Origin of the sequence: Phyllobacterium calauticae (genome assembly GCF_019991125.1) — a bacterium.
GTDB lineage: Bacteria > Pseudomonadota > Alphaproteobacteria > Rhizobiales > Rhizobiaceae > Phyllobacterium > Phyllobacterium calauticae.
Window position 1 is genome coordinate 228,201 of sequence record NZ_JAGENB010000005.1, and the last position, 57,671, is coordinate 285,871.

48 protein-coding genes (2 of these 48 cut by a window edge) are annotated in these 57,671 nt (G+C 58.7%); 21 read left to right on the forward strand and 27 right to left on the reverse strand.

What is annotated here, in order from left to right:
* Together J1W56_RS18570 and J1W56_RS18575 are read left to right on the forward strand one after the other, a co-directional pair.
* Positions 1 to 556: the 3' end of an amidohydrolase/deacetylase family metallohydrolase gene (locus tag J1W56_RS18570; RefSeq protein ID WP_223614776.1), read on the forward strand. Its footprint begins 656 nt before the window's first position; the window shows 556 of its 1,212 coding nt (coding positions 657–1,212); its start codon lies beyond the left edge, outside the window; its stop codon occupies positions 554 to 556.
* Positions 557 to 565: 9 nt separating this feature from the next.
* Entirely contained in the window at positions 566 to 1,063 is a 498-nt protein-coding gene (locus tag J1W56_RS18575; protein WP_223614777.1) for a RidA family protein, read from the forward strand.
* A 2-nt stretch (positions 1,064 to 1,065) separates the two neighbouring features.
* On the opposite strand, the gene J1W56_RS18580 is transcribed toward J1W56_RS18575, so the two are convergent.
* Entirely contained in the window at positions 1,066 to 1,899 is an 834-nt protein-coding gene (locus tag J1W56_RS18580) for an IclR family transcriptional regulator (RefSeq protein ID WP_374042759.1), read from the reverse strand.
* A 113-nt stretch (positions 1,900 to 2,012) separates the two neighbouring features.
* On the opposite strand from J1W56_RS18580, the gene J1W56_RS18585 reads away from it, so the two are divergent.
* Positions 2,013 to 3,224, forward strand: coding sequence for an aminotransferase class V-fold PLP-dependent enzyme (locus J1W56_RS18585; RefSeq protein ID WP_223614778.1), 1,212 nt, complete (start codon positions 2,013 to 2,015; stop codon positions 3,222 to 3,224).
* A 40-nt stretch (positions 3,225 to 3,264) separates the two neighbouring features.
* Positions 3,265 to 5,115, forward strand: coding sequence for an ABC transporter ATP-binding protein (locus J1W56_RS18590; protein ID WP_223614779.1), 1,851 nt, complete (start codon positions 3,265 to 3,267; stop codon positions 5,113 to 5,115).
* A 5-nt stretch (positions 5,116 to 5,120) separates the two neighbouring features.
* Here J1W56_RS18590 and J1W56_RS18595 read toward each other — a convergent pair whose 3' ends face one another.
* From J1W56_RS18595 to J1W56_RS18605, 3 genes are read right to left on the reverse strand one after another with little or no spacing between them, the layout of a single operon-like run.
* Complete coding sequence (locus tag J1W56_RS18595) at positions 5,121 to 6,317, reverse strand: ABC transporter substrate-binding protein (protein WP_223614780.1); 1,197 nt, start codon at positions 6,315 to 6,317, stop codon at positions 5,121 to 5,123.
* 30 nt (positions 6,318 to 6,347) lie between these two features.
* A complete protein-coding gene (locus J1W56_RS18600) occupies positions 6,348 to 7,367 on the reverse strand; it encodes an N-acetylglucosamine-6-phosphate deacetylase (RefSeq protein WP_223614781.1) in 1,020 nt (339 codons plus the stop codon).
* On the reverse strand, positions 7,364 to 8,101 hold the full coding sequence (locus J1W56_RS18605) for a glucosamine-6-phosphate deaminase (RefSeq protein WP_223614782.1): 738 nt from the start codon (positions 8,099 to 8,101) through the stop codon (positions 7,364 to 7,366). The genes J1W56_RS18600 and J1W56_RS18605 overlap by 4 nt, the downstream gene beginning before the upstream one ends.
* A gap of 124 nt (positions 8,102 to 8,225) precedes the next feature.
* Between J1W56_RS18605 and J1W56_RS18610 the strand changes: the two genes are divergently transcribed.
* The 4 genes from J1W56_RS18610 (at position 8,226) to J1W56_RS18625 (ending at position 12,932) form a co-directional block, all read left to right on the forward strand.
* Positions 8,226 to 9,404: an ROK family transcriptional regulator gene (locus J1W56_RS18610; protein ID WP_223614783.1), complete on the forward strand. Its 1,179-nt coding sequence runs from the start codon at positions 8,226 to 8,228 to the stop codon at positions 9,402 to 9,404.
* A gap of 79 nt (positions 9,405 to 9,483) precedes the next feature.
* On the forward strand, positions 9,484 to 10,674 hold the full coding sequence (locus J1W56_RS18615) for a glycine C-acetyltransferase (RefSeq protein ID WP_223614784.1): 1,191 nt from the start codon (positions 9,484 to 9,486) through the stop codon (positions 10,672 to 10,674).
* Positions 10,675 to 10,684: 10 nt separating this feature from the next.
* Positions 10,685 to 11,722, forward strand: a complete 1,038-nt coding sequence (gene tdh, locus J1W56_RS18620; protein WP_223614785.1) for an L-threonine 3-dehydrogenase — start codon at positions 10,685 to 10,687, stop codon at positions 11,720 to 11,722.
* A 103-nt stretch (positions 11,723 to 11,825) separates the two neighbouring features.
* A complete protein-coding gene (locus tag J1W56_RS18625) occupies positions 11,826 to 12,932 on the forward strand; it encodes a (5-formylfuran-3-yl)methyl phosphate synthase (RefSeq protein ID WP_223614786.1) in 1,107 nt (368 codons plus the stop codon).
* 14 nt (positions 12,933 to 12,946) lie between these two features.
* Here the strand turns inward: J1W56_RS18625 and fae are convergent, their stop codons facing one another.
* The 5 genes from fae to J1W56_RS18650 all read right to left on the reverse strand — a co-directional run bounded on the left by fae (position 12,947) and on the right by J1W56_RS18650 (position 19,193).
* Positions 12,947 to 13,429, reverse strand: coding sequence for a formaldehyde-activating enzyme (fae, locus tag J1W56_RS18630; protein ID WP_223614787.1), 483 nt, complete (start codon positions 13,427 to 13,429; stop codon positions 12,947 to 12,949).
* A gap of 72 nt (positions 13,430 to 13,501) precedes the next feature.
* The gene (locus J1W56_RS18635; protein WP_223614788.1) at positions 13,502 to 14,263 is read right to left on the reverse strand and encodes an FkbM family methyltransferase; all 762 of its coding nucleotides are present in this window, start codon (positions 14,261 to 14,263) and stop codon (positions 13,502 to 13,504) included.
* Between the two features lie 300 nt (positions 14,264 to 14,563).
* On the reverse strand, positions 14,564 to 15,829 hold the full coding sequence (locus J1W56_RS18640; RefSeq protein WP_223614789.1) for a glycosyltransferase family 4 protein: 1,266 nt from the start codon (positions 15,827 to 15,829) through the stop codon (positions 14,564 to 14,566).
* A complete protein-coding gene (locus J1W56_RS18645) occupies positions 15,826 to 17,949 on the reverse strand; it encodes a capsular polysaccharide biosynthesis protein (protein WP_223614790.1) in 2,124 nt (707 codons plus the stop codon). Before J1W56_RS18645 ends, J1W56_RS18640 begins: the two co-directional genes overlap by 4 nt.
* Complete coding sequence (locus J1W56_RS18650; protein ID WP_223614791.1) at positions 17,946 to 19,193, reverse strand: capsular polysaccharide export protein, LipB/KpsS family; 1,248 nt, start codon at positions 19,191 to 19,193, stop codon at positions 17,946 to 17,948. Before J1W56_RS18650 ends, J1W56_RS18645 begins: the two co-directional genes overlap by 4 nt.
* Before the next feature lie 477 nt (positions 19,194 to 19,670).
* Here J1W56_RS18650 and J1W56_RS18655 point away from each other — a divergent pair, with 477 nt between their 5' ends.
* Both J1W56_RS18655 and J1W56_RS18660 read left to right on the forward strand, forming a co-directional pair.
* Positions 19,671 to 20,873, forward strand: coding sequence for a Wzz/FepE/Etk N-terminal domain-containing protein (locus tag J1W56_RS18655; RefSeq protein ID WP_223614792.1), 1,203 nt, complete (start codon positions 19,671 to 19,673; stop codon positions 20,871 to 20,873).
* Positions 20,870 to 21,616 carry an ABC transporter ATP-binding protein gene (locus J1W56_RS18660; protein ID WP_223614793.1) on the forward strand — a complete coding sequence of 249 codons (747 nt, stop codon included), beginning with the start codon at positions 20,870 to 20,872 and terminating at the stop codon, positions 21,614 to 21,616. The genes J1W56_RS18655 and J1W56_RS18660 overlap by 4 nt, the downstream gene beginning before the upstream one ends.
* A gap of 17 nt (positions 21,617 to 21,633) precedes the next feature.
* On the opposite strand, the gene J1W56_RS18665 is transcribed toward J1W56_RS18660, so the two are convergent.
* Complete coding sequence (locus tag J1W56_RS18665) at positions 21,634 to 22,392, reverse strand: class I SAM-dependent methyltransferase (RefSeq protein WP_223614794.1); 759 nt, start codon at positions 22,390 to 22,392, stop codon at positions 21,634 to 21,636.
* Positions 22,393 to 22,445: 53 nt separating this feature from the next.
* Complete coding sequence (locus tag J1W56_RS18670) at positions 22,446 to 23,255, reverse strand: ABC transporter permease (protein ID WP_223614795.1); 810 nt, start codon at positions 23,253 to 23,255, stop codon at positions 22,446 to 22,448.
* A gap of 286 nt (positions 23,256 to 23,541) precedes the next feature.
* Between J1W56_RS18670 and J1W56_RS18675 the strand changes: the two genes are divergently transcribed.
* On the forward strand, positions 23,542 to 24,591 hold the full coding sequence (locus tag J1W56_RS18675; protein WP_223614796.1) for a capsule biosynthesis protein: 1,050 nt from the start codon (positions 23,542 to 23,544) through the stop codon (positions 24,589 to 24,591).
* Positions 24,592 to 24,621: 30 nt separating this feature from the next.
* Here J1W56_RS18675 and J1W56_RS18680 read toward each other — a convergent pair whose 3' ends face one another.
* From J1W56_RS18680 to J1W56_RS18730, 11 genes are all read right to left on the reverse strand, one after another.
* Positions 24,622 to 25,461, reverse strand: a complete 840-nt coding sequence (locus tag J1W56_RS18680; protein ID WP_223614797.1) for a tetratricopeptide repeat protein — start codon at positions 25,459 to 25,461, stop codon at positions 24,622 to 24,624.
* Positions 25,458 to 26,438 (reverse strand): hypothetical protein, encoded by a 981-nt coding sequence (locus tag J1W56_RS18685; protein ID WP_223614798.1) that lies wholly within the window; start codon positions 26,436 to 26,438, stop codon positions 25,458 to 25,460. Before J1W56_RS18685 ends, J1W56_RS18680 begins: the two co-directional genes overlap by 4 nt.
* Positions 26,416 to 28,683, reverse strand: a complete 2,268-nt coding sequence (locus J1W56_RS18690) for a glycosyltransferase family 4 protein (RefSeq protein ID WP_223614799.1) — start codon at positions 28,681 to 28,683, stop codon at positions 26,416 to 26,418. Before J1W56_RS18690 ends, J1W56_RS18685 begins: the two co-directional genes overlap by 23 nt.
* A 210-nt stretch (positions 28,684 to 28,893) precedes the next feature.
* Entirely contained in the window at positions 28,894 to 30,072 is a 1,179-nt protein-coding gene (locus tag J1W56_RS18695) for a Hint domain-containing protein (protein WP_223614800.1), read from the reverse strand.
* A gap of 54 nt (positions 30,073 to 30,126) precedes the next feature.
* Positions 30,127 to 30,831, reverse strand: a complete 705-nt coding sequence (locus J1W56_RS18700; protein ID WP_223614801.1) for an outer membrane protein — start codon at positions 30,829 to 30,831, stop codon at positions 30,127 to 30,129.
* Positions 30,832 to 30,978: 147 nt separating this feature from the next.
* Positions 30,979 to 32,121: a hypothetical protein gene (locus J1W56_RS18705; RefSeq protein WP_223614802.1), complete on the reverse strand. Its 1,143-nt coding sequence runs from the start codon at positions 32,119 to 32,121 to the stop codon at positions 30,979 to 30,981.
* 9 nt (positions 32,122 to 32,130) lie between these two features.
* Positions 32,131 to 33,462 carry a glycosyltransferase family 4 protein gene (locus J1W56_RS18710; protein ID WP_223614803.1) on the reverse strand — a complete coding sequence of 444 codons (1,332 nt, stop codon included), beginning with the start codon at positions 33,460 to 33,462 and terminating at the stop codon, positions 32,131 to 32,133.
* Between the two features lie 54 nt (positions 33,463 to 33,516).
* Positions 33,517 to 34,380 (reverse strand): FkbM family methyltransferase, encoded by an 864-nt coding sequence (locus J1W56_RS18715; RefSeq protein WP_223614804.1) that lies wholly within the window; start codon positions 34,378 to 34,380, stop codon positions 33,517 to 33,519.
* Between the two features lie 108 nt (positions 34,381 to 34,488).
* Entirely contained in the window at positions 34,489 to 35,640 is a 1,152-nt protein-coding gene (locus J1W56_RS18720; protein WP_223614805.1) for a polysaccharide biosynthesis/export family protein, read from the reverse strand.
* Between the two features lie 114 nt (positions 35,641 to 35,754).
* On the reverse strand, positions 35,755 to 36,747 hold the full coding sequence (locus J1W56_RS18725) for a helix-turn-helix transcriptional regulator (protein WP_223614806.1): 993 nt from the start codon (positions 36,745 to 36,747) through the stop codon (positions 35,755 to 35,757).
* A 490-nt stretch (positions 36,748 to 37,237) separates the two neighbouring features.
* A complete protein-coding gene (locus J1W56_RS18730) occupies positions 37,238 to 37,510 on the reverse strand; it encodes a hypothetical protein (protein WP_223614807.1) in 273 nt (90 codons plus the stop codon).
* A 390-nt stretch (positions 37,511 to 37,900) separates the two neighbouring features.
* Here J1W56_RS18730 and J1W56_RS18735 point away from each other — a divergent pair, with 390 nt between their 5' ends.
* Entirely contained in the window at positions 37,901 to 38,800 is a 900-nt protein-coding gene (locus J1W56_RS18735; protein WP_223614808.1) for an alpha/beta hydrolase, read from the forward strand.
* A 27-nt stretch (positions 38,801 to 38,827) separates the two neighbouring features.
* Positions 38,828 to 39,595, forward strand: a complete 768-nt coding sequence (locus J1W56_RS18740; RefSeq protein ID WP_223614809.1) for a 4'-phosphopantetheinyl transferase family protein — start codon at positions 38,828 to 38,830, stop codon at positions 39,593 to 39,595.
* On the opposite strand, the gene J1W56_RS18745 is transcribed toward J1W56_RS18740, so the two are convergent.
* Genes J1W56_RS18745 through J1W56_RS18755 form a run of 3 tightly spaced genes read right to left on the reverse strand, consistent with a single transcriptional unit; the run spans position 39,592 to position 45,204 of the window.
* On the reverse strand, positions 39,592 to 40,938 hold the full coding sequence (locus J1W56_RS18745; RefSeq protein WP_223614810.1) for a lysine N(6)-hydroxylase/L-ornithine N(5)-oxygenase family protein: 1,347 nt from the start codon (positions 40,936 to 40,938) through the stop codon (positions 39,592 to 39,594). The two genes, J1W56_RS18740 and J1W56_RS18745, sit on opposite strands and share 4 nt — an antisense overlap.
* Positions 40,939 to 40,974: 36 nt before the next feature.
* Positions 40,975 to 44,958 carry a non-ribosomal peptide synthetase gene (locus tag J1W56_RS18750; RefSeq protein WP_223614811.1) on the reverse strand — a complete coding sequence of 1,328 codons (3,984 nt, stop codon included), beginning with the start codon at positions 44,956 to 44,958 and terminating at the stop codon, positions 40,975 to 40,977.
* 39 nt (positions 44,959 to 44,997) lie between these two features.
* The gene (locus J1W56_RS18755; RefSeq protein WP_223614812.1) at positions 44,998 to 45,204 is read right to left on the reverse strand and encodes an MbtH family NRPS accessory protein; all 207 of its coding nucleotides are present in this window, start codon (positions 45,202 to 45,204) and stop codon (positions 44,998 to 45,000) included.
* Positions 45,205 to 45,464: 260 nt separating this feature from the next.
* Between J1W56_RS18755 and J1W56_RS18760 the strand changes: the two genes are divergently transcribed.
* From J1W56_RS18760 to fhuB, 7 genes are all read left to right on the forward strand, one after another.
* The gene (locus J1W56_RS18760; protein ID WP_404928452.1) at positions 45,465 to 46,406 is read left to right on the forward strand and encodes a GNAT family N-acetyltransferase; all 942 of its coding nucleotides are present in this window, start codon (positions 45,465 to 45,467) and stop codon (positions 46,404 to 46,406) included.
* Entirely contained in the window at positions 46,403 to 47,830 is a 1,428-nt protein-coding gene (locus J1W56_RS18765) for an MATE family efflux transporter (protein ID WP_223614814.1), read from the forward strand. Before J1W56_RS18760 ends, J1W56_RS18765 begins: the two co-directional genes overlap by 4 nt.
* Positions 47,827 to 49,014, forward strand: a complete 1,188-nt coding sequence (locus J1W56_RS18770) for a PLP-dependent transferase (RefSeq protein ID WP_223614815.1) — start codon at positions 47,827 to 47,829, stop codon at positions 49,012 to 49,014. The genes J1W56_RS18765 and J1W56_RS18770 overlap by 4 nt, the downstream gene beginning before the upstream one ends.
* A gap of 269 nt (positions 49,015 to 49,283) precedes the next feature.
* A complete protein-coding gene (locus J1W56_RS18775; protein WP_223614816.1) occupies positions 49,284 to 51,362 on the forward strand; it encodes a TonB-dependent siderophore receptor in 2,079 nt (692 codons plus the stop codon).
* A 13-nt stretch (positions 51,363 to 51,375) separates the two neighbouring features.
* A complete protein-coding gene (locus J1W56_RS18780) occupies positions 51,376 to 52,155 on the forward strand; it encodes an ATP-binding cassette domain-containing protein (protein ID WP_223614817.1) in 780 nt (259 codons plus the stop codon).
* Positions 52,156 to 52,172: 17 nt separating this feature from the next.
* Complete coding sequence (locus J1W56_RS18785) at positions 52,173 to 53,042, forward strand: ABC transporter substrate-binding protein (RefSeq protein ID WP_223614818.1); 870 nt, start codon at positions 52,173 to 52,175, stop codon at positions 53,040 to 53,042.
* Positions 53,043 to 55,040 carry a Fe(3+)-hydroxamate ABC transporter permease FhuB gene (gene fhuB / locus J1W56_RS18790; protein WP_223614819.1) on the forward strand — a complete coding sequence of 666 codons (1,998 nt, stop codon included), beginning with the start codon at positions 53,043 to 53,045 and terminating at the stop codon, positions 55,038 to 55,040.
* On the opposite strand, the gene J1W56_RS18795 is transcribed toward fhuB, so the two are convergent.
* Positions 55,027 to 55,545: a sigma-70 family RNA polymerase sigma factor gene (locus J1W56_RS18795; RefSeq protein WP_223614820.1), complete on the reverse strand. Its 519-nt coding sequence runs from the start codon at positions 55,543 to 55,545 to the stop codon at positions 55,027 to 55,029. The genes fhuB and J1W56_RS18795 overlap by 14 nt on opposite strands.
* Before the next feature lie 323 nt (positions 55,546 to 55,868).
* On the opposite strand from J1W56_RS18795, the gene J1W56_RS18800 reads away from it, so the two are divergent.
* Complete coding sequence (locus J1W56_RS18800; protein ID WP_223614821.1) at positions 55,869 to 56,348, forward strand: class I SAM-dependent methyltransferase; 480 nt, start codon at positions 55,869 to 55,871, stop codon at positions 56,346 to 56,348.
* A 34-nt stretch (positions 56,349 to 56,382) separates the two neighbouring features.
* Here the strand turns inward: J1W56_RS18800 and J1W56_RS18805 are convergent, their stop codons facing one another.
* Positions 56,383 to 57,671, reverse strand: partial view of an adenylate/guanylate cyclase domain-containing protein gene (locus J1W56_RS18805; protein WP_223614822.1) — the 3' portion only. 445 nt of this gene lie beyond the right edge of the window; 1,289 of the gene's 1,734 nt are visible here — the last part of the coding sequence; its start codon lies beyond the right edge, outside the window; its stop codon occupies positions 56,383 to 56,385.

Genomic DNA, 57,671 nt, shown 5'->3' on the forward strand with positions numbered 1-57,671 from the left:
GGGCGATATCATCACCCATTGCTTCAACGGCAAGGTCGGCGCGAGCATCATCGAAGACGAGGATCTGTTCGAACTGGCGGAACGTTGCGCCGGTGAAGGCATCCGGCTCGATATCGGCCATGGCGGCGCGTCGTTCTCGTTCCGCGTGGCGGAAGTTGCCATCAGCCGCGGCCTGCTGCCTTTCTCCATCTCGACCGACATCCACCTGCACAGCCTGAATTATTCCGTGTGGGATCTGGGAACGACGATGTCGAAGCTGCTGAGCGTCGGCATGCCGTTCGACAAAGTTGTCGAGGCCGTGACGCTCTCCCCGGCATCGGCCATCGGCCTGCCGACCGACAATCTCCTCTCCGTCGGCAAGCCGGCCGAGTTCACCATCTTTGAACTGGTCGATTCAGATCTCAGCGTCATCGATTCGCTGGGCTATGAAGCGACGCTGCACAAACTGTTCGAACCGCGCATGGTGGTTCTGGGTACCGAAACCATCGCGGCGAGCCGCTATCAACCGGTGAAGCCTGAGCTGGTCAATCACCGCCATACCCATTCATACCGCTAAGGAGCTCGCGTGAATCCCTCATCCAGCCCGGCTGTCGACGCCGGCACATCTCCTTACACCAGGCTGAAGGCGCTGGGCATCGTGCTGCCGCCGGCACCGCGTCCGATTGCCAATTTCGTTACCCACATTCAGGAAGGCAACATGCTGTACCTCTCGGGCCAGGGCCCGCGTGAGGATGACGGCTTCATGCATACGGGCAAGGTGGGCGATAACGTCAGCGTCGAGGACGCCTACGCCCACGCCCGGCTGACCGGCATCAACCTGCTGGCGGTCCTGCATTCCGCCCTGGGCGATCTTGGCCGCGTCAAGCAGGTGGTCAAGCTGCTCGGCATGGTCAATGCCGTGCCAGACTTTGCCGATCATCCGCTGGTGATCAACGGATGCTCCGATCTGCTGATCGACGTGTTCGGCGATGCGGGACAGCATGCCCGCTCGGCCGTGGGCTTCGGCTCGCTGCCGGGCAACATCACCGTGGAGATCGAGGCGATCATCGCCTTGAGGGGCTAGGATCAGGAATGACTGCGCCAGCCCATCACCGTTTCGATCCGTTCGGCAGATGCCTTGACCTCGGCCGTATAGCGCTCGGGGTCATCGGCAATCTTCTGCTCGGGCAGAACGATGGAGATGGTGGCAACGCAGGTGCCTTTGTCGTCGCATACGGGCGAGGCAACACAGGCAACGGCGTAGTCGGATTCGCCCGCCTGGATGGAAATGCGCGATTGCAGCGCCTCGGCAGCGGCTTTCGACAGCGCTGCCGGTTCGATGACGGCACGGCCGGTGGGCGAGGATTTGGCGCAGCGCTTGAACAGATCCAGCCGTTCGGCTTCGGGCAGATGGCCGACAAGCAGGCGGCCGGATGCGGTCCAGTTCAGCGGCACGCGCGTACCGACGCGCGACGTGACATGGAAATGGCCGGGACCATCGGCCATGGCCAGAACCATCATGTGATCGCCGTCGCGGCCGCAAACCTGGACCGTTTCACCCGATACGCGGCTGAGATTGTGCATTTCGTGGTTGGCGACGTCGAGAAAATCCAGCGAGCGGGCATAGGCGAGACCGTAGTGGTAAAGCCGTGCACCCAGCCAGACGGAGCCGTCATTGTTGCGGGAGAGAAGGTTCTTCTCAACCAGATCGTCAATGATGACATAGACGGTGGACAGCGGCGCGCCGATGGCCTTGGCAATGCCGTAGACACCGGCCGGACTGCCGGTTTCGTAGAGATAGTCCAGGACCTGCAAGGCACGGTCGATGCCGCTGACGCGGGAACGGCGGCCCGTCGCTTCCGGTTGTTCGGTTGTCTCAAGACCGGGGGCAGCGCCCATGTCTGATGTCTTTGCGTCCACGTTCAGGCTCCTGGCAGGCTCGATTGATGTTCAAACAGTTTATTACATTATAATGGCATATATGCCTAGAAAATGGAATGTGTTGCAAGCGGCAACATTTCGAGGAGATTAGCATGACAGACTCTCACAACCCCGACGATATTCGCGAAACGCTCGGGTTGCGACCCGTTATCAACGTGTCCGGCACGATGACCTCGCTGGGAGCGTCGATCGTGGTTCCGCAAGCGGTTGCCGCCATGACAGCAATCCTGCCGCAGTTCGTCGAGGTCAACGACCTGCAGAAGAAGGCGAGCCCGGTGATTGCCCGGCTGACCGGCGGCGAGGCCGGCTTTGTCACGGCGTCCTGCTCCGCCGGCATCAGTCTTGCGGTGGCTGCGGCCATGACGGGGAATGATCTTGCCGCCATCGAGCGCTTGCCTGACACCACGGGCCTGAAGGACGAAGTCATCATCCAGATGGGCCATGTGGTCAGCTACGGCGCTCCGGTCGATCAGGGTATCCGGCTCGCCGGTGCCAAGGCCGTCCTGGTCGGTCAGGCGACATCCTGCTACCCCTATCATCTCGATGGGGCGATCAACGAGCGCACTGCCGCTGCCGTCTTTGTTGTCTCGCATCACACGGTTCAGTACGGCCTCGTTGCCCTGCAGAAGTTTGCCGAAGTCTGCCACGCCCGCGGCGTGCCTGTTATCGTCGATGCGGCGTCCGAATATGATCTGAAGATTTTCCTGGAGCAGGGGGCCGACATCGCGCTTTACTCCGCGCACAAGTTTTTGGGCGGTCCGACGGGCGGTATCGTCGCCGGTGCCAAGGATTTCGTCCGCAACACCTTCCTGCAGAACATGGGCATTGGCCGCGGCATGAAAGTGGGCAAGGAGAGCATCCTTGGAACCATCGCCGCACTCGAAGCCTGGGAGAAGCGCGACCATGCGGGTATCCGCGAGCGGGAAACCGGTTATCTCAACCTCTGGCAGCAGACGCTTGCGGGCAAGCCGGGCGTCACGGCAGTCATCGAGCCCGATCCGACACACAATCCGCTCGACCGCCTGCGCGTCACCATCGAACCGCAGGCCGCCCACATTTCCGCCTGGGATCTCGCCGATGCATTGGCACAGGGCGCGCGCCCGGTGATCGTCCGGGACCACGAGGTCGAACACGGCTATTTCTATATGGACCCGTGCAATCTGCATCCGGGAGAAGAAACCATTGTGGCCAGCCGTCTGACGGAAGAGCTCGGCAAGGCGCGCGCGTCCAACGCGATCATCTCGACCCCGGTTGAAAACCGCTACGCACGGCGCATGGCCGGTCTCATGCGCTGGCCCGACTGACCGGCGCATCGCCATCTGCCAACGGAAAGGATTTGTACTCATGGACAATCGTCAGCCTTCCCATCCCGGCAAAAGGGGCAATGCCCCTGCGCCGGTCCTGTCGGTCGCCAATCTGACGACATCCTTCCAGTCCGACGGCAAGTGGCGGCCGGTTGTGCGCAATGTCTCGTTCGACGTGGCGCCGGGGGAGACGGTGGCCATCGTCGGCGAATCCGGTTCGGGCAAGAGCGTGACATCGCTGTCCATCATGCGGCTGTTGCAGAAGGACAAGAGCCGCATCGAAGGCCGCATCATGCTCGGCGGCAAGGACATTCTTGCGCTTCCCGAAAGCCAGATGCGGGCGGTGCGCGGCAATGATGTCGCCATGATCTTTCAGGAGCCGATGACCTCACTCAATCCGCTGTTCACCGTGGGCCAGCAGATCAGCGAAGCCCTGCTCTGCCATTCTTCCATGTCGCGGTCGGAAGCCAAGGCCGAAACGATCCGGCTTCTGGAGAAGGTGCGCATTCCCGCCGCGAAATCGCGCTTCGACGAATATCCGCACCGCTTCTCCGGCGGCATGCGCCAGCGCGTGATGATTGCCATGGCGCTGGCCAGCAAGCCGAAGCTGCTGATTGCGGATGAGCCGACGACGGCGCTTGACGTGACGATCCAGGGGCAGATTCTTGATCTGATCAAGCTGCTGCAGGAAGAGGAGGGCACGTCCGTCCTCTTCATCACCCACGATATGGGCGTGGTCGCCGAGATCGCTGACCGCACCGTTGTCATGTATAATGGCGAAGCGGTGGAAACCGGCAGGACCGAGGACATCTTTGCCCGCCCGCAGCATCCCTATACCCGCTCGCTTCTTTCCGCTGTTCCCATTCTCGGCTCGATGAAGGGACACAAGCGTCCGTTGCGGTTTCCGGTGGTGGACCGGGCAACCGGCACGTCGGATGTGCCTGTCGAGGCCGCCGACACCGTCAAATCGCAGGTAAAGCCACTGCTCGAGGTGAAGAACCTCACCACCCGCTTCAATATTCACTCGGGGATGTTTGGACAACTGGAAGGCCGCGTGCATGCGGTAGAGAATCTGTCCTTCACCCTGCAGCCGGGCGAGACGTTGTCGCTCGTCGGCGAGTCCGGTTGCGGCAAGTCGACGACCGGACGCTCGATCATGCGTCTGGTGCAGCCGCTAAGCGGCGAGGTGCTGCTCAACGGGGAAGATGTGCTGACCATGGAGCCGAAGCGGCTGCGCGATATGCGCCGCACCATGCAGATGATCTTTCAGGACCCGTTTGCCAGTCTCAACCCGCGCATCACCGTCGGCGCTGCGATTGCCGAACCCTATCTCGAACACAAGCTGGGAACGCGCGCGCAGGCAAAAGAGCGTGTTGCCGATCTCCTCGAGCGGGTTGGGCTGACCGCGGATATGGCAAGCCGTTATCCGCATGAATTTTCCGGCGGTCAAAGGCAGCGCGTGTGCATTGCCCGCGCACTGGCGCTCGATCCGAAACTGATCGTTGCCGATGAATCCGTCTCGGCGCTGGACGTGTCGATCAAGGCGCAGGTCATCAACCTGCTGCTCGATTTGCAGGCGAGCCTCAACCTCGCCTATCTCTTCATCTCGCACGATATCGCCGTGGTGGAACGGGTCAGCCATCGCATCGCGGTGATGTATCTCGGTGAAATCGTCGAGATCGGATCGCGCGAAGCCATTTTCGAGAACCCGCAGCATCCCTATACGCGCAAGCTCATTTCAGCCGTGCCCGTGCCCGATCCGTCGCGGCGTGGCATCAAGCGGCCGGTCTCCAATGACGAGATCAAGAGCCCGGTGCGCACGCCGGACTTCATCGTGCCTGTGCGGCAATACAATGAAGTCTCGGCGGGGCACCTGGTTCAGGTGCAGTAAAGCCCTTACTTCGCTTTCTTGGAACCGACCAGTTCGTCCCATTTGCGGAAGGCGATGACCATCTTGTCCGGCTTCAGCGGCAGTTCGATCGGGTTGTTGGCGATCAGCCCGGCATATTCCTCCCGCCCGAACTGCTTGATCACGTCCTGGCTGTGCTGCGGTGCCATGGACAGCGGCACGTTCTTCACCGCCGGACCCGGATAGAGATAGCCCTCGTCATAGGAATAGGCCTGCGCCTTGGGGGTGAGCAGGAAGGCCATCAGGTCGAGGACGACCGCCGCCTTGTCGTCGGCAATGCCCTTGGGCATGCACATGAAGAAGGCATCGGAAACCCAGTGGAACCCCTTGAGGGTGCCGATCTTTGCCGTTTCGGGCACGATGCCAAGGGCGCGCGGATTGATGTCCCAGCCGGTGGTGCTGATGATGATATCGCGCGATCCCTCGCCGAATTCCTTCATCGTCGCGCCGGTTCCAGCCGGATAATAATCGATGTATTGGCCGAGATCGGCGAGATAAGCCCAGGTCTTGTCCCAGCCATTGACCGGATCCTGCGGGTCCTTGTCGCCGAGAATATAGGGCAGTCCCATCATGAAGGTGCGGCCGGGACCGGAATTGGTCGGGCGGGCATACATGAAACGGCCCGGATTTTCCTTGGCATAGGCCAGAAGCTCTTCCGCGCTGGTCGGAACTTTCTTGACCCGCTCCGGATCGTATTCGATCAGCGGGCCCGAGGGGTAATAGTTGACGACGACACCGTAGCCGTCGCCCTGCGCCTTGTGCAGGGCGAGCGCGGCGGGTTCGTAGTTTTCCTCGATCCCCGGAAACTTGTCGGCGAAATCCGGCAGGATTTTCAGCCATGTCTCATTGGCAAGCCCGGCCGCCAATCCGTCGCTGCCGGTCAGAACGATATCGATATCGACGCGGCCCGCGCTCTGCTGCGCCTTGAGCTTGCCGGCGAGCTCCGTCACCGGCGCCTTGGTGAAGATGATCCGCGATGCCCGTTCCGGATAGGTCTTGGCATATTCCTCGAATGCGGGCTGGATCAGCGCCAGCGCACCGCCCACGTCCATCACGGTGATGACAACCGGTGCCGCGGGCAGGGCGGGTGTCTTGGCCCAGGCGGGCATCGCGCCCGCCATTGCCGATGCGGTCATGCCACCGAGCAGCACCCGGCGGTTGATTCGAAACTGGTCATTTCCCATTTGCATTCCCCTTTATTGTTCTTGGATGTTTCAGTTGCAGTGTCTGATCTCGTCGCCGATGCGGATGCTGCGGATGGCCATGCTGTCCGACCAGTCGATTTCCGCATGCGGCAGGGTGATGTTGCGGGCGCGCAGGGCCGGTGCGAGTGCAACAAGCAATCGCGTCGATGCCATTTCAACGGCCTGTTCGAAGGACGCGATGCCCCAACGGACAAGGTTGCGCACCCCGTCATCGAGACAAAGGGACGATCCGGCCAGCCCCGTCGTTCCGGGCAGGCGCACGGTACCGTCTGTGGTGCGCTCGATGCGCATGCCGGCGAAATCATAGGTGCCTGCGGGAACGGCTGCGGCGGCGACGGCGTCGGTCACCAGGGCGCAGCGTTCGAAACCCTTGGCCCGCATCAGCGATTTCAGCGCCTTGGGGGGAAGATGAATACCATCGGCAATGAAGGTCGCCAGCAGCCGGTCTTCGCCAAGCTGGGCAAAGAGCGGATTGTCGAGCTTGGGCATGATCTGCGGCAGACCGTTGCCGAGATGCGTCGACAGCGTAGCCCCGGCCAGCGCCGCGGCCTCGACCATGACGAAATCCGCAGCGGAATGGCCGATTGAAACCAGAATATCCCGTGCCGCCATGGCCCGGATGAAATCGAGGCCGCCGGATATCTCAGGCGCGACGGTCACGAGAAGAATCGGCCGCTTGATCGCGTCTTGCAGACGCGTGACCAGGGCGGGATCCGCCGATGTCATGGCCTGTGCGGGATGGCACCCGGAAAAGCCCTGCGCCGGATTGAGAAACGGCCCCTCCAGATGGTATCCCGGGCACATCAACGGGCCGAGACGACTGGCGTTGACGCAGCGGTCGAGCGCGGCGAAGCGTGCTTCCAGTTCGTCGGGATAGGCGGTGATGATCGTCGGCAGGCATGTGGTGACGCCCGTTGCCAGCATGGCCTCCAAGGCGCGGTCCAGCGCCTCCGGCGTCAGGCTGGCGGCGTTGAAATCCACCCCGGCAAACCCGTTGACCTGGATATCGACGAGGCCCGATGTGATCATGACAGTTTCGACGCCGAGTCCGGATCGAGCAGCAGGATTGTCTGGGGATGGGTCTGGACGATCGAGGCGGGATGACGTGGGTCGACCGGACCTTCCAGCGCATCCTTGACAGCCTGTGCCTTGCGTTCGTCCGGCACGGAAAGGATGATCAGGCGGCTTTTGAGGATTTGCCGGATGCTCATCGAGATGGCCTGCTCAGGCACGGCGTCCAGTGACGGGAACCAGCCTTCACCCATCTGCTGCTTGCGGCAGGCCTCGTCCAGCGTCACGACGATATAGGGCTCTTCCGTATCGAAATCGGCGGGCGGATCGTTGAAGGCCAGATGGCAGTTTTCGCCGATACCGGCAAAGCAGACATCGATATCGTGTTCGGCGATCACGGCGCTGAGTCGCTTTGCTTCGGCCTGCGGATTGCCCTCGGCATTGACCGGATGAAACGTTACATTGCCACCGAGCGGCGCAACAAACCGCTCCTGCAGATATTTGCGGAAGCTGGCGGGGTGGGTGATGTCCATGCCGACATATTCATCGAGATGGAACGCCGTAACCCGCGACCAGTCGATATCCTCCGCCGCAACGAGATTTTGCAGGAGTTCGAACTGGCTGGCGCCCGTGGCGACAATGATCGACGCCTTGCCCTTTTGCGCAATCGCCTGGCGGATCGCCGCCGCGCCAAGCGCAGCGCCGGTCGCACCAAGGACCTGCTTGTCAGATAAAATACGCGTATTGACCATGGGCTTTACCAACCTTCTTGCATATGCTTTTCACCGTGGCTGCCATTGTAAGCATAGCTGTCCATGGCACTGCAAGGTATTTTAGAATAATATTGTTCAAAAATAAGAACGAGGGCGTTCCCGCATGATTCTGACAGTTGACGAGACGCATTATGACGATGCCCACCAGCGTGACTGCGCCCGGGTCGTAGCGCTTGTCTCCGACGGCGGTCAGCATTCCCGCCCCGGCATTGCCGAAGCGCTCGACATGACCTCGACCACCACGTCAAAAGTGGTGGGGGACCTGATCGCCCGCGGCCTGCTGGTGGAAACGGCGGGCGAAAAAAGCGGGCGGGGCCGCCCCGCCATCCGGATCTGCCTCAACACGCAGCGTTTCGCCGCAACGGTCATTCACGTGTCGAGCCGTTCCCTGCGCGGCACACTGGTGGATTTCGGCGGCCGGACGCTGGAACGCCTCAGTCTCGATATGCGGGCCGACGCCGACTGCGGCCAGATGACGGCCGCCATGCAGGATCTGGTCACGCTTCTGGCGGACAAGTGTCCGGCGGGAATGCAGCACATCGGGACATCCGTGTCCGTGTCCGGCGTTGTCGATGTCGAAAGCCGCACCTGGCTGCTCACCTCGCGCTGGCCGAAGATCCGTGATTTTGACCTGGCGGCGGCGCTGGCGCCGGTCACCCCGGAGGTTCTGGTCTGCCGACACCTCGATGCCGAACTCAATGCCCGCATGCTGCAGGACCCGATTTACGGCACCGACAACACATTGCTCCTGCACTGGGGCTGGGGTATCGGCCTGGCCTATAGCGTGAATGGCGATCCGTTCATCCGTGCCGGCGGACCGTTCGGCGAAATCGGCCATTGGCGCTTCAACCTGCTGGAAGACCGCCCCTGCGGTTGCGGCAATCATGGCTGTCTTGAAACGGCGGCGTCGCTCTGGGCGCTGCTGCCCCGGATGCTCGAACAATGGCCGTCCCTGTCCGAGAACGAGGAAGTGCTGGCCGGGCAAATGGCCCGGCGGCCCCTGCTCGACATGGAAGATATGCGCACCGGGGTCGAGCTCATGGCGCGATCCCTCGCCAATGTCTGCCGCCTGCTTTTTCCCAAGCGGGTTATCGTGACAGGACCGTTCATCGCCAATGCGGATGTCTGGCAGGCGTTCGAACAGGCCTTTCAGGCGGAAGGCCTGATCGGAACGCTGGAACTGCCGGTCCTGATCGCGGACAAGTCAAGCGAGGAGTTCGCCATTCTCGGTGCCGTCCGGCCGCTGTTCAATCTGGGGCTTGAGACATTCATCCGATCGTGAGATGACACTGCCTGCGAATATCCGATTGCACCAACGCCACGGCCCCGCCGGAAGAACACAGCAGGACACCATACGGATCATGACCCAGCAATTCATCGATCACCTCACGAGCGAGCTGAAAGGCTTGAAGGAGTCCGGGCTTTACAAGTCCGAACGTGTCATCACCTCCAAGCAGGCCGGGCAAATCGAGGTCTCCGGCGGTGCCAGGGTCCTGAATTTCTGCGCCAACAATTATCTCGGTCTTGCCGACAATGCAGAGCTGGCGGAAGCCGGAAAAGCCGCACTCGACCGTTACGGCTATGGCATGGCTTCGGTCCGTTTCATCTGCGGCACGCAGGAAGAGCACAAGCAGCTTGAGTCGCGCATCTCCAGCTTCCTCGGGCTGGAAGACACGATCCTCTATTCCAGCTGCTTCGATGCCAATGGCGGCCTGTTCGAGACCCTTTTGGGCGAAGAGGATGCGATCATTTCCGATGCGCTGAACCATGCCTCGATCATTGACGGCGTGCGCCTGTCGAAGGCAAAGCGCTTCCGCTATGCCAACAACGATATGGCGGCGCTGGAAGAAGAACTGAAGAAAGCCGAAGGCAGCCGGTTCAAGCTGATCGCCACCGACGGCGTCTTTTCCATGGACGGCATTATCGCCAATCTCGGTGGCGTCTGCGATCTCGCCGAAAAATACGGCGCCATGGTCATGGTCGATGACAGCCATGCGGTCGGCTTTGTCGGCAGGCATGGCCGCGGTTCAGCCGAACATTGCGGTGTGGAAGGCCGGGTTGATATCATCACCGGCACGCTGGGCAAGGCGCTGGGCGGTGCATCGGGCGGCTACACCTCCGGGAAGGCCGAAGTCATCGACTGGCTGCGCCAGCGGTCGCGGCCATACCTCTTCTCCAACACGCTGGCGCCGGTGATCGCGGCAGCCTCGCTGAAGGTCTTCGACCTGATCGACCGGGGTGCCGACCTGCGGGCGCGCCTCAGCGCCAATGCCGCGCATTTCCGCAAGGATATGAGCAAGCTTGGCTTCACGCTTGCCGGTGCCGATCATCCGATCATCCCGGTCATGCTGGGCGACGCATCGCTGGCGCAGGAAATGGCGGCGCGCATGCTGGACAAGGGTGTCTATGTCATCGGTTTTGCCTTCCCGGTCGTGCCGAAAGGCCAGGCGCGCATCCGCACCCAAATGTCTGCTGCCCACACCACGGAAGATGTCGCCCGCGCTATAGACGTCTTTGCCGAAGTCGGGCGTGATCTCGGCATCATCAAATAGGAAAAACACCATGTCGAACATGATGAAGGCACTGGTAAAGGCCAAGGCGGAACCCGGCATCTGGATGGAACATGTTCCCGTGCCGGAGCCGGGTCCCAACGATGTGCTGATCCGCGTGAAGAAATCCGCGATCTGCGGCACCGACGTTCACATCTACAATTGGGATCAGTGGGCGCAGGCGACGATTCCCGTGCCGATGGTTGTCGGGCATGAGTTCTGCGGCGAGATTGCCGATATCGGCTCGGCGGTCACCAAATACAAGGTCGGACAGCGGGTTTCCGGCGAGGGGCATATTGTCTGCGGCACCTGCCGCAACTGCCGGGCGGGCAGGGGGCATCTCTGCCGCAACACGCTGGGCGTCGGTGTGCATCGTCCCGGCTCGTTCGGCGAATATGTGTGCATTCCGGAATACAATGTCGTGCCGATTCCCGACGATATTTCCGACGAGATCGCCGCGATTTTCGATCCGTTCGGCAATGCGGTTCACACCGCGCTGAGTTTCGATCTGGTGGGCGAGGACGTGCTGGTCACGGGCGCCGGGCCCATCGGCATCATGGGCGCGCTGGTTGCCAAGCGCTCGGGCGCCCGCAAGGTCGTCATCACCGACATCAACCCGTCCCGCCTGGCGCTTGCCAAGCAGCTGGGCATCGATCACGTGGTCGATGCGTCGAAGGAAAACCTTGCAGATGTCATGCGCCAGATCGGCATGACGGAAGGTTTTGACGTCGGCCTCGAAATGTCCGGCGCCGCGCCGGCCTTCCGCGACATGATCGACAAGATGAACAATGGCGGCAAGATTGCCATTCTCGGCATTGCGCCGACCGGCTTCGAGATCGACTGGAACAAGGTCATTTTCAAGATGCTCAACCTGAAGGGCATTTACGGTCGGGAAATGTTCGAGACCTGGTACAAGATGATTGCCTTCGTGCAAGGGGGGCTCGATCTGAGCCGGATCATCACCCATCGGCTGCCGATCGATGATTTCCAGGCGGGCTTCGACGCCATGCGCTCGGGAAGCTCGGGCAAGGTTGTTCTGAGCTGGCACTGAAATACGTGCCCTGTTTCGCAATGACGCCATTTCATGGCGTCATGATCGGCGCGGACATGCGCCGATACATGTAGTTCATGGTGCATCCGGAGGTTTTTTGCCCATGACCAAGATGCTTGCCATTGTCCGCAGTCCTGAAGAGGCGGACATCGTCCTTCAGTGCGGCGCCGACATCATCGATGTACCGGCATCTGATCTGCAAGCGCTGCAGCCCTATGCAAAAGCCGCGCGCGGCAAGGCCGTGCTGTCCGCAACACTGCCAGAGGCGGCGCTCGCATCCCATGCCGGGGAACTGGTGGCCGCAGGACTTGGGTTCATCGGCATTCCGGTCGAAACGTCCACGCCGCTTCACGCCCTCCCCGACTTGCCCGCTCCGGCAAAGTGGATGGCAGTCGTTCATGTGGATCTGATGAGCGCGTTGCCCGATGTGTCCAGCCTGTCGTCCCAGGGCTTTGCCGTGATCATGCTGGATACGAGCAACGGATCACGGCTTTTGAACCATGTGTCACTCGCCCGAATCGATGCCTATGTCCGGGAGTGCCACGCGCTTTCGATCCTGGTCGGCATCGCCGGTGCGCTTGAAACGCCAGATATTCCGCGTCTTCTCAGCTTTCAGCTGGATATTCTGGGTTTCAGGCAAGCATTTTTCGAGAATGCCCATGCGGGCACGATCAACGTTGAGGCGGCTTCGCAAATCCGCGAGCTCATTCCTGCGGAGCGGCCGGACAGTCTTGCGCCCGGTGTCGATTATCAATTGCTGGCGGCGCGCGGCTATTTCCCCGATCCGGCCGAAGAGGGGCTTGGGACAGACAAGATTTTCGTGCGTGATTTCGTCCTGCCCGTTCATATCGGCGCGTACAGTTTCGAGCACGGCATTGCCCAGAAGATGCGTTTCGACGTCACCGCCGATGTCCTGCGGGTAACCCGCAATCCCGAGGACATGCGCCACATCGTGTCCTATGACCTGATCATGGACGGTATTCGCGCCATCGTCGCGCGCGGCCATATCGAGCTGTCGGAAACACTGGCCGAGCGCATTGCTGCGTTCATCCTCGAAAATCCGCGTGTCACCCGCGTGGTGGTGCGGGCGGAAAAGCTGGAACTGGGGCCGGGGGGCGTGGGCGTCGAGATCGAGCGCAGGCGCGAGACACAGATCGCGCCGGTCCTGCCTGCCAACGCACCCGTATCGCATCGCAGGCGCGATCACTGATCATCGGGCGGCGGTTATGATTTCAGGCCAAGTATCTCCGCGGCCGTCGGCCGTCCGGTAACCGCGCGCTGAATGGCCTCTTTTGTCGCCTGATAGTTGTAGTCGTGTATCCTGCTGTCGTCGCGCGCCTGCCAGTGAATGAAAACACCGACGCAGATGAAGAGATTGTCGGCTTCCTCGAGCGGGATCACGCCTTCCGCCACGCAATCGCGCACCGCCTTGGCAATACCCGATTGCGCCGGCCCGAACAGCTGCATGGCCTGGCCGGATCCGCGGATCGTGACCTTGTTGTACATCACCGTATTGGGCTTGCAGGGCAGGTTCGGTTCGATGACGGCCAGAACCGAGGTAAAACCATCCTTGTTGTTGGTCAGCGCGTTGCAGAACGCGGTTTCCACTGCGCTGCCGCGCGGGCCGATCAACAGGTCGATATGGGCAACCTCATTGCCTTCGCCGACCAGGGATTCGCCCACCATGACTCTGTTGATGATCTGCATGCCGATTCCTCCATCTCGCGCAGCTATAGCCCAAGATGCGGAAGCGGGGAAAGAATTGTATTCTGCGGCCCGTCAGAGTGTCAGATCGAGCGCTTTCAGCCGTTGCGCGACGTCCTGTTTGCGGTCGGGGTGGACGGCCAGGATGTTTGCCACATGGCCGGCCGGAAAGGCCATGCTTGTGGCGTGAGCGGTCGTCAACGGCCTGAGTGCCCCGGGGAGGACCTCCCACATGTCGTAACCCCAATCGGCCAGGTGTTCGAAAATCTTGCCGGGCGTTGTCTTTGACAGATTGGCAAGGAGCTCGCGATTGATCTCGACGAGGATCGTTGGTTTTGAAGCGCGAATTGTGGCCGCCGCGCCGATGAGAAACAGCCCTTCGGCTCCCTCGATATCGACCTTGATGGAGTCGGGTTTCAGCTTCTTTGCCAGGGCATCGAGCGTTTCAACCTTGGTGCTGCGCTCGCATTGCGCGCCACCGGAGCCGGGGACGAGACTCGTCGCTCCGGCATTGATCGTGTATTCGGCGCTGTTCAGCTGCATGGTGCCCGACGCGTCGGCCAGCGCGAGCTTGTGCAGCTTTATGGTTTTTGCAAGCCTGTTTTCGGCAATCGATTTGTTGAACAGATCCCACAGATACGGCAGTGGTTCAAACGCGACGATCTTGCCGCGGAAGCCGGGTTTGGTGGCCAGCGACAATGAATAATATCCGACATTGGCGCCCACATCGACGAATATGCCGTCATCAGGCGTAATCGCCTTGATGATCTCGACGTCGAATTTCTTGTGCTGGCCACTGAAAATGCCGAAGCTCATGTAATACTGGCGAAGGTCCAAATATATCTTGAAGTTATTTTTTGTTTCATAGAGTACCTCCACGTTTTCGCGCACGAAGTTCTCGAAAACAACATCCGCATGCCTGTGGTGAAATTCCGGGGATGAGAGGAAGCGCCGCCGGTGCTCTTCAAGCGATATATCCGAGACATCCAGCAAATTCTCGGAAATTAGTTTTATCTCTTCAGCATTTGCTTCGCGTCCAAGAATAAATTTGTAGCAACTCATAATGTCATTGTAACTCGTCATGACGCCTTCACATTCATTCGAATTGAGCTGCTACGGAAATGGAAATTCGGCCTGCTAGCGTGCAGTCTGAACAGCACTTGCTAACAATTCATCCAATACTTGGAAATGCCCGTTCCAATCTTGTGGTGTGTGTCGTGATTTACTTCGGTATTCGCCGGCATGCGCTTCGATTGCCGCCCGCCAGCCAAGGCCATCACAGGGATCGAGCAGCGTTGCCTGGTCGCCGACAATTTCCTTATGGGACGGAATGTCCGATGCGATGACAGGCGTTCCCGTCGCCATGGCTTCGGCAACCGGCATGCCATATCCCTCGACGAAGGAGGGGGCGAGCAGGGCGGCGGCACCGGACATCAGATCGGCCAATGCGGCATCGCCCAGATCCGGCACTTCGAGCACCATGTTGCGCAGCTGGGGGCACCGGTCCAACGTGGCAAAGACCTGCGCGTTTTCCCAGCCGCGCTTGCCCGCGATCACCAGGCGCGGCGCGCTGTCGCCATCGCGCTCGACGAGCCAGCGCCACAATTGCAGGAGCAGGATGTGGTTCTTGCGCGGTTCAATGGTTCCGACAATGACGAAATAGGGGTTTTGGGTGCGGGGAATGCCCGCGCGGCGGACCTGGCGAAAGCTGTTCTCGATGCCCGGAGGCAGAATCGCCATGGGTGGTGCCACCCGTCCGCGTTCGTCGGCAAATGACCGCAGCGAACGCGCCGTTGTCTGGGAATTGCACAGGATAAGACCGGCATGCCGCAGCACAGTCTCCATCCGCTGCAGGTGGCGCTGGGGCTCCTTCCTGCGGACAAATTCGGGATGGGTGACGGGGATGAGGTCGTGGACGTAGAAAACGCCGCTGCGGCGCTTTCCATCAAGCCATGAAAAGGCGGCAGGCCTGTCGAGGTTCGTATGGGAGACGTGGACGAAAGGGGTGTTGCGCGCCATCGGCCCGGCCGGAAACAGGGTCCGCAAGGCCTTTCCGGCGACCAGACCCCATTGTTTCACCTTTGCCGGCTTTGATCCGGCCGGGGCCGGCCTGATATCACACCAGGATATCCGTCCATCGATGGCCGCATAGAGCTGTTCCAGCTCGGCAGACTGCTTGGGGCTCAGCGCCGTGCCGGACCAGCGCGCGCTCAGGTCGGTTATCAATCCCGCTGCACGGCCTTCATTGATCGCAATCGGTTTGTTCCGCCCCATTTCGACAAAAAGCGAACTGCGTGCCCTGGCCCAATGGGCGTATTGCAGTTCAAAGCGATCAATCCCGGTCGGCGTCGAGTAATGCGCGCGCCCGATCAGGCGGGAGATGTCCATGGCTATTGCGTTCATCGTGCCCACCCAATCCGGCGTAGTGACCGGCGCAACACGCCGGTCTTGTTGTGTCGCGTTGCGTGAATTTCATCGATAACGTCTTCCACCTCGCAGGGCAGGCCGGTGTTCCCGGAGAGATAGCGGGGATAGAGAATGAGAACGCCTGCCATGAGCGCATCGAGCGGCAGCGTGCGGCGCGGGCGAAGCGGCGTGACGGCGTCATGGGTCAGGCCCCAGCCCGCGTAAAACGGCAATCCGTAGCACCACACCGGCCGTTGCCGGATCAGGGCTTCGAAGCCCAGCTGCGACGTGGCGACATGCACCTCGTCACTCGCATCAAGCAGGGTGTCGAGCGCGGCATTGCCGACGACAAGGTCGGCCAGCTTGCCAAGTGCGGCGGCATCGGCAAGGCCTTGCCGCTTTCCCGCCAGCAGATCGGGATGTTCCTTGTACACCACGAAGGCATCCGGGCGGCGCGTGCGCACCATCTGCAGCAATTGGAGGTTCGAGATGCCGCCGGTGAGGCCAAGCCGCAGGGAGGCATCGTCCGGCACCTGTCCGGCAACGGTGACGATGCGGCGGCCGGCGGCGAGCGTGCGGTAGTCGGGCGATGTGGTGGCGTCGAGATTGTATTTGCTGATCCCGTATTGAATGATCCGCTGGCGCAGGCGGGCCGCCCGGGCGAGCAGCAGCGGGTCGAACGATGCCGTGCGCAGCAACCTCTCCAGACCGCTCTCGCGGGTGGCATCGTAGTAGAGCGCCTCCCGGTCGATACAAAGCGAGGAGGCGGGTGTCAGGTTGGCACCAAGCCCCGCAGACCGGATGAAACCATCTTCGATGCGCAGAACCGGCAACGGTGCGGGAAGGGCTTTCCCCTGGTGGGGTTCGTCGGCATTCTGACCCCAGCGCACGAGACAGTCCGCCTGTGCCAGCTGTTTTTTCGTCGGCACCTCACCGCAGAAACTGACGCTGGACCAGGGCCCCTGCAGCAGACGCCGGATTGTTTGCCGCTTATGGCGCGAGAAGCCGGCACAGAGGTAGTTGCCGCGCCGTTCCAGCGCGTGGTGCCGCCAGGCGACAAGCCGGTCGATGGCCTTTTCGGCCGTGGTTTGCCGCTTTGTCACGGGGTCGACATAGAGGGCGTACTGAAGCAATGTTGCCGCGACAAAAGCATCGAGACTCACCCGGTGCGTGCGGCGGTTCAAAGCGGCGCTGGCAACCGGGCTGTCGGCCCAGTCCCGTGTCAGACCCCAGCCGGCATAAAACGGAACGCCAAACGTCGTGACGGGGATTGACCGCAACAGCGCGTCGAAACCGAACTGGCTGGATACCGTCCACACTTCATCGACGACATCGAGCAAGGCGTGCGGCGATACGTTCTCGTCGATAAAGCGGATATTGGGCCTTCCCGCGAGATGGCCGAGATACCCCCTGGCATAACCGGCAACACTATCCGGATGGCTTTTGACCAGGACCGTTGCCCCGGGCACGGCGCAGGCTTTATTGGCCATATGCCGGAACGCGTGCTCATCGGCACCCGCTCCCCTCACCGAATGATCGCCGGCCACCTGATCAATGAGCAGGATCCGCCGGCCATGGGTTGCGGGCAGGGCGATCGGCCGGTCCGGGAAATGATTATACTTCGTCAGCCGGTGTTCAACGATCATGGCGCGCAGCGTGCGGGCGCGGGCGAGGTCCGGCCTGTCGGCACCCCACTGCAGCAATTCTTCCAGGCGCGATGGCCTGGCGGCATTGAAATAGATGCCGAGATCGTCCGCCACCATCGAAACCGGCGGCGCCCCTGCCTTGCCAAGGCCAACCGACCGGAGAAAGCCATCTTCCAGCGACCAATAGGGAATGCCGCGCATGGCGGCCAACCCCTTTCCCAGCCGGGCAAGCGGCTTTTCACCCCAGCCGACAACACCGTCGGCGCGGTTCCAGGCCATTTCCGCCGACCTTATCGCGGTGGCGCCGAGCGCTGGTCCAATGAGGGGAAACCGCAGCCTCGTCGGCAGAAATGCCAGCAGCTCGGCACCCTGCGGCGGCCGCCAATTCGCCTGCTCCGCCGCTCCAATGGCCGCCGCGCCGGCGTTTGCCGGGCCTGTTGCTTGCAGGGGGAGTGATCGGGCGAAACTCATGGCGTTCCGTTCGGAATGTCGGGCGACAGCGCGGGTATATTGACCGCAATCATCTTCAGGTCGCGCTGGATGCGTTGCACGACGCGTTTGCTTGTGGCTTCGGTCAGGTTGCGCAGGTAGAAACTGCCGTTGACGAGGCTTTCCTCGTGCATGCGCGCATTGAATGCCTTGACGGCGTCGCGGCGCGGCGGAACCGGCGATGTCCAGAAGCCATCCATTCCGGCCGTGTCACCCGGCTCGCCGCCATGTCGGCGGCCCCAAACCAGATCGCGTTTGTTGTAGATTGCTTCGCCGAGGGAAAGCACGGGTTTGCCATGGTTCAGGGCCAGCAGCCCCGAGGTGCTGTTGACCGTTATCAGCCCCAGGGAGTGCCGTATCAGCAAGCCGATGGAGCCATCATCGACGACATGGACCCGCTCCGCGCAGCCGGCGATCCGCGCCAGTTCCATGGCAAATGGCCGGTAGCTCTTGTGGCCGCGGTCCATCGGATGCACCTTGATCACCAGATGGTGCGCCGGGGCGGCATGCCGCCGGAATGAGCGGATGCTTTCGGTGATGAGCTTTTCCATTGTCCAGCCGCGGCCATGCCGCAGCAGCTGCTGGTCGTCGTGCACCTGCAATGCAATGACGAAATACTGGTTCTCCAGATTCTCGATCAGATTGAGCATCATCGCGTTGTTCGCGGGATAGTGGCGTATTTTCCGGCAGAAATTCCGCGTCCAGAGAACAGCTTCCGACAGAATGCCGCGGCTGCGATGATGGATGTTGCCGCGAAAGAACACGGCACCAGCCGTCTTTGCCAGGTAGTAGCGGATGGCAAACAGGGTCATGGCGCGGAAAAGGTTGCCCTTGACCGGTTCTATCGGGAGCGACGACGATGCAGGCCGCGCCGGCTGGGGCCTGCGAAGGGGCGACAGCGCATTGTTGCCATCCCATTCGCAGGTAATGAAATTGGGGCGGATATAGCCTTCCTCAAAACAGGAGACGGGCACGCCGGCGCGCAGCGCAACCATGATCGCCTGGCGGTGGTAGGGCCGGCTGTCGCCGAACAGGATGATTGCCTCCGGCCGCCTGCTGCGTATGAACGCGTCCAGCCAATCTGACCAGGCATCCATGGAGCCGCAGAAGTTGAGTGTGCCGGGACCATGCGAAAACAGCCAGTCGCCACCGTTGAAGTTGATCTTGAGGACATCAAAGCCCTGTGTTTCGAATGTGCCGGAGAGGATGCGAAAGAATGGGCCCACGGGGCCCTGAAGCAACAGGACAAGAGGCTTTTGCGAGGAGATGCAACGGTTTGCCCGTCCGCGGATCGGAAAAGGAACGATTGTGCCAGATTGCCCGGATTTCTCCTCCACAGGTCGTCAAGCCCCTTCGCAATCGGTTCTGACTTGACGTTATGTCAGCAGAACCCAAAACAAACGCAATTTCAGGTAGTTATTTCATTCGGATTTTTGCGGCGCTATACTAATTCCGCCAGAACAAGTATATTTACGACAATAAGATGTGTATTTGTCTTTTCATTGTTGTTGGTGAACATTTGTATTTTATCATATTTGATTATATCAATAGTTATATTCAGTTGTAATTGCAGAATATTTATTTTCATTATATCTTGGCGTTGTAGTGGATGGCATCAGGCCGCTGGCGGAGATGAATATGAGTTTGGCATTATCCGGCAAACATTCTGAACCCGATGCCGCGACAACCCGGCGCTTCTTGGCATGACGCGGCTCAGTCCCAACGACGAATTCATCGACTACCTGACGCTGGTTGATCTCAGCCAGTCCGAAGCTGAGAAAGCGCGCAAAGACCATTGGACGATACGCCTGATGGCGCTGTTGCGCCGGCATGTGCTGCTTATCCTGATGGTCATTCTCCCGACGACGCTTGCCACGGTGTATTACGGGGTCATTGCTTCGCCCCAATATGTATCGGAAACGCGCTTTGTGGTGCGCAGCCCAAACAGAAATGCAGCTGGCCTGCTCAGCGGATTTTTGCAGAGTACAGGCTTCGTTCGCGCCCAGGACGACAGTTATGTGGTGATGGAATATATTGAATCGCGCGCCGCCGTTGCCACGCTTGAAGCGAAAACCGAACTGCGCGCGATACTGTCCCGGCCCGACATCGACTTTCTGACGCGCTTTCCCCGCATCTGGGGCGATGCGACGGAAGAGGCGCTTTACAAGCACTATCTCAAAATCATGAAAGTCGGTACGGATTCGGGCGGCGGCATCACCACCCTTGAAGTGCGCGCGGCACGGCCTGAGGACGCGCAAAAGCTGACGGAAGTGCTGCTAGACGGTGCAGAAACGCTGATCAACCAGCTCAATGAGCGGGCGCGCCAGGACGCCATACGCTACGCCAAGCTCGAGGTTGCCGACAGCGAAAACCGGATGGCGGAGGTGCAGAAGTCGCTGACGGAATTCCGCAACAAGGTTGCAATGATCGACCCCGGCAAGCAGTCGGCGGTCATGCTCGACATGATTGCGAAGTTGTCGGACGAGGTGGCCAAGAACAAGGCCCAGTACACGGCGCTGATCCAGCAGGCGCCGCAAAGCCCGCGGATACAGTCGCTTCGCAGCAGCATCGATGCAATGGAGACGCAGATCAGCATGGAGCGGGCCCGGGTCGTTGGCGGGGATGCTTCCATGGCGCCATTGATTGCTCAATATGAGCAATTGCTCCTGCAGCGCGAACTTGGCATGCGGATGCTGGAATCGTCATCGACGTCGCTCGAGAATGCAAAGATCGAGGCGCAAAGGCAGCAGCTTTATCTCGAGCGGATCGTCAATCCCAACCGCCCTGACCATGCCTTGTATCCAAGGCGCCTGTGGTCGATCCTGCTGACCTTCGTGATGTGCTTTGCCGCATTCTGGATCGTCCGTTTCATGCTCAACCAGATCTACGAGCACGCAGAGACATGAGCAATTCGGACACACTGACGTTCACCCATCCCGGTGGTGCTCCGCCTGCATTCACCGCCAATATCCCGTCACCGGACGGATTGCCGAAGGACGGCACCATCGGCGTGTATAACCTGGTCAAGGAATATCCGGTCCACGGCGGAACCCGGCGCGTGCTTGACGATATCACTTTCGAAGTGCGCCCCGGGGAGAAGATCGCGATACTCGGCCACAATGGTGCGGGCAAATCCACGCTGGTCCGGTTGATCGCGGGCATTGAAAAGCCAACGGCCGGCCGGGTCGTACGTTCCATGTCGCTTTCGTGGCCCATCGCCTTGAGCGGTGGTTTTGGCGGATCGATGACCGGATATGACTGCATGCGGTTTCTGTCACGCATCTATGACAGGCCGCTCGATGAGATACGCGACAGTGTCGAGACCTTCAGCGATCTCGGCAAATATCTGCAGATGCCGATCAAAACCTACTCCTCCGGAATGCGCGCGCGCCTTTCGTTCGGTCTGTCCCTTGCGATCGATTTCGACTGCTACCTGATCGATGAAGTCATCGCGGTTGGCGACCAGCGCTTTCAGCGCCGGTCATTTGACGAGCTGTTTGTGAAGCGCAGGGATCGGGCGATGATCATCGTTGGCCATACCCTTGATATCATCGCCGACCAGTGCAAATCGGCGCTTGTCCTGAAAAGCGGAAGAGGCCGGGTCTTCGACGACGTCAAGTTCGCGTTCAGTATTTACGCTTCGTTGTAGATGGTGCAGGCGCTCGTTCAATCGCGCCTGGCGATGAAGTAATAGGCATGAATACCCGTTGCCGACTGATCGTGGAGAAGATGGACATTTGTCATCTGGTTCTTGTGGAAGAGAGCCAAAACCGTATTCGCATCGTAGTCATACATCTGTATGTCCGGATGGCTGTAATTATCCCGGTCAACGAAGACTGTCTCGTTCTTGTAGTAGTCGTTGCGAAAATACATGACCCGGTCATTGTAATACTCGGCCTTGTTCGCCGTCTTGAACAGCGGGATATGCAGTGAAGCAACCCCTCCGCTTTTCACACATTGCAACAGGTCGTTGATGATGAAATAGCCGCGACGCGGCTCAATATGCTGCAACACGATGTAGCTGTTCAACCAATCGACCTTGACACCTTCCTTGACGAGCGTTTCAGCACTTTCAACACATCGGACGTTATCAAGGCCATGACGGGCAACGTTCTGCAGGGTGATGGAGCGCATGGTCTCCGATATATCGATGCCGATGGCGTTCTTGGCCTGCTCGGCCAATGGAATGAGCAGCCTCCCGACGCCGCAGCCAAAATCGATGACGGATTCCGTTGGCGTCGTAAAACCGGGAATAAGACTTTTGATCTTTGCCCGAAGGTTCGCTACATCGGCGCGGCCCCTGGCAAAAAACGTCTGCAGATGTTTTTTTGTCAGTTTCTTTGATTTGAACTCGTCCTCGGTCAGCACCGCCCAATAGGCATTGTCTTGCGCCAGTTTTTCCCAATCTTCATTTGTATCGCGCATGGGATCCTCCGCTGTTGCTGGTCCGCGTGTTTGGTAAACGGCAGCCTCTGCACTCATTCAAACTTGACGTGACCTTTGACGCGTTCAATGAGGTAAAAGCCCACGGCATTTGTGAGCAGGCAAGCCGCAAAAATGTATGAGACATCATAAAAGGGCTTGATCGTATTGCCAAAAGTACCTGCCCGGAACATCTCGTAACAATGCACTGTCGGCACGTAAAGCGCCAGTTTCTGGGCTTCGTGGGGCAGCCAGGACACCATGAAGAACATGCCGGAGATAGGCAGCATCAGATACTGAAGCGGCGCGACCAGCTTTTCAACAACCTCAAATATTTCCGCCAGCGCTGCCAGAACGAGCCCAACGGAAAAGGCAAACCATGCCATGAACAGCCAGCCGGCCAGGACGAGGCCAAGATCGGCAAACGGTTCGATAAATCCTGCCAGATAGGCGCCGTGATAGACAACCAGCAGGGCGAAAGTGGTTCCGCCGATCTCCAGCAAAGCCCGGGACATCAGCGCATCGGCGAGGCCGATCTGCCGGTGGTACATCAAAGGCAGATTTTGACGGATGCAGCTCACCATGTAGGACGAAACGTGCCGCCACAGGGTCAGGGGCATATAACCGCTCAGAACGAAGGCAATGACTGTCAGCCCGTGCGCTTCATGACGCATCAGGGTCCACATCAACATGACGCCGCACGTCAGAATCATCGGTTCAAGTATCAGCCAGAGGAAGCCGATATTTTCGCGTCCATAGCGGGTTATCATCTCCCGCATGACCAATGCGCCCAAAACACGCCCTTGCGCGCGCAGGCCAGTAAAAAAGCGGGATCTCGTGTTGTATTGAGGCAAGACAGCTTTCATTGAATGTCTTCTTCAAGTTGTATCCACTGAACGTCAAATGAAACTTTATACGTTCTTTTCATCGGTGCAAGGGCGATCTAAATACTTCACAAGTCATATATTTTAGACATATACTCTTTTTGTTTCAGTCTGAATGAAATGAGGCGTGCAATATTCAATTTCGTTGCTGAAAAGGATTAAAATCATAAATAGTCTGGCGCATAATTCTTTTGTTCCGTCCTCAAGGGGAAGAAAATGGGGCGCATTTGCCAGGCTTTGGCAGATACGGCTGCCCTTGGTCGTCATCGTGCTTCCCGTTCTGTTGGTCAGCGTCTACTACGCATTTATCGCGGCGCCGATTTATGTTTCACAATCGTCTTTTGTCGTGCGTGTCTCGGCACCACCCTCGTCATCAAGTTTCGGCAACCTGCTGCAGAACAGCGGCATTACCCGATCCCAGGACGACACATTCTCCGCGCAGGAATACATCCGGTCGCGCGACGCCTTGCAGCGGATGAGTGACGACCTGCCCATCCGCACCTATTTCGATCGTCCGGAGGCGGATGTTTTTGCGCGCTTCCCGGCACCGTGGCAAACCGGCCTGTTCGAGGAGCTCTACCGGTATTTCTCGCAGCGGGTGCAGGTCATTCACAACGACACAACCGGCATCACCGTTCTCAGGACATCGGCGTTCCGGCCGGACGATGCCTATGAGATGAACCAGAAGCTGCTTGACCTCGGCAGCGAGCGGCTTCTGAAAATGAATGAGCGGGCGCGCGGCGATGCCATTCGCTTCGCCACCACCGAGGTGGGCAATGCCGAGCAGCGCATGATTGATGCGCAGAAGGCGATCACGCTTTTCCGCAACAGGGAATTGATGATCGATCCGGGGCAGAACTCCGTATCGCTGGTTGAACTGATGAGCCGGCTGAGCGCCGAGCTGGCCGCTTCGCGCGCCAGTCTTGCCGAGACGCGGGAAACCGCGCCGGATTCCAGTTCGATCCCTTTCATCACCAGCCGTATCAGCGCCTTGGAAGAGCAGCTGAAACTCGAGCAGCAAAAAGTTGCGGGAACGGACAGCTCCATCGCCCCCAGAATTGCGGATTATGAAGGGCTGATCCTGCAGCGGGAATTTTCCAACAAGGCACTCCTGTCCGCGCTCGATTCGCTGAAGACAGCAAGGGCCGATGCCAGGCGGCAGCAGCTTTATCTGGAGGTTGTCGTGCCTGCCAATCGTCCTGACAAGGCGGAACTGCCGACGGCCATACGGAACATCACGATTGTCCTGCTGGTGACGTCCATCGGCTACCTGCTCGCCTGGCTGCTGCTCACCGCAATCCGGGATCACAGCAACTAGGGTGTATTGGACTGAACCGCCTGCCATCGTTCACGCGGAGAAGCAGGTGTATATCTCGCTGATGCAGGCTTGAATTTCGCGCTCATGCGATGAGGTAGCGTCAACGTAGCCGGAACGTTTGAATTGATGGTTCCGCGCCCTGATGTAGTGGGTGAGCGCTGTTCGATAGTCGCCGGCAATCTTGTGCAGATGCCCGAGCTGAACCTCCACATCTTCCAGGCTGTCAGGGTTGAAGGCATTGGCATAATCGCGGTACTGGCCATAGAGCTTCAGCGCCGCGTCGAAATCTCCGTCTTCCTTCGTGACATTGGCGAAGACGGCAATCATGTCGGTCTGGCCATTGTCGACGACCAGTGCACGCAGGGCGGCGCGGGCCTGTGACCATTTGTTTTCCGCCACGAGCCGCATGGCATCGCGGCGGCTCTGGTCGAGGCCGGGGCGGCTGGAGCCGTTGCGCGCGATATTGACGTGTCGGGCGATTTCCCGATCATCGGGGGCAAGCTGAAGGGCTTTTTCATACCAGATGAACGCAGCCTTCAAGTCACCCCTGCGATTGAAGAGGTGGCCGAGCTGAACGTGAATATCGACATTGCGGGGATGCAGGCCCTGATATTTGCGGTAGGCCGTTTCTGCGCGGTCGTAATTCCCGAGTTCCTTTTCGGCGTGGCCAAGCTGCACGAGCAAGTCCGTGCGTGCCGGGCTATCGGCAATGGCGCGCCGGTAAAACGTCGCTGCGCTTTGCCAGTCACCGCGATTGCGGGCGGCATCCGCCTGTGCCCCGGCGGACAGCTGTGTCTCAACCGCCGCACCGTTGTCTGCCGGTTTCGGCTGGCGTCTGGCCGCTTGCCCGGAGAATGGCAGGCGGATCATGACTGTGCCTCGCGAATCATCGATATATCGCGCAGCCGTACCCACGACGTCTCGCTGTGTGTATCGACAATCTTTACACGCAGTTCAACGAAGCGGTGTTCGGCACGGATCTCGGTTGAAAGATTGCCGGTGAAAGAGCCTGCTATCGTCACTTCCTGAAGAATATCGAGGCCGGAATTGGCAACCAGCTGTATGGCCAGCTTGGCATTCATTTCCTGCACCAGATCGATCTGGATACGCCACGACCCCGTCTGAAAGCTGCGTTTCGGCCCGACGAGCAGCCAGCCAGGGCTGACCTTCCATCCATTGTCGACAACGTTGACCGGCTGGCGCAACAGGTCCGGCCCGATCATCCAGCCGGACCCCGGTACCTCGCGCACGAAAATCAGCGTTTCCTGACCATTCAAATCATAGGAGAGGCCAGCCGGCATGGTTCGTGCGGCACTGCCGTCGTCCTGCACGCCTTGCGCATGGCCCGATTCCGCCATTGTATCCCAAAGCGACACCCGGCCTTCGCGGCGGGCAATGCCAACAATCGTCTTGACGACCTCCTCGCGCGCCATCGTGCCCCGCCGCAGGTCGAACTCGAATGCGAGCCGCTCCTTGTCGGTGGGCTCGCGCCCGAGAATTTTGGAAAAACCGTACCGCAGAAATGCCACGTCGCTGTCGGGTGCAAAACGGGCAAAATTTTCAATCAGCGCGAACTGATCGGCGGGTCGCCGTATGACCTGTGCCGAGAAGTCGCCAATCTTCTCGGTGGTCTCGGGGGCAACGGACCGAAGGGCGTCGATGACTTTCATTCTGTTGGTTCCATTGCGGATGGCCTGCGCCAGATCATGCCGGTCGTCCGCGCTCAAATCCGTTTCTGCGAGGTTGAAGGCGGTGGCCCAGGCGTCGACGAATGCGTCGGCCGGCAAGGAAAAGACATCCTTGGGCAGGGCTTGCAGCGGTATCTTATGCAGCTCGGCGATTGTCATGTTTGCGTCCCAACATCTGTTCGATCATCACAACGTGCCGCGCAGCCACGCGCGGATAGGAATTCCATTCCGACGCCTGCCGGCGGTCGGCGTCGCGCAAACCCAGAAGGTCCGGGTTCTGGGCGAGACTGACAAGAGCTTCGGCAACGCAATCCACATCCACCGAGCGCACGACATGGCTGATGGGCCACATGTCCCGCAACACCGATGAACGGGAGCACAGGAGGGGGCGATCCGCCGTCATGGCAATCCGCGCCGCGCCGGTCGCCGTCTCGGTCGAGGCGCCATAGAGAAAAGCCAGCAGGTTGCATTGGGCCAACTCGTCGCTCAGCTCATTCTCGTCGATGAAATCAAAGCGGGCTGTTGCAAAGTCATGCAGGTCAAAGTGGATCAGGAGATTCTCGATCAGCACCCGGGATGCCCGGGACTCATCATTCGGAACCATGCAATTGAGCAGTTTGAGGCGCAGTCGCGGTTCGAAAAGCCGCGCTTTTGCAAATCCCTGCACCAATATGTCGATGTTCTTGTGCGGCATCAAAAAGCCGAACGAACCGATGGTGAATGCGGATGGGTCGGGTTGCGCACCCCCGCCCGTCGCCTCACGCACCCCGTGAGGAACAACAATGGCGTTGGGATGTCCCGCCTTGGCCAGGAGCCCCGCGTCTTCAGCGGAATGGACAAACACGATATCGAAGCTCTTCGTCCAGTCCAGATTGCCGCCGCGCAGCGTTTCCTTCACGCTGTGCATGGTTATAACGCGCAGCTTGTGGTTGATCTGCAGCAGGGTTTTCAACAACAGTTCCATGTCTGATGTCGAGAAGTGGCCGGGATGATGCTGCATCCACAGGACGTCGCCCTTTGCCTCCTCGATTTCCGCGATGAACCGCATGAGCGAGGTAAGATCATAGCCCCACGGCCGCGATGTGATATCCGCGGTTTCGGCCGTCCTGGCGGCTGCGCTGTCCGGCAAGGCATCATCGAGAATGCGGCGCGCATAGATATGGGAGAAACGGCCCGCCAGTGCCGGGGTGGAAAACAGGTGTCCGGCATAGGTCGCAAGGCCACACTGCTGTTGCCACGACGAAACGAGGTCGACAGTCCACGGCCGTTTGGGGGAGACGATCAGTTTTACCGGTTTGGCGATGGCCGCAAGAACCCTGGCAGCCACCGCATTCCATCCGGTATGCGCGTCCAGAAAACGTTGCGCATTTTTGCTGCGCATGCGTGCCTCCTCCTCATTGTCGAGCGCTGCGCGCATTTGCGCGCCAAGATGCAGGGTGGAAGGCTCGGCCCACAAGCTCAATGAACCCGATACATGGGCCAGCGACGGCGCCATGTGGTAGTCAACCAGCCATGCGGTGGAAGGGGTGCAGAAATCCACCTGGCCGCTGTAGCCGGTGGTCACGACGGGGATCCCCAGGCGCATTGCCTCCGCCAGGGGCAGGCCGAACCCTTCGCCCCTGCTTGGCGCAACGACAAGCGCTGCGGTCCGGTACAGCGCAAGCAATTGCTCGGGATCGCAATAATCTTCGATCAGAATGACGGGTGGCGCCTGTTTCAGCTGCTCTTCGAAGCGGGCCATGACGGATTTGAGGATGTTGTCCGGATTGGGAAAGGTTTTGATGACGAGCTCAACCGGCTCATCGTGTTTGAATGTCCTGGCGTAGGCCTCGACAAGCGCATCCACGCCCTTGCGCGGGAAGCAGGATGACACGTGCAGAATCCGTGCCTTGCCATGCGGCGGCAGCGGCGATTCCGCGGCAAGTCCGGCATGGGCCTGGATATGGTCCGTCCCGTTGCCGACAACTTCGACAGGAATGGTCAATCCGGATTGTACGAAGGCTTGTTTGACGAAATTGGACGTGACCATCAAGAGATCGAGATCGCGGTTGAAACGCGAGACAAGATATTGCGGTACTTCCAGCTCTTCCCAGGCAAAATTGACATAGGCGTTGAAGCGTCCAAGCATGTCATGGGTCGCCGGCGGCCAGGTGTTGCGCACGTGAATATCGAATGTTTCGCCGGCCGGATAATGGGCAAGCAGCCGGCGTCTGACGTCCGGCATGGCATTCAGGCGGGAATCGGTTTGCCAATCGGATTCGTGCGTGTAGCAGACGATTTCAACGCCTGATGCAATCAGTGCTTGTGCCAGGCAACGGTTGACGATGGCCAGGCTGTAATCGCCCTTGAATACGCCATCAAAGAAAATGCGCTTGCCTGCAAACCTGACAAGCAAACCTCTCATATCGTCTATATCTGCATCGAGCGAATAAGGTGAAGTAAATAATTCACTGCGCATTCACTGATCTCCGAGTATATTTGAAGCTTATTCCATATTGAAAAATAGAATTTGTAAATGAAATATATTATATATTGCTGTATATTACTGTCATGGTGGTTAATATTGCAGATTGCAGCGACATATGTCGCCGCAATCTGTGTTTATGTTTTTATATCAAGACGCTTTTGCTTCACTCGTGGTGTAGCCAAGAGCGGTTTCACGTTCGGCGATCAATGCGCGGGCTTGATCAACGGCAGGGCCCCAGTAAGCAAGAGGGAAGCTGGATTTTACTTCCTTGGCCTTTATCGACGTGAATTGCAGGATGCCTGGTTCGAGAAATGCTTTTCTGTTTCCAAGATCCAAATATGTCTCCGCTTGAGCACCTTCAGCCCAAATGACATCGTGTTCTTCAAGTTCGATATGGAAGTATTCAATTGGATCAAGAGCAATTTCCTGGGTAATCGTCGTTCCGTTTATCAACAGCTTTGCAGGAATGAGCGAGCCGTTGATGAACATGCAATGATCTGGTGAAACGAAGAGGTCTCGATGCGGAACGTTGTCAGCGATGGCGCCAGCGTGGATATGCACCGGGAGTTCATCGCGTGGCTTATCCATCAGTTTCGGATCGACTATCCGCTTTCCTATCCATTTTACTTCTGTAGCACCATTGTTGAAGCTGAGGATCATATCGCCAACGCTCAAATACTCGACGGGAATTTCCCCCTCAGGAGTAGCCACACGCGTGCCTCGCACGAAGCAAGGGAGTGTAAAGGTCAGCGTATCTGAGGTATCGCTGTACGTGTACTGCGCTCCAGCAGGAATAGTGTATTGGGCAAGCGTAATTAAGCCACCCAGTCCACCATGGAAAGTGATTACATTGCCGCTTTGCGTAACGCTGGATGAGCCCGTTACAGTTACCTGATCTCCAGCATTGGCATTGATGATGTTCGGCGCGGCGCTGAGGGAAAGTCCGAGTGTCGGTGGTGTGAAAACGAAGTGCCCTGTCCCGCCCGAGCCGAGAAAGTCAACGGTCGTATTCTGAATAAGATCTACGCTGATGAGGCCGGATTGCAATGTGAGCGTGGTTCCGGCGCCAATCAAATAATGAAATGTAGACCCCGCGGATACGCCAGCAAGGGCCGGGTTTACGGTGACGTTTGCGCCATTCTCCAACTGAATTGTCGTGTTGGTAACAACACCGCCGCCAACAAGGCTTGTAAGATTTACCGTTGCGCCATTAACGATCAGCGTTCCGCTCGATACAAGTCCAAGTTCAAGAGTATTGCTGGAATTCCAGCTACTATCGATAGTTGTTGTGGAATTGTTTATGAGATCAAGATGTATGAGAGCCATAGGACAAACACCTTCTGTTGAAAGTCAATTTATTGTGCTCAGCTGCTTTTCTGATCAGAACTTGTAGTTCAGGCCGACGCGCACGCTGTGGAAATCAGACGTTGCGTCTGTCGAAATAAAGTCATTCCCGACCGTGTGCGTGCCGAAATTGATGTACTGGTATTCGAGTTTGGCTGTCAGGTGGTCTGTGAAGGCATGTTCGATACCGGCGCCTGCGACCCAGCCGGCCCGGGTCTTGCTCTCGCTGGCGGCGTTGCCGATGCTGTCGGAAATCGAGTATTTGACATTGCCGTAAGCCAAGCCGCCCGTTCCGTAAATCATCGTGCGGTCAAATGCATAGCCAAGACGCGGACGAACGGTACCGAACCAGTCGATCTTTGAGTGGGCATCGAAGTTCAGGCGGCCAAGCGGACCGGAAATGCTGTCGCTGATGTCGCCGCCCTGGAAATCCACTTCCAGGCCGAGAACGAAATTGTTGATCTGATAGTTGTAGCCGACCTGCGCGCCGCCGAGAAAGCCGTTATCTTCCAAGGTGCCGATGCTGCCGAGGAAGTTTCCGCCTTCGCGAAATCCAACGCGGTCATTTCCAGAAAATGCATAGCCGGCGTTCACACCGGCATAAAAACCCGTCCAGGTAAAAGCCGGTGCCGTGAACACTGCTTCCGGGGGAGCGGTATCAGTGACGGCATCGGCGGCATAAGCATTGCCCGATAAAACTGCGGCTGCAAAGAATAGACCGATAGCACCAAGTTTCTGCATAACTTTCACCTTCAAAAGACCAACTTCGAGGTGAAGATTGCCATAGATTATAATTACGATATATACTTTAATTACATTGATTTATCTAAATATAGTCGCCAGATGTCTGTGTTTGTCGCGTTTTGTATTGCAGTGGGAAATATCGCATCAGTCCTGATGGTTAACGGATTCCAGTTTCATTGCGACCGTATCTTGTTCGGGCTCCGGATCCGAACCAGCCTGGTAATCTTCGGGAGTGCCAATCTCGCTATGGACCGGACTTAATTCGACGTGCCAGTGCGCGATTGCGCCCTCGATGGAGCCTGTTTCTGTAAAGAGGCGAATTTCAATCGGTATTTTAGGCCCTTCAACCCGGAAGGTCGTTTCCGCTGCGAACGACCCTGTTCCGGACGGGCGAACGCGGATTTTACCCAGTATATCCTCGCTGTAGATTTCGATCGTAAAGATCTGTCCGTAGATATTCTGATCAATATCTAGGAAAAACCGGACGTTCCATTCGCCGGCCGGAAGATGGAAGTAGGGACCATAGACGAGGCAGCGGGCCTGTCCGACGAGGTCGATTTCACCTGTCGCGGGCTCGCCTCCCTTGTCGGCAAGCAGGAAGCTTTCCTGTGGCCAGGTGAGAGAAGCGACCTGTCCCTTAAGTATTTTACCATCAAACGGTTCAATCGCGTACTGCACAATCTTCAACAGCCCTTCCACCTTTTCCGGCTGATACACATCGTGCGGGCTGATCCTGGCGGCGGACTCCTCAAGGGTCGGAATGTGCCCGGTTTCTGTGGTTGAACCGGTGCTGTCCATGCCCAATTGTTCCAGGCACCGGATCATGCCGGCGGGTGTCAGCGAGACACCGAGCTGCCGGCACATTTGAGCGATGATGCGGTGGATGCGCACATTGCCGATTTTTGAACGGTCCAGATGGACGAGAAAGGGGTGTGGGCGCATTTGCGAAACGCAGGCAATGCTGGCTGACAGAGAGCGAACCAGCGCTATATCCTGCTTCGCGAACTGATGGATGAGATGTGCAATGGAATCCAGGGCGCTCTCGCTGAAGATGATGTAAGGTGTCTTTGAGCGGCGTAGAAATGCGCACAATGCCGCATCGGGGTAGAGCGAAGACAGGATGACATTCTGGCTGCTCCGGCTTGTCCAGGCATTGCGCATGTCGTCCAACGTTTCCACGGACGCGTAATTGTAATCGTCGAATGCTTCGTCCGCTATGACTTTCAGGGCATGGATTCCCCAGGTCGACATCAGACCCGGTATCCCCAAAGCAATCTGAAGGGTCATCTGGCCTGTCTACCTCCCGCCGTTGAAGAGGTTGTCGTACAGTGAACTGACAGCCTGATGATATCGCGCAGGCGAGAAAAGTTCAGCCTGTTTGGGTCCGAGATTGGCAAGATGGCTGCAGAGGTCGTCATCGCGGGCAAGCGCCTTGACCGCATTGCGCAGGGAATCCGTATCGTAAGGATCGATCAACAGGGCAGCGTCACCGGCAATCTCTGGAACGGACCCCTCCGTTGATGTCAGGACCGGTGTGCCAAGCTGCATGGATTCGAGGACCGGGAGACCAAAGCCCTCATAAAGGGATGGGAAGAGCACGGCGCGGGCACCGCGGACAAGACTGATGAGAAGAGAATAGGAAACGAAGTCGAAACGATGGATACGGCGGCCAGGAACAACCCGGTTTTCGACGTGTGTGTAGAAGCGAAACCGCTCGTCGTCGATGAGGAGCTGTGTCTGGTCGCCTTTCCAACCCGGCGCGCCGACGATGATCAGGGGGAAATCCACCTTGGCCGAGAGATAGGCTTCAACCAGCCTGGACAGGTTTTTCTTCGGCTCAAAGGCGCCAAAGAACAGAAAGTATTTCTTCCAGTCGAGATTGAAGATGCCGGCAATTTCATCGGCCGCCACGCCCTCCGGTTTTTCGCGTAAATCCAGAGGGACGTGGACGGCCTGATAGGTATTGGTGATGCGTTTCTCGTCTACCCCGAGGATGCGAATAATGTCCTGCTTGGAGGTTTCGGAGACCGTGACAATGTGATCGGCCGTTTTGGTCAGATGGCGCAGCAGCTTGTAGTGGTATCGCTTGTTGTCCTCGGTCAGATAAGGCAGACGCAATGGAACCAGATCATGAATGGTGCAGATGTTCAGGCCTTTGCGCGCCCTGAGCGGCAGCGGATATGTGCAGTGAAGAAGATCAGGAGCCTTGTCGAATGACAGTGGCAGGCTTTTCCCGAAAGTCTTGAAGTGCTGACGGGCTATCGCAAAGATATCATTGTGCGCATAGAGAAACTCTGAATCCATCAGGTTTCCCTGCAGCGATTTGACGATGACGGTGCCGGTCAGCGGAATGGGGGTAGGGGTCGCCCCCAACGGGGCGCCAATCTGCCGACGCAGCCAGCGTTTCGCCTGGGCAACCGGAGCCAGTTTTCTGTTTGAATTATCGTCGAAAAGGATGACTTCCCGCAGGGCCGGATCTTTGGGGAGCTTGCCGCGAACCGAATGCACAATGCCCGTCTGGTAGTCGAGCTGGCGCGCGGTTTGGATCAGACCGCGTGTATAGGTGGCCACGCCTGTGCCCTTTTGCATGGATAGATTGAGACCATCATACAGTATGGTTCTTGCCAAGTCGGCTTCCTTTCAGGGCAGCGCAGAAATGCAAATCAGCCCAAAATCGTACAATCATGCGGGTTCATGAGCCGACAAGACAAGCAGCCAGTCATCGCCAGTGTCATTTGCGGAGAGCTGTTCGGGCGTCACAACATGTGTCTGCCCCTTGAAATCGAGGTGCCGCAACGTGCCGTAGACCGCCGTCAACCGGCGAATGAATTCAACGCTGTTTGCATACCGGAGCGCATTAAACTCCATGACAATCATGGGCTTATGGCGTTCGATGGTTTCTTGCATCGCATTAAAAATATGTTCCTCGGCACCTTCCGCATCGATTTTTATGAAGTCCACCCGCTCGTAGGACTGACACAGCTGATCGAGCGTCGCCGTGCGAACATTGACGAGGGACCCCGAGACAGCGTCCGCGACGAAGCCGGGCTCCACCACTGCCGCGTTTTTGGGCTCATTGTGAGGGATGTAGAGGGAGACAAGCTTGTCGTTCGTATCGTTGAGTGCGATTTGTGCGAGGCGGGTACGACGCAGAAAACCGTTGAGATCGATGCTGCGCCTGAGAAAATCCATGGCATGGGGGTTGGGTTCGATCGCAAGCAACTGCCCCGACGCACCGACAAGCTCCGCCAGCAGGACCGAATAGTAACCGAAATTTGCCCCCACATCGACGGCGACCATGCCATCGCGCACGTTCCGGGCACAAAACTGAGTCAGCCAGATTTCCCAGTACCCGTCCAGGAGAAGGTGTGATCCAAAACCGCGGTCCCGGGTGTCGATATAGAATTTGTAGCGGCCCAGAATGCGCGCAACCGCTGTATAGTCGCCGAGATAGGCGCTGCGTGCGAGATTTTGAACGGCCAACTCCAGATCCGGGCGCTTGAAGCTTGCAATCTCATGGAGGTGAAGCAGCGATTGGGGTGGCATTGTTTACTCTCACGGCAGCTGCTCCCAGGGGAAGCATAGGACGGTAATGGTCTCGTTGTTCAAGTCCCCGCATATCGGCGGATCAGACGTTACTCTCTCTTGCCAGTTTCACTTCGTTGCTGCCGCAGCGCTTATGCCGATCGAGGTGGCGGACAGGGCAGGGGATGCGACACCCTGGAAGATTGCCATGACCTTCTGCCATTCGGCCCCGGATGCATTGGCAATGTAAATGACGTCGCGCGGCTGCATTTCGAATCTTTGCATTGCCAGCATCGTGCTCGTGTTCTTCATGTTGAAGCGGTACACCACGGGGATATATTCGCCGGAGTTGACAAGCGGGTTGCCGGCGGGAAGGAAGCGTCTGGCAACGGAGGCGAGTTCGTAGCGCAGGACGAAGACGCCATTGGCATCAGCGCGGTTGTCGTTCAGGCCTGCCGCCTTGGCCAGTGCGTCGGCCATGGAAATCCGGGATGCTTCAAACGGAATTTCGGCATTGCGTCCAGCCGCACCCAACACAAGAATGGTGCGCGGTTCGCGCACGACGGTGATGAGATCACCGGATTTCAGGCGTATGTTTTCCGCCGGATTTTCGATAAGCACATCGAACGGAATACGGGCAGTCACGCCATTGCGCGTCAACCGGATGATGCTTTCGCTGGCTGCTGCCCGGATACCGCCCGCTGAAGCGATGGCATCCAGTATGCGTTCGCCAGCACCCGAAAGGGAAATCCGCGCGCCGGAGGCAACCTCACCGGTGACGGTGACGGAATTGGCTGTGCTGCGCTGAATGGTGACAAGCGCCTGGGGCTGGACGGCCTTGCCGTCAAGGGCCGCTGCGATCTGGCGCTCCACTTCGGAGGGAGTCCGCCCGGCAACGGCAATGCGTCCGGCATAGGGCACGGCAATCGTGCGATCGCCCGAAACGGTTTGCGGCGGAATGACCGTCGATCCGCCGGAGGATTGTTGAAAGCCTGCTGCGGTGATGTTGCTGCCGAACAGGCTGCCGGGAGGCGCTTCCCACAGGTTGACGCCAACCACATCGCCGACTGCAATGCGCAGGTCGCTCGTGCGCGGCCCGGCGCCAAAGCGATTGACGAGGCTTTCGCGCGGCCGCGTTGCCGCATAGGAAAGCACGGCGTCGTTCACATCGACCATGGCGTAGTTGGTGCGCGTTTCCGTTTTCCGCTGCTCGACGATCTGCGCGGTTGAAGGACCCGAACCGGGAAGTGCGCAGCCGGAGAGGGCAATTGCAGACATCATGGTGAGAACCAGTCCCGCCGATGCGGATCGTCTCGGCTCCAAATACCGATGAAAGGGATAGAGTGGCATCACGATGCTTGGCAGTGAAGGTCCAGCTTGCCTTTTCAGCATGTCTTACGTGCTCTTTTCGTGAAATCGCATCATTGCCGACGGGCTCATTCCATAGGCATTCCGATACAGGGACGAGAACCGTCCCGGATTTGAAAACTGCAGGTGCATGGCCAGGTCGGTGACATTGCGCGCACTGCCGCTGACGATAGCATCATGCGCCGCCGACAATCGGTACGCGCACAGGATGTGCATGGGGCTGGTATCGCGATATTCCTTGAACATACGCTGCAGTGCGCGGGAACTGCAGCCTGCTGCCGCCGCAATTTCATCGAGCGTGATCGAATTGTGAATGTTCTCACGCATGAATGCTTCGGCGCTCTGCAGATAGCGCGGTGAAATTCTCCGGGAGGACTGGCTGCTCAGGGCGCTGACGTTGTCAGGCCTGGTCATGAACAGCTTGGCGAGCAGCAATCGTTCATACACGCCCGCCAGGACATCGCGGCCTGAACCCGCGGCCGCCGCTATATCCTCGCTCACGTAGCAAAGCGTCTGGTACAGCGCGGAAGCACTGCCAGTGCGGAAATCATGCAGGGGCGAGAATGCGAGCTCCTGAAAGTACGGGCGCCGCATCAGGCGTTCGAAGTGTTCACGCAATGTCGGTACCGGAACAAGATAACTCACCCAGGAACTGGCCGGATAAAGTTTCGCCTTGACCCCCGGGCGGTCGAACACGCCGGTGGCGGTTCCCGCCGGAATATTCTGTATCTTGCGGTTCTTGGTATCGATGAGATCAACCGCGCCTTTGAGCATGAATACAAAGCTTAACGTTGCACCAATACCATTGGATGCAACTTCCAATCGGCCGCTTGTTTCACCATAAACGATGGATGTCTGATGTAATGGACACACCTGGCGTTTGAAGCCATAACGTCCCTGTTCATCAGGGAAGCCCGACCAGCGCCAATTGCCGTCCATCTTTTCAACGTTGCTGGATATGTCTCCGCTTGAGCTCGAAAGAGATCTGTATTCAGAACGTTCCATCGGATTCTTATACATTCACTCCCCCCAAAAAACCCAAATACCTCAAGCAACTTCTACAACGGAAGTTCAAGATCAACTTTAGACGTTCAAGGAAATTCAGACTACGAGAAGTTTTACAGAAATAGCAACTAAAGAAATTGTCATCACAAGTTTTTCACTTATTTTGATTAATTCAAAATTTAAATACAAGTTTACATATCCCGTACAATACAAAACAATTGTTCAATTCGTGAGATTTTTGAACACTTTTTTCAATATATATATTGATATGAGAGGAAATAAATTGACGTTTATTATATATGTTTGTCGTGATGTGTATAATTTACACGCGTGATGCCAAATCGCGCACGTCGGGGATGGACGGCGCCTTGTATGGATGAAATGTCGCGGCGAACCAACCCGGGAGATCGCACCTGCTATCCCCCGAAGGCATTTACACGACAAAATTATGGATGTCCTTGACGGGGCAGAGGTGCCTCGCGGTACCGATTCTACCGGAAATACGCTATATTTTACCGTTCGGATTGAGGGGCGATGCATCCACGGCCGCCTGAATCGTTCTTGACGTGACGGATGGGCGCGCTCGGTTGGCGGCATCGATCATTTCGTTGGTTGGATCACGCAAGACATTATACACGATCGGAATGGCCGCCTTGGCATATTCCCGGTATGTCTGACGGACAAAATCCGGAATGCTGTCCCAGCTGTGGCTTCCAGTATATTTCTGGGCGTGGATAGCCTTTGCCATGGATTCGATCAGCTTTTCGTGTGCATTCATATATTTCTTCTCACTTCTTTGATAACTCCAAGGCAAAAAGAACGATAAGTATGTAATTTACTTGTACATATGAAGAGAGAGAATTCCGGTATCTGAGTAAACATCGGAAATTAACTGGGTTGCTGCAAGGGGTTTTCCATAATTGTTCCAGGGGAAATGGAATATATGGTTAGCGCAGCTTTCTTGCAGGCTGAGAGCCTATGGTCCTGCACCAGTTTGGCGATGATGAATTCAAGCACCTGGCGCTGCGTCGCAACGGTCCTTCCAGCGCCAGCGGATAATAAATATTGACCATTATAGTCATGTTTAATAACAGGGTAGCCGGATTTGCACTATGCAAGCTGCTCCGATGGCGGAAGGGTTCTCCTTCCCTTCACAAGATACGGACCAATGACAGCATTCTCCAATTCATCACCGGCCATGATTGGCAACACCACCTTTCATGACGTGGTCTCGAACCAGAATGGCCTGGTGTACCGCGTTTTCGTCTACCGTCCCGGCGGGGAGCCGCCAAGCGATGGATGGCCGGTGCTTTATATGACCGATGGCAATGCGGTGATCGGCACGGCCGTCGACGCGATGCGGGCGCAGGCGAGTTATCCCAGCGGCACCAATGTGGCTTATGGCGTGATTGTCACCATCGGCTATCCCGTGGACGGCGCCTATGATCCGTTGCGACGCTCCTGGGATCTCGGGCCGCCGCCCGGACAGGTCTATCCGCCGTTCTATGAAAACACCCCTGAAGTCAGGACCGGTGGGGTCGGGGAGTTCCTGACGTTCATCGAAGATCAGATCAAGCCGATGATTGAAGCGGATATTCCCATTGATCGCAATCGCCAGGCGATCTTCGGTCATTCCTTCGGCGGTCTCTTCGTACTCTACAGTCTCTTCACCCGCCCATCGGCCTTCACAACATGGATTGCGGCGAGCGCGTCGATCTATTGGGAAAATTGTGCGATCAACGCCTTTCTTCCCCAATTCGAAGCAGCGCATGCGACGCGACCGGGGGCGGCGCTTTATCTCTCCTGCGGCGAGTACGAGACGGACAAGCTGGCACCATTCCAGCGCGGTGCGGCCGACGAGGCGGACCGGCTGGCGCAGAAGAAAATCACGTTGAATGATGTTCATTCCGTCGAACTCATGCGCCGGTTGAACGCCCTGCCTGACCGGCCGGTCCGGACGCAGTTCGAGATTCACGCCGGTGAAAACCACATGTCTCTGCTGCCGGTGGCGGTCAATCGTGCCATTCAGGCTGCCTTCGCCGTTGTAAAGCCATGCCAGGACGGTTGAACACAGCCGGGGGAAGGGAGAGGCCCGATGCTGCCATATGATCGTCTCACGGATTTGCCGGAGGCCAGCCCGGCCCGGACCCTTGGGCATCCCGCTGCGATTGATATCTGGTGGTGGGCCTTTACTGAAGGCCAAACGGATTGGGGAAAGGTCAGGTCGGCACTTTCCCAGCGGGAACAGGAGCGGGCGGCTGCGTTTAGGTTCGACCGGGATGCCACCGGGTTCATGGCAGGGCGTTACCTCCAGCGCAGCATCCTGTCACACTACACCGGAGACGCGGCGGAGGACTTGAACATTGCTGCCGGCGAACACGGCAAACCGTATCTTGCCGGCGAAACGGCGCTGGCATTCAATCTCAGCAATACCAATGGTCTGGCGGTGCTTGCAGTCAGCCGCGCGTGTACGGCTGTTGGCGTGGATGCCGAAATGCGCTCGGCGACACTTGAGGCCGGGGCGGCGCAACTCATCTGCTCCACCGCTGAATTTGCGACGCTCTCGATGCTTCAAGGCGCCGAACGTCAGGCGCTGCTGCTCGCTTTCTGGACACTCAAGGAGAGCTTTTTGAAAGCGACAGGCCATGGGCTGGCTGTCGAGCCGCATCGGCTGACTGTGCGGGTCGATCCGGTAAGCCGGGCAATCCGCGTGGAGCATGATCTGCCTGGAGATCGGGACAACTGGTGCCACCGCCTGCTTCTGTCTCCGAGCGGGCATATGATTGCGGTTTGCGCGCAATCGGATCGGACAGGGCTGGTATTCCGCCAGCAGAGCCTGCCCGATCCGATTTTCCGGTTCTAGTAATCTACGGCGATGGACTGGCCGATGGTCTCGTGCCCGCTCGACAGCCAGTTGACCTGCGAGTCATGCGGCTCCAGATCGAAGTGCTCGTGACCTGTAAGCGTGTTGATGATGTGGGCGCTGCGCCATGCCATCAGGCTCAGTTGAGAATCGGCGATGCCATGGCTGTAGCGCCCGGCGTTCTGGGCAAAGATGCGGTTCTGCTTCGGACCGTTCCAGTTGAGACAGTATTCGTCATTGAGGGCGGGGCGGCTGTGACGGTCGAACTGGATACGGTCCTGCAACCCGGAGAGGGCCTCGGGCAGTTTGAACTGGTAACCTGTGGCGAGAATGATGGCATCGGCATGGGCAACCTCGACACCGCCGTCAAAGCGGTTGCGCACGATCAGCCGATAACCGTCCTTGTCGGCCTCCACCTGAATCACATCGCGATTGGGCGAGAGTTTTGCCTCGATGCTGCGGCCTTCCAGATAGCGCAGACTGTAAAGCCGGCGGTAGATCGCATTGATCGTCGACAGGGAAAGGCCGTCGCTGGTCAGGATCGAAGCTTTCAATGCTTCGAGCTTCTGGTCATTGTTGAGGTTGAGGTAGGCATAGACATATTCCGGCGAAAACACCTGATTGGAAAAAGCTGTGTCGTTGATCGGTTCGAAATTGTGCCGGCGGCTGAACCAGTTGAGCTCTTTCAGATTGGCTTTGGAGTTGAGCAGGGATTCGACCACTTCGCCGCCGCTCTGGCCGCCGCCGATCACCGCGATGCGGGCTGCATTGAGGTCCGGCAGCCGGAATTTTGCTTCGCAATTGTGGAAGCAGCGTTCGCCGAGGAACGGTGTCGCCCATGAAGGGACAAAGGGCGTGGTTCCTGTTCCCAGCACGATGTTCTTTGCCGCCACACTGCCGTTGTCGAACTGCACCACGAACCTGTCCTTGTCGTGTTTGACCTCGCGCACGGCAGCATCAAATGAAACATTATCGAGCTGTCCGGCGACCCAGGCAAGATATTGCGCAAACTCCCGGCGCGGCACGGCATCGTAATGGGCGTTCAGAAACGCATAGAGGCGCTTGTGGGCCACAAGATAGGACACGAACGACCATGGATTGGTCGGCATGACGGGTGTGACCAGGTCCTTCAGATAGGACGACTGCAGTTCGACATCGGGCAGCATCATGCCGGGATGCCAGTCGAAATTCGCCCGGCGTTCGTAGAAGTGCGCCTTGAGGCCGCCGACGCTGTCGAGCAACGCCGCAAGGCTCAGATTGGAAGGTCCGACACCGATACCCGCCAGATCGAGGGTCTCGTTCGGCTGGCGCATATGATCATTGTTCGCAAACATGGCAGTCATCAGAATTCCTTTCCGTGATCTTGATTCCAAAGGGCCCTATCGGGCCTCGTCCAGCCGGTGGGAGAGGCGGCTGTGGAATGCCTGTGATCCGATTACGTGCAGATGGTTGGTGCCAGAGATGATTTCCGCCGGATTGGCCCGGGGAGAGTAGCGCCGCCAGTCGATCAGGTTGAGACCCCGATTCAGGCTGTCGTCGGCCGCCCAGGAATGGATCGGCACGTCATGCGGCTTCAGTTCATGACGCCTGAAAATCAAAGCGTTATCGATGAGGATCCAGAACGTGTGTTCGCGGCTGCTGATATCCGGACCATCCGTCGGCAGCTCGTCTTTCTCATCGCCGACAAAGCGCAGGAACTGCTCATAGGTATCCTCGTCCATGACGTTGAGCAGGCGGTCCCATTCGGCGCGCATGGCGGTGCGCGACAACCACTCCTGCACGGTCGCGTGCAACTGGTCGCGTTCGCCCGGCTTGAAGCGCGGCTTGGCGCCGATGGCGAACTCGGTGCCGAGATCACAGACGTCGACCATGGTGATCAACCGCAGGTCAATCTCGTCGCCGAGCTTGCGCGCGGTTTCATAGGCCAGCAGTCCGCCCCACGACCAGCCGAGGAAATAGCAGGGCTGGCCTTTGCTTTCGCGGCGGATGTAATCCACATAGCCCTGGATGATATCGTCGACGGATGAGCCGATTTCCTTGTGTTCGGAGAGTGAATAGCAGATGAACCCGGTAGCGGGTTGATCGGCGCCGAGATAGTCGACGAGTTTGACATATTCGCGCGTGCTGACGAGAAGGCCGGGGAAGCAATAGAGCACGGGCTTGGTTCCCGATGCGCGCAGCACAATCACTTCGCTGCCCGCCTCGCTATTGCCGTTTTCAACGACCTCCGCGAATGCACGGATCGTCGGATTGTTGAAGAGATCGGCAATCGTCGTGCGGTTCTGCGGCTTGCGCTGCCGCAGGGCCGTGAGGATGCGGATGGCCCCGAGAGAGTTACCACCGATGGCGAAGAAGTTGTCTTCGACGCTGATCGGGCTCGTCTTCAGGATGTCCTGCCAGATATCGCGGACTTCTTCTTCAATGGCGTTTTCCGGTTCGACAATGTTGCGCTTCATCGGCGTCGGTGCGGGCAGGGCGAACCGGTCGAGCTTGCTGTTGGGATTGATCGGCATGGCTTTCAGCGGAACAATGGCCGAAGGCACCATATAGGCGGGCAGCATGCGTTCCAGCGCCGCGTGCATCTGCGCCACGTCAAGCTCAATGCCCTGTTTCGGCACGGTATAGGCCACCAGCATCTTCTGCCTGGTGGCTTCGTCGTCTCGCAGGACCACGAGCGCCTCGCCGACACCGTCAAGCTGGAGCAGCGCGGCTTCGATTTCACCGAGCTCGATGCGGTAGCCGCGCAGCTTGACCTGATGGTCAACGCGGCCGACAAATTCTACCGTGCCGTCTTCGCGCCAGCGGGTCAGATCGCCCGAGCGATAGAGACGCCCGCCCTCCTTGGAGAACGGGTCGGGAATGAAACGGTCGGCTGTCGTATCGGCTTTGCCGATATAACCGCGCGCCATGCCTTCGCCGGCGATATAAAGTTCGCCCGTCACGCCGATGGGGCAGGGGTTGAGGTCGGGATCGAGGACATAGACGCGGCGATTGCCGACGGCACGGCCGATCGGTGCATAGGTGCCTTCGAACTTCTGCCCTGCGCGCACTTTCCAGACCATCGGTGTCATGATGGTTTCGGTGGGGCCGTACCCGTTGATCAACCATTCGGACTTCAGAGCCGTGGACAGGAGATCGAAGGTCTGCTGGGCAAGTCCTTCGCCGCCGAAGGAATAAAGCCGCATCGGCGGCGCGCTGTCGGTGAGATCGGCCCATTCCGCCAACTGCTGCAGATAGGTGGTGGGAATACTGGCATTGTTGGCGCCGTGCTTGCGCATGGCGGTCAATGTTTCCTCCGGGGTCCATAGGGGCTGGTCCGGCAGAATGATGCTGCCGCCTTCCATCAGCGGGTTCATCCAGCGTTCGTGTCCGCCATCGGAGCTGAAGGGCAGGAACGGCAGTTCGCGCGAGTCCGCGCTCATGCCGTAGACGCGTGAGGTGTTCTGCATGTGATGGGTCAAAGGCCCATGTTCGACGGCAACACCCTTGGGCAGACCGGTCGAGCCCGATGTGTACATAATGTAGGCGAGCTGGTCCTTGTGGACTTTGACATCGGGAATGCTGTCCGGCTCCTCCGACAGGTCGAGCCTGTCGAGTTCGAGGATGACCGCATCGAGGCCTTCCGGAATACGGTCAAGCAGCCAGCTGTGGGTGAGGATAACCTTCACGCCGCCATCGCGCAGGATATGGTGGTTGCGGCTGGTGGGATGATCCGGCTCAACGGGGATATAGGCGCCGCCCGCCTTGAGCGTGGCGAGAATGCCGACGATGGCTTCGGGAGAACGCTTGACGGCAATCGCCACGCTGATGTCGGCACCGATGCCGAGCTTGATCAGCCGGTGCGCCAGCCGGTTGGCGCTGCGGTCAAGCCTGGCGTGGCTCCACACGTCGTCGGCAAAGATAATAGCTGTCTTGTCAGGTGTGCGCTGGGCATGGGCGGCGATATGTTCATGCACCGCCCGGTCATCGTTGATAGTGTCATCCTCATAGGGAGCCGAGAGAACATCGAGTTCATCCTCGGCGATGAGGTCGATATCCTTGATGCGGACCTGTTCCCTGGCAATGGCCTGGGAGAGAACGCGCTGGAAATGAACGGCCGCGCGTTCGATCAATGCCGGCTCATAGATGTCTTCGGCATAGTCGAACAGGCCGGCGAGCGTGCCGTCCGCCTTCGGGGTGAGCACCAGTGCCAGTTCCGCATCCGAGCGGGGCGCGACGGCCGGCACATGGTCTTGCGCCAATGCGGAATGCTGGGGCGGCTGACGGAACTCGAACAGGGATTTGACGATCGCGTCCTGTTCCCGTTCCTCATGCGTCTGGATTTCCTGCACGAGGCGTTCGAACGGAACGAGATATTCCGTTCCTGTGGCAACCGCCGATTCAAGCGCTTTGCAAACATCCAGGAAGGCAGTGCGCGACGTCAGTTCAAGCTTCAGCGGCAGGATTTGCTCGCTGCGCGCTATGGTCTCCTGGCTCGTGGATCCAAGCAAAGTTCCGTACTGCAGCGAATAGGTGCCGCTGTAGCGGGCCAGGACAACAGCAAAGGCGGCGGAAAGCAGCTCTTCAACCTTCAACCCTTTCAGCGTTGCATAGGACTGGATGCCGGTCCAAAGCGTCGCATCGAGTGTGAATGGCACGCGCTTGCGTCTGGCGCCGGCATATCCGGCAGCATTGAAGCGTGTGGGCAGGGTCGTCGCATTGTACTCCTCGCCAATCAGATCGCGCCAATGGGCGAGGGCCGCCGCAAATTGCGGCGTTTCCAGCGCTTCTTCTTCGCGCACGCCGCGCTGCAGGCTGTCGCCGGGAAGCACTGGCAATTCCCTGCCCTCGGCGAGCGCGATGAGATCGCTGCGCAGAATGGCAAGCGCTGCCTCATCGCAGACGATGGGATGCAGCACGATTGTCGAGATCAGTTGGCCGTTATTTCCGGCAATCAATTGATAGCGGGCGGAAACACCGTTCAGGAGATCGAAGGGGCGGGCAATGAAGCCCGCCCTTTCCGTTTCGGCTTCCGTCGCGCTCAGGGGATTGCTGTCACTACCAACAATCTCATTGGAGGGAACGTCGCCCGGAACGGAAAACTGCTCAATGCGGCCGCCGGCAAAGCGGCGAAAGCGCGTGCGCAAGGCGCTGTGCCGCTGCGCCAGCCGGTCGAGGGCGCCCTGCACCTGATCAAGTGCAACGCCCTTCTCCCATTGCAGGGAAAGCACCTGGAAGGGAAAAACCGTCGAGTTGCCGATCTGCTCCAGCGACCAGATGCGCTTTTGCGCCAGTGTCAGCGGAAAGCTTTCGGCCGCACCGCTGGCGATGCCGTCCACGGCAACCGGTTCATTGGGTTCGGGTTGAGCGAAGAGTTTGTTCATGGTGTCACCGATCTGTTGTCTGAAAGGGATTGCCGGCAATCACGCCATGGCCTGCCGCAGCGCCAGCGGCCGCGGATCAACCCAGATTTTCTTGATTTCAACCAGGCATTCCTCGCGGGTGCCGCTGAAGCTTTCCTTGCTCCAGCCGACGGGCAGAGCCTTGTCATTGGACCAGACGGAATAGCGGTGTTCCTGATCGCGAACGATGCTCCAGGTCTCTGGCGACGTCTCGGCATTCGACATCATGCGGGCTCCTTGCAGAATAAAGACATGACCAAGAGACGGATGAACCCGCGCCCGATTTAAGCGGAACGGGAGAAAAATTTTTCAAAGTTTTGGCTAAATCGAGCGGTGTGCCGACCGTCTCTGTAGCAACCATCTTGTCAAAACTTGCCAGCGAGCAGGCTGCGGAGCGCACCATGACCCTTGTTTCCAATATCTCCCAAGAAGCCAATGTTTCGCCGATTCCAGCTTCGGGCCTGTCGTGCTTCCTGAAATCCGCCGAAATGAAAACGCCGGGTCAGATGCTGATTTCAACTGTGGCCGGGCGCTATCTCGCGGATGTCGAGCCAAGGGCTGGAAGTGTCCGCGTTCGTTTGCCGGATTTGAATGCCGACGAAACCGTTTCGGTTCTGGCCTCGGCCATCGAATTTCTGTCGGCGCAGTCGCGCAATATCAGTCTGGTTGAAGTCGGCAACGTGCAGCCATCGGATTTTCCGCTGGGGACGCACAGCGGCAATTCCTTGACCGTCGATGTCAGGGAATTCTGGCAATGGCCGATGCCGTGGATTGCCAATCCCGCCTGGCCGCACCCGCAGGTGCACGTCATGACCAACGGCCAGTATCATCCCAAACGCCCGCGCAAGCCGGTCGGTGTTGTCTATGAACGTTACATTCCCTGGCTCGATCAGGTGCTTTCGTTCCGGGCTGCGGATCCGCAGACGGATCTCGGGCATTTCCATCTCTGGATGAATGACGAGCAGGTCAACGTGATCTGGGAAGACGGCGGCGACAGGGAAAAACACGCCGCCATTCTCGAGGAGCGGCTGCGCGATCCGCATATCCTTGCCCTGATCGGTTGTTTCAATGGCGTGCCGTTCGGTTATTTCGAGGTCTATTGGGCTAGGGAAAACCGCCTCGGGCCCTATTATGACGCGCAGGATTACGACCGCGGCTGGCATGTGGCCATCGGCGAGCCGGCCTATCGCGGCAAGCAGTGGATCACGGCGTGGCTGCCGTCGCTGATGCATTTCATGTTTCTCGACGATCCGCGCACCCAGCGCATTGTCGGCGAGCCGCGCGCCAGCCATGAGCAGCAGATCCGCAATCTCGACCGCTCGGGCTTTTCCAAGGTGAAGCACTTCGATTTCCCGCATAAAAGGGCCATGCTGGTCATGCTGCTGCGCGAACGCTTTTTCGACGACAGGCTTTGGGTGCCCGCACCATGAATCCCGAAGAAATCGGGCAGATGAAGCCAAGGCGCGCCTATTTTGCGCCAGACGATCTCAACGATCCGGCGCTGACGCGTCTGATCTTCCGGCTCGGCCTGCCGGCCGTGGCGGGCCTGTCGATCAATGCGGTGCATCACACGATCAACATGGTTTTTGTCGGCATGATCGGCAGTCACGAAATCGCTGCCATCACCGTTGTCCTGCCGATCCTGATGATGATCGGCGCCATCGGCGAGGGGCTTGGCGTCGGTGTGGCGACCGCCGTCGGGCGTGCCCTGGGCAGCGCCAATCCGCAGCGCGCCAATGTGACGGCATCGACGCTCATAGTTCTGACGGTGCCGCTGGGTATCGTGCTCACGACAGGCATCCTTGTCTTCCGGCGTGAACTGCTTGGCCTGTTCGGTGCCAGCGAAGCGATCATGCCGCTTGCCGAACACTACCTGATCATCGTCGCCTTTTCGGTGACGTTGACGATGCTCCAGATAGTGTCGGATTTCATCGCCATCTCGGAAGGCAATACGCGTTTCAGCATGTGGACGCTGCTCGGGTGTTTTGCCCTGAATATCATTCTCGATCCGATCATGATCTTCGGGTTTGGCTTCGGGCTTGCAGGCGCAGCCATGGCAACAATCCTGTCCCAGATCGCGGCGATTGCGGCCTATGCGCTGTATTTCCGCAAGCGCATGGGCACACTGCATCTGTCGGCGCGCTTTGCCGCGTTCCGGGCGGATATATTGAAACCGGTATTCTCCATCGGCCTGCCGACGACGCTGACCAGCATGCTGAGCAGCATCAGCTTCGCCGTGCTGTTTACCTATGCCGGGTTCTATCGGGGCGACAGCGGCATTGCCGGCGTCGGTATCGCGCTGCGGGTTCTCACTCTGGGCATGCTTCCCATCGTCGGTCTGTCGCTCGGCGGCCAGGCGGTCCTGAGCTTCGCCTGGGGCGCGGGGAAGACGCCGCGATTGCTGGCGGCATCGAACCTGCTCCTGATGCTGACCTCGGCTTTTTCCGTGGCCTACGGGCTTGGCGCCGTTCTCCTGCGCTATCCCATTGCAGCCATTTTCACCGATGATCTGGAGATCGCCCGGATCGCCGCGCTGACCATCATCGTCACCCATATTCCCTTCATCTTTTTCGGCATGCGGCAAATCCTTGTCGTGCTCCTGCAGGCACAGGGCAGGGCGCGCCTCGCCGCCACGATCAGCATCGCGCAGAACGGTTATTTCCTCCTGCCGCTGCTGTTTGTCCTGCCGCATTTCCTCGGCTTTGACGGCCTTCTTGCCAGCCTGTTTCTTGCCCCTGCGCTGACCGCACTTCTCTCTGCCGTCATTCTTTTCACCACGCTGCGGCAGCTGCGCGGCGATACCGATCTTCCCATCGCAACCTTCAACAACACCGTGTCTGAGAGGGCATCATGAACAAATCCATGCCACCCCATGAATTCGATCCAATGGAAATGCCGGACGACCTGTTTTCACCGGTCGATGCGGCTGCCTTCAATGCGGTTTCGCCGCCGATCTTCCAGACGTCGCTCTTCACCTACGACACCTATGAAGCCATGGAAGATGTGTTTGCCGGGCGTGCGCGCAATTACATCTATTCGCGCGGCGACAACCCGACGGTGCGCGAATTCGAACTGCTGACGGCCCGCCTGGAGGGCGCGGAAGACGGACGCGGTTTCTCCAGCGGTACGGCCGCAATCACAGCGACCATTCTCAGCCTTGTCGAGTCCGGTGACCGCGTGGTTGCCGTCCAGCATCTCTACAACGATATCTACCGGCTGTTCGTAAAACTGCTTGCCCGGTTTGGTGTCGCGGTGGATTTCGTCGACCCATCCAACCATGACGAAGTGCGCGCGGCGTTGCCCGGTGCGAAGCTGCTCTATCTGGAAAACCCGACATCGATGGTGTTCGAACTGCAGGATATTGAAGCCCTGACGTCCATGGCCAAGGAATATGGCGTGACGACCGTCATCGACAATTCCTGGGCAACGCCTCTCTTCCAGAAGCCGATCCAGCACGGCGTCGACATCGTCATCCACGCCGCTTCGAAATATCTCGGCGGCCACAGCGATACGGTGGCGGGCGTTGTTGTCGGGCCGCGTGACCTGATCGCCAAGATCAACAGCTCGACCTATCCCTATATCGGCGCAAAACTCTCACCGTTCGAAGCGTGGCTGCTGCTGCGCGGCATGCGTACGCTGAAAGTGCGGTTGAAAGAACACATGCACAACGGACTGGTCCTCGCCAAGCACCTGCAGCAGCACAACGATATCGCACTTGTCCGCCATCCCGCATTTTCGGATCATCCGGGCAAGAAGACGTTGACGGGCTTTTCCGGCCTCTTTGCCTTCGATCTGAACCCGGACATCGATGTCGCGCGCTTTGTCAACGCGCTGCGCCATATCCGCCTTGGCGTCAGCTGGGGCGGACCGGAAACGCTGGTTGTTCCTGCCAAAGCCGCCTTGCAGATTCCTGACCGGATGACCTCCTTCGTGCGCTTTGGCGTCAATCCGCAGACCATCCGTTTCGCTGTCGGTCTGGAGGAGCCCGAGGTCATCTGGAATGACATCCAGCAGGCCCTCCACGCCGCCAGGTTGTAGGCCGGGCACAGGCAAAACAAAGTTGGTCAAGGCGGGTGAAAAAGACGGACATTTCGTCGAACGCGCCTTGACTCGGAGAACATGATAAATGTAGTCATGTTTTGAATATGAGAATAATACTCATATTAAATATCGAATAGTCTCAGGGTTTTAACGGGGGTTTGGTCATGCGGGGTTGCAGGACGATGATTTGGAACGGGGTCAATTCAGCTGGGCGCAAGCAGCGTTCGCACAAACGTCTGCTGATGACCACATCGCTGGCAACGCTCATGACTGTCAATCTCGCCTATGCGCAGCAGGCGCCGACCATCGAGCTCAATCCGATTGTCATCAACAGCGGCGACGATGCCACTGGCCCCGGCAATGGCTATCTCGCCAACAGCACCTTGACAGGAACAAAGACGAGCACGCCGCTGCGCGAAGTTCCCCGTTCTGTTTCCATTATCACGCGCGAACAGCTGGATGACCGTCCATCGCAGCGAATCGAGGATGCGCTGGCCTATACGGCGGGGGTGACCAGTTCACCCTGGGGTGTTGACGAACGCTACAATCAATTCATGATCCGTGGTTTTGATGTCGGCCCTTATGCGGTGTCTCGTGACGGGCTGCCGCAGCGGACCATTGATTTCTCCGGCTTCAAGGCCGAGCCTTACGGACTTGAGCGCATCGAGGTGATCAAGGGGGCGGCCTCGGTGCTCTATGGTCAGAACGGTGCCGACGGTCTGGTGAACCTGACGACCAAGCGGCCAACCAAGGACGCGCTGTATAGCGCCTATGCCGGCTACGGCTCGCACAACACCTATGAAGTCGGTCTCGATGCCGGCGGTCCGTTGGACAAGGAAGGCGTGTGGACCTACCGCCTGACGGGTCTGTTCCGCGAGGGGCATGAGGCGATTGATTTTTCCAAGAACAACCGCGTGTTCATTGCACCGGCGATCACCTGGTCTCCCAGCGCCGACACCTCTCTGACGGTCTTCGCCAACTATCAGTGGGATAAGCTTCCGCCCAATACGTTCCTGCCTGTTGCGAGCCCGCTTCATCCCAACCTGCCGAAGTTCTCGCGCAGCTTCACAACGTCGGATCCGGATTTTGACCGCTTCAACGCCAATCATGGCTCGATCGGCTATTCTTTCGAGCATCGTTTCAACGATGCCTGGACGGTTCGCCAGAACCTTCGCTACACCTCGCAGGACACGGATTATCGGCACCTGTATTACACCCAGATGCTGGATGAGCAGACCCTGGGCAGAGCCGCCTTCACGGTTGATGAAACGGCGACCATCTTCAGCGTCGACAACAGTGCGCAGTACGACTACCAGTCCGATCATATCAAGAACACGCTGTTGATGGGCCTCGATTACAATCGCTACACGGTTGACGGTCACAACGGATATGCACCCGGACCCGGTCTCAATTTCGAGAACCCGGTCTATGGCATCGATGTGCCGATGCCGGGAACGATTGTCGACCGGAAGACCACGACAGACCAAGTTGGCATCTATGCGCAGACACAGACCAAGATCAACGATCGCTGGCTGCTCAATCTCGGCGGGCGGCAGTCCTGGTTCGAGGAAAAGACGGATGACCGCCTGAGCAATACAAGAACGGATACATCGGACAATGCCTTCACCGGCAATGTCGGCCTCGGCTATCTCTTCGACAATGGCATCACACCCTATGCGAGCTACTCCACCTCGTTCGTGACCAATATCGGCCAGGATGCCCTGACCGGTTCCCCTTATGCCCCGTCAAAGGCGCGGCAGTACGAGATCGGCGTCAAGTATGATCCCGATTTCATGCCGGCGCATTTTACCGCTGCCTTGTTCGACATCACGAAAACCAATGTACTGGCCTTTGTCAGCGACGGTGCGTATCGCCAGATCGAAGAAGTGCGCCATCGCGGCTTTGAGTTCGAATCCACCGTTGATCTCTTCCACAATGTCAGCCTGACAGGCAGCTACACCTATCTCGACGCTGAAATCACGGCCAGTTCTCTGCCCGAAGTCGGCAACCGCACGCCGATGGTGCCCAAGAACCAGGCATCGCTCTGGGCCAAGTATACCTTTGACTCCGGCCTTCTTCAGGGGCTGAACATCGGTTCCGGTATCCGCTATGTCGGCAGTTCCGTCGGCAGTGGTGCCAGTGGCAAGCAGGTGAACGTTCCTGACTATACGCTGGTCGATGCGGCCGTCAGTTATGAGAAGAATGGATGGAAGGGCGCGCTCAAGGTCAGCAATCTCTTTGACAAGGGCTACTATTCCACCTGCTCGACCGACTATGACAATGCACCGATGTGTATCTACGGCGAAGGCCGGACAATCAAGGGTACCTTGTCGGTCAAATTCTAAGGTCAAACATAAAATGAACGGAACGTCCTTTTCCCTCAGTGGTGTCGGTTTCGATATCGACGGAAGAACCCTGCTTCATCCGCTGACACTGGACGTTCCGAAAGGGGAGGTGGTCGGCATTCTCGGCCATAACGGTTCCGGCAAGTCGACGCTGCTGAAAATCCTGGCCCGGTTCCAGGCGCCGACGCGGGGGCGGGCTGATTATCACGGCCAGCCGCTCGCCTCGTTCCGCCCCAAGGACTATGCCAGGAAGGTTGCCTATCTGCCGCAGCAGACGCCGGACACCGATGGCATGACGGTCAGGGAAGTGGTTTCGCTCGGGCGTTATCCCTGGCACGGGGCGCTTGGTCGCTTCTCGCTCACCGACCGCACCAAAGTGTCCGAAGCCCTTGAGTTGACGGGACTGACGCCGTTTGCCGACCGTATCGTGGACACGCTGTCCGGCGGCGAACGGCAACGCGCCTTTCTCGCCATGCTCATTGCGCAGGATACGGAATGTCTTCTGCTGGATGAGCCGATCTCGGCGCTCGATATCAACCACCAGATCGAAGTGATGAGCCTCATCCGCACGCTGGCGCATGAGCATGATCGCTCGGTCCTGATCGTCCTGCACGATATCAACATGGCCGCGCGCTTCTGCGACCGGCTGATCGCCCTGTCGGGCGGCAGGCTTGTGGCCCATGACGAGACCGATGCGCTGATCACGGCCGACAAGCTCAACGCCATTTACGGGGTCCGCATGGGTATTTTCCGCCATCCGGAAACACAGTCGCCCATAAGCTACGTTCTCTAAGGATCGGGATATTGATGATGGCCGCGCTGCGCCGCCGCGATTTTCTGTTCGGCTCAAGCCTTCTGCTCGCATCGCCGCTGCTCGCGCGTGCTGCCAGGGCTGCGCCGCCGCGCATCATTTCGCTGGACTACGGTTTGGCGCAGACGCTGATCGAATTCGGCACGCCGCCCGTTGGCCTGATCGACACACAGGGCTGGTATGACTGGGTCATGGAGCCGCCCCTGCCGCCGGGCATTGCCAATGTCGGTTCGAACTATGAGATCAACATGGAAATGCTGCAGCTGCTGCAGCCCGATTTGATCATTTCGACACCCTATCTCGAATGGATCAGGCCGCAGCTCGAGACAATCGCGCCGGTCAAATCCTTTCCCATCCATGCGCTCGGATCCTCGCCATATCCGCACATCGTTGCTGCAACGCTGGAGCTGGGGCAGATCGTCGGGCAGCCGCAGGAAGCGCAGGCCCTGATTGACCGCACCGAGCGGCAGCTGTTGGCGGCGAAGGCGGCAACCCGGCGTCTCGCCGAGCAGAAACTGGCCATCATGACGTTTTTGGACGCCCGCAACATTCGGGTGTATGGCCCTGGCGGTATCTTTCAGGACGTTCTCGACCGGCTCGACCTGCACAATGCCTGGACAAGACGAACCAATGAATGGGGTTTCAGCGATGCCGGGCTTGCCGATCTCATTGCCATTGGCGACAGCCGCATTTTCTACATGGATCCGGTTCCGCCGGATGTTCTGGCTGGCTTGGCGGGAAGCCCTTTATGGCAGGCCATGCCCTTTGTTCAAAGGGGCCATGCCGAGCGCATGGCCAGCGTGCTGATGTTCGGCGCCTTGCCGTCGGTCTCCCGCTTCGCCCGTCTTCTGGCTGAGGTAAAAGTCTAGATGTTGCGTACGTCGTCATCCCAACGTCTGATCTGGACAGGTGCCCTGTGGCTGGTTGCGCTCGGCGTTGCTGCTTTCAATCTGTGGCCGATGATCGGCAAGCTCGGTCTTGATGCCGTTTTCCTGCCCCCGCCGGCAAGCGACGGTGAGGCGGTTCTCCTGCACTACAGCCTGCTGCCGCGTCTGGCCATGTCCGTCGTCTGCGGCTTTGCCCTCGGGCTGTCCGGCACGCTTTTCCAGCATGTGCTGCGCAATCCGCTGGCATCGCCCTCGACGCTGGGTATCGAGGCCGGGGCGCAACTGGCGCTTGGCGTGGCGATCCTGTGGTTTCCGGCCTTGCTTGGCTGGAGCCGGGACTTCACCACGGCCATTGGCGGGTTCGCGGCCATGGCCATCGTCTTTGCTGTGGCGTGGCGTTTCCAGTTCCAGCCTGTCACCGTTATCCTGGCGGGTCTCGTCATGGGGCTTTACTGCACCGCAATCACGACCATTCTGGTGCTGATGAACAACCATTATCTCGCCGGCCTGTTCGTCTGGGGCGGCGGCTCGCTCAATCAGAACGACTGGCGCGACGTCAGTGCACTCCTGCCAAAAATCGCTTGCTTCACGTTTCTGGCGTTTCTTCTCGCCCGGCAACTGAATGTGCTGACCCTTGGCGAGGCGGCGCGGGGGCTCGGCATGAAGCTTCAAACCACGCGTGCCCTGACCCTCGTGGTTGCCGTCGCATTGACGACATTCACGGTGAGCGTGGTGGGCATCATCGGCTTCCTCGGCCTCGCCTCGCCGGCCATTGCCCGGGCGATCGGCGCACGGCGCATCAAGGATCGGCTGATCGTCGCGCCCCTTGTCGGTGCGGGGCTGCTTGTACTGATCGACCAGCTCCTGCAGATGCAGGCGGCCGTGACCGGCATCCTGCTGCCGACCGGCGCCGTGACGGCGTTGATCGGGGTGCCGGCATTGCTGATCGTCATGTTGCGCCGCAAGGCCGTGGGGCAGCCGACAGCCGCTGCATCGCCGGTGCGCAGGAGCCGGCACCCGGCGCTGATCCTGACCGCGCTTGCCGGTTTGCTGCTGCTTGCCTGTGTTACCGCCGTCTTTGTCGGCCGCGGCATCGACACGGCCTGGGCCATCCATACCGGCGCCACGCTGGACTCCCTGCTGCCGTGGCGGCTGCCCCGGCTGATTGCGGCGCTGTCTGCCGGAACCATGCTGGCGCTTGCCGGCAGCCTGCTGCAACGGCTGACCGGCAATTCCATGGCCAGCCCCGAGGTGCTCGGCGTCAGCGCGGGTACGGCCTTTGGGCTGCTGTGCGTGCTGTTTGTCGTGGCGCAGCCCGATTATATCAGCAGGTTGCTGGGCGGTTTTCTCGGCGCATCCGCCGTGCTTGTGGCGCTGTTTGCCATGAGCTGGCGCAAAGCGCAGTCGGGCAACCAGTTCCTCATTATCGGCGTCTCGCTAAGTGCGTTCCTGACGGCGCTGATTTCAGTCATCCTGGCATCGGGCGATCCGCGCGCCATGTCGCTGATCAGCTGGATGACGGGATCGACCTACAGTGTCACCGGTCCCGCGGCGGTCATCTCGCTGATCTGCGCTGTAGCGGCAATAGCGGTGGTGCCGGTCTTCCTGCGGCCCTTGCAGCATTTTGCGCTGGGCGAAATGTCCGCCCATTCCCATGGCGTCAATGTCAGGACATTCCGCATCCTTATCCTCGGCTTTGCCGCCCTGTTGACGGCTGTCGCGACGCTCGTCGTCGGGCCGTTGAGCTTTGTCGGTCTGATGGCGCCGCATCTGGCCCAGCGCATCGGACTGACACGCGGATTTCCGCATCTTCTCGGTACGGCTCTGTTTGGCGCGTTGTTGATGGCGATCGCGGATTTCATCGGCCGCACGGCCTATTTCCCGTGGCAATTGCCGACGGGATTGATCGCGACGCTACTGGGCGGTCCGGTGTTTGCGCTGCTGCTTCTGCGTCCGCGCAAGGCGGCTAGGCAACTTTGAGTGATTGCTCGCAGTAGCGGTGGGCATCCTTGATCATGAAGTTCACCAGGGTGCGCGAGACGCCCAGTTCTTCCGCAATATCCTTCTGCGGCACACCTTCGATGCGGTGGCGGATGAACGCGTCGTGGGTGCGCTTGGGCAGATCGTTCAATGAGGTCATGACCCGGTTGAGCGCCTCTGTCATCACGATACAATCAAGCGCGTTGACGCACGGCGCCGGCACGGAATCCACACCGTCCATCGGCATGAGATTCTTCTTCTCGTATTGCCGCTTGCGCGCCTCATCGAGCGCAAGATTATAGACCATGCGGCAGGCATATCCGACCGGACAATGAATGCAATTTGTCTGCATAGTGCAAGCTTTGACGATGGCGTCATGAAATATATCTTCCGCCAGCGCATGGGAGTGCAATACACTTTCGGCAATAGATATCAGTTTATTTTTGTATTTAACCAGTGCATCAATAAGAACATTTTCATCATGAAGACTCTTTTCTTTAGGCATGATCTTTATTCTTTTTTGCATAGGATTGTATTGCCGCTCATGGCAACATGAGATACGGCCAGAAATATTTCAAATTTTGAAATATCCAGCTTTGCAACTATCGCGAGTGCAGCTATACAAGAACTTGAGAAAAAGAGTCAAGTTAAAGAAAATGCGATTTGAAGAGGCGCTGTGAAAGCGGCGGCAAGCCGGGGATTCGAGGGTGGTTCCGCCCGAAGCGATCAAAAAGAATCTACCGGATATGTCGTTTGGCGCGGTCGACCCGGCTGCGTCGGCCTGCTAAGCCAAGCCTGTAGTGAATTGACAGTGGATACCCGATCACCATGAGCCGTCTTGACAGCTTTATCCGCCGCGTGACGGCCCAGCGCGATGTTCTCAACCATATCAGCGACACGGTCAGGGAATTGCCGGGGCCTGTGCTGGAGCTGGGTCTCGGCAATGGCCGCACCTACGATCATTTGCGCGAGCGGTTTCCAGATCGGCGGATCATTGCGTTTGATCGGGCATCCCATGCCTACAAGGCTTCCACGCCCGATCCGGAAAACATGATTATCGGGGAAATCAGGGAAACCGCGCAAAGCTTTGTCGGCATCGACGCGGCCCTGGTGCATGCGGACATCGGCACGGGCTATCCGGACCAGGATGCCATTACCCAGACATGGCTGCCGCAGCTGGCCGCTGGACTGCTTGCCCGTCACGGTATCGTCGCCAGTGGCCTGGCGCTGGACCATCCCGCGCTTGAACTGCTTCCCTTGCCTGCCAGCGTCAAGCCGGGACGTTACTTCCTTTATCGCCGCCGCTGATCCCGCGCGCCAAAGGGCGTATGCCGCGCGCCCTTTACGCGAAACGAATGCTGCTTTCCTGCGGAACAATGTAGACCCGAAGCGGAAGCGCCCGCCCGCGAATGGCAACATCCCTGACCTCAAGCCCTGCGGTATCGGAAGCGGCGAGGGTGACGACGGGTTCAGAAACCACGAGGGTCACGTCGAATTCCTTCGCAACGGCTTCCAGCCGGCTGGCGACATTGACAGTGTCGCCAATCGCGGTCAGGCTCTTCACCGCCCCGTACCCCATCGCGCCGACAATGGCCGGACCGGTGTGAATGCCGATGGCAACGCGCAGGGGCATGCTGAGCTCACCCGCCAGTTCATTGTTCAGCCGTTCGATTTCCTTGACGATGATTGCAGCCGCCTTCAACGCGTTCTTGCAACCGTCGGCGGCAGAACCCGTCAGGCCAAACAGCGCCATTGCCCCATCGCCGATGAATTTGTCGAGCCGTCCCCCCGAACGCTCGACGGCCTGGCCGACGATGGCGAAGTACCGGTTGAGCAGGAAAACGATATCATAGGGCAGCCGGGCTTCCGTCAGCATGGTGAAGCTGCGGATATCGCAAAACAGGATGGCGATTTCGCGCTCCCGTCCGGGGCTCGCCTGCTGGCTGCCTGCCGGTACGATGCTTTCAAGGCTGGGCACGAGAAGCGGTGCAACACTGATATTGGCGGTTGGATGCAACTGACAGGCGAGACGCACGCCATAATCCGCCCCGATACGGGTGAGAGTGGTCTGCTCGATCGGTTCGGGCGGAGGCAGGGTCTCGGCGCCCTCCAGAACCTGGACACGACAGGTTGAACACCGGCCTTTGCCGCCGCAGACCGCGTAATGCGGTATGCCGCCGAGGCGGCTGGCTTCAAGGACGCTGAACCCGAGGGGAACGCGCACGCTTTCGCCATCGGCATAGCGGATTTCAATCTGGGTCGCGCGCTCGCGCCAGCGGCGGCGGATTCGCAAGGCGACAACCAGCGCCAGCCCGCCGCCAAAGGCGCCATACAATCCGGTCTTGATCAGAAACTCGTCTTGCTTGACCTCGGCGCGTTCAGCCGGGGAGGCGTAGCGCGTGGCATTGAAGTTCTTGTGACCCTGATAACCCGATGAAGGGAACTCGCCGTAGCCCGAGGCGGGCGACATGTTGGCGATGGTCCGGCCGGTATTGGCAAAACCAAGCAGGGCGAGCACCGGCAACAGGATGGCGACGGTCAACAGCACCGGTGCAGCGCTTTGATACGATTGCCGGTAGCGCAGCCAGAAATGGATGCCGATGCAGCCGTGGCACCAGATGACGATCAGGG

Excerpts from the sequence above, each read along its gene's own strand:
- J1W56_RS18755 (WP_223614812.1), bottom strand. The coding sequence starts at position 45,204 with ATGATGTCGAATGCCGAGACGTCGCCAGAGACCTGGAGCATCGTTCGC.
- J1W56_RS18655 (WP_223614792.1), top strand. The coding sequence starts at position 19,671 with ATGACGCGGCTCAGTCCCAACGACGAATTCATCGACTACCTGACGCTG.
- J1W56_RS18705 (WP_223614802.1), bottom strand. The coding sequence starts at position 32,121 with ATGACCCTTCAGATTGCTTTGGGGATACCGGGTCTGATGTCGACCTGG.
- J1W56_RS18770 (WP_223614815.1), top strand. The coding sequence starts at position 47,827 with ATGAACAAATCCATGCCACCCCATGAATTCGATCCAATGGAAATGCCG.
- J1W56_RS18765 (WP_223614814.1), top strand. The coding sequence starts at position 46,403 with ATGAATCCCGAAGAAATCGGGCAGATGAAGCCAAGGCGCGCCTATTTT.
- fhuB (WP_223614819.1), top strand. The coding sequence starts at position 53,043 with ATGTTGCGTACGTCGTCATCCCAACGTCTGATCTGGACAGGTGCCCTG.
- J1W56_RS18745 (WP_223614810.1), bottom strand. The coding sequence starts at position 40,938 with ATGACTGCCATGTTTGCGAACAATGATCATATGCGCCAGCCGAACGAG.
- J1W56_RS18690 (WP_223614799.1), bottom strand. The coding sequence starts at position 28,683 with ATGAGAGGTTTGCTTGTCAGGTTTGCAGGCAAGCGCATTTTCTTTGAT.
- J1W56_RS18585 (WP_223614778.1), top strand. The coding sequence starts at position 2,013 with ATGACAGACTCTCACAACCCCGACGATATTCGCGAAACGCTCGGGTTG.
- J1W56_RS18750 (WP_223614811.1), bottom strand. The coding sequence starts at position 44,958 with ATGAACAAACTCTTCGCTCAACCCGAACCCAATGAACCGGTTGCCGTG.
- J1W56_RS18665 (WP_223614794.1), bottom strand. The coding sequence starts at position 22,392 with ATGCGCGATACAAATGAAGATTGGGAAAAACTGGCGCAAGACAATGCC.
- J1W56_RS18795 (WP_223614820.1), bottom strand. The coding sequence starts at position 55,545 with ATGCCTAAAGAAAAGAGTCTTCATGATGAAAATGTTCTTATTGATGCA.
- tdh (WP_223614785.1), top strand. The coding sequence starts at position 10,685 with ATGTCGAACATGATGAAGGCACTGGTAAAGGCCAAGGCGGAACCCGGC.
- J1W56_RS18740 (WP_223614809.1), top strand. The coding sequence starts at position 38,828 with ATGCTGCCATATGATCGTCTCACGGATTTGCCGGAGGCCAGCCCGGCC.
- J1W56_RS18660 (WP_223614793.1), top strand. The coding sequence starts at position 20,870 with ATGAGCAATTCGGACACACTGACGTTCACCCATCCCGGTGGTGCTCCG.
- J1W56_RS18685 (WP_223614798.1), bottom strand. The coding sequence starts at position 26,438 with ATGACAATCGCCGAGCTGCATAAGATACCGCTGCAAGCCCTGCCCAAG.
- J1W56_RS18760 (WP_404928452.1), top strand. The coding sequence starts at position 45,465 with ATGAAAACGCCGGGTCAGATGCTGATTTCAACTGTGGCCGGGCGCTAT.
- J1W56_RS18725 (WP_223614806.1), bottom strand. The coding sequence starts at position 36,747 with ATGTATAAGAATCCGATGGAACGTTCTGAATACAGATCTCTTTCGAGC.
- J1W56_RS18590 (WP_223614779.1), top strand. The coding sequence starts at position 3,265 with ATGGACAATCGTCAGCCTTCCCATCCCGGCAAAAGGGGCAATGCCCCT.
- J1W56_RS18640 (WP_223614789.1), bottom strand. The coding sequence starts at position 15,829 with ATGAACGCAATAGCCATGGACATCTCCCGCCTGATCGGGCGCGCGCAT.
- J1W56_RS18610 (WP_223614783.1), top strand. The coding sequence starts at position 8,226 with ATGATTCTGACAGTTGACGAGACGCATTATGACGATGCCCACCAGCGT.
- J1W56_RS18700 (WP_223614801.1), bottom strand. The coding sequence starts at position 30,831 with ATGCAGAAACTTGGTGCTATCGGTCTATTCTTTGCAGCCGCAGTTTTA.
- J1W56_RS18595 (WP_223614780.1), bottom strand. The coding sequence starts at position 6,317 with ATGGGAAATGACCAGTTTCGAATCAACCGCCGGGTGCTGCTCGGTGGC.
- J1W56_RS18735 (WP_223614808.1), top strand. The coding sequence starts at position 37,901 with ATGACAGCATTCTCCAATTCATCACCGGCCATGATTGGCAACACCACC.
- J1W56_RS18600 (WP_223614781.1), bottom strand. The coding sequence starts at position 7,367 with ATGATCACATCGGGCCTCGTCGATATCCAGGTCAACGGGTTTGCCGGG.
- J1W56_RS18645 (WP_223614790.1), bottom strand. The coding sequence starts at position 17,949 with ATGAGTTTCGCCCGATCACTCCCCCTGCAAGCAACAGGCCCGGCAAAC.
- J1W56_RS18670 (WP_223614795.1), bottom strand. The coding sequence starts at position 23,255 with ATGAAAGCTGTCTTGCCTCAATACAACACGAGATCCCGCTTTTTTACT.
- J1W56_RS18680 (WP_223614797.1), bottom strand. The coding sequence starts at position 25,461 with ATGATCCGCCTGCCATTCTCCGGGCAAGCGGCCAGACGCCAGCCGAAA.
- J1W56_RS18720 (WP_223614805.1), bottom strand. The coding sequence starts at position 35,640 with ATGATGTCTGCAATTGCCCTCTCCGGCTGCGCACTTCCCGGTTCGGGT.
- J1W56_RS18780 (WP_223614817.1), top strand. The coding sequence starts at position 51,376 with ATGAACGGAACGTCCTTTTCCCTCAGTGGTGTCGGTTTCGATATCGAC.
- J1W56_RS18785 (WP_223614818.1), top strand. The coding sequence starts at position 52,173 with ATGGCCGCGCTGCGCCGCCGCGATTTTCTGTTCGGCTCAAGCCTTCTG.
- J1W56_RS18800 (WP_223614821.1), top strand. The coding sequence starts at position 55,869 with ATGAGCCGTCTTGACAGCTTTATCCGCCGCGTGACGGCCCAGCGCGAT.
- fae (WP_223614787.1), bottom strand. The coding sequence starts at position 13,429 with ATGCAGATCATCAACAGAGTCATGGTGGGCGAATCCCTGGTCGGCGAA.
- J1W56_RS18730 (WP_223614807.1), bottom strand. The coding sequence starts at position 37,510 with ATGAATGCACACGAAAAGCTGATCGAATCCATGGCAAAGGCTATCCAC.
- J1W56_RS18775 (WP_223614816.1), top strand. The coding sequence starts at position 49,284 with ATGACTGTCAATCTCGCCTATGCGCAGCAGGCGCCGACCATCGAGCTC.
- J1W56_RS18715 (WP_223614804.1), bottom strand. The coding sequence starts at position 34,380 with ATGCCACCCCAATCGCTGCTTCACCTCCATGAGATTGCAAGCTTCAAG.
- J1W56_RS18625 (WP_223614786.1), top strand. The coding sequence starts at position 11,826 with ATGACCAAGATGCTTGCCATTGTCCGCAGTCCTGAAGAGGCGGACATC.
- J1W56_RS18615 (WP_223614784.1), top strand. The coding sequence starts at position 9,484 with ATGACCCAGCAATTCATCGATCACCTCACGAGCGAGCTGAAAGGCTTG.
- J1W56_RS18605 (WP_223614782.1), bottom strand. The coding sequence starts at position 8,101 with ATGGTCAATACGCGTATTTTATCTGACAAGCAGGTCCTTGGTGCGACC.
- J1W56_RS18695 (WP_223614800.1), bottom strand. The coding sequence starts at position 30,072 with ATGGCTCTCATACATCTTGATCTCATAAACAATTCCACAACAACTATC.